We start from the raw sequence: 56,226 nt of genomic DNA on the forward strand, positions 1-56,226 counted from the left end.
CTGTTCACCGCCCTGCTGCTGTCCCTGCCCGGCTCGCCGATCCTCTACTACGGCGACGAGATCGGCATGGGCGACAACATCTGGCTCGGCGACCGCGACGCCGTACGCACCCCGATGCAGTGGACCCCCGACCGCAACGCGGGCTTCTCCGCGGCCGATCCGGGCCGCCTCAACCTGCCGATCATCATGGACCCCGTCTACGGGCACCAGGTCACCAACGTCGAGGCGTCGATGGCGTCGCCGTCCTCCCTGCTGCACTGGACCCGCCGGATGATCGAGATCCGCAAGCAGAACCCCGCGTTCGGTCTCGGCAGCTTCACCGAACTGCACTCCTCCAACCCCGCGGTGCTGGCCTTTCTGCGGGAGTACGAGGACGACCTGGTCCTGTGTGTGAACAACTTCTCCAGGTTCGCGCAGCCCACGGAGCTGGATCTGCGCGAGTTCGACGGCCGGCACCCGGTCGAGCTGTTCGGCGGGGTGCGCTTTCCGGCCATCGGTGAACTGCCGTATCTGCTGACCCTCGGCGGGCACGGCTTCTACTGGTTCCGGCTCTCCCGAGTCGCATCCCGCATCGGCCGACGCCTTTGAGCGTGCCGACGAAAGGACGCGTCACCATGCCGAAGACCGCATCCGGCAGCCCGAGGCCCGCGCTCGCGACCGATCTCATGACCTCGCTGGGCGAGCTGTTGCGCCAATGGCTGCCGCGGCAGCGCTGGTTCGCGGGCAAGGACCGCCCCGTGAGCGAGCTCGGCCTGCTGTCGATGACCGAGCTGTTCCCGGGCTGTCTGCATCTGCTGGTCCACACCGGTCACGGCGGGGTGCCCGCGCCGGGCGGCGGCGCCCCGGCGGGTGACTGCTACCAGTTGCTGCTCGGCGTGCGCAAGCACCTCTCACCGCGTCTCGGCCGCGCCCTCATCGGCCGCGCGGAGCAGGGCCCGCTGGCCGGCCTGACGATCTACGACGCCCTGCACGACCCGCGCTCGGCCCAGCTGCTGCTGGAGCGGCTGCGGCAGCCCGGCACGGCCGGCCCTCTGCGCTTCGAGAGCGTCCCCTCGGTGCCGGTGCCCGGCGGGCTGCCCCCGCGGCTGCTGGAGACCGAGCAGTCGAACTCCTCGCTGGTGTACGGCGACGAGTACATCCTGAAGGTGTTCCGCCGCATCCAGCCCGGGGTCAACCCGGACCTGGAGGTGCCGGTCGCGCTGGCCGGACAGGGCTGCCGTCGAGTGCCGGCGCCGGTCGCCTGGTTCCGCACCACGCATCCGCAGGAGGCCACGCTCGGCGTGCTCCAGCCGTATCTGCGTAACGCGTCCGACGGCTGGGCGCTGGCCCTCCAGGCGCTCGCCTCCGGTGACGACTTCACCGTGCAGGCGCACGAGCTGGGGCGGGCGATGGCCGAGGTGCACCTGGCGCTGGCCGCCGCCTTCCCCGGCAGCGGTTACGACGACAACGGCTCCACGGCGGCCGCGATGACCGAGCGGCTGGACTCCGCCGCACACAGCGTGCCGGCCCTGCGGCCCTTCGTCCCCGGTCTGCGGCACGCGTTCGGCGCGCTCGCCACCTGCGACTCGGGGCCGCCCGCGCAGCGCGTCCACGGCGATCTGCACCTGGGGCAGGTGCTGCGGGCGGGCCGCGAGTGGTTCGTCATCGACTTCGAGGGCGAGCCGTCGCGCCCGCTCGCCGATCGGTGCGCCGCCCAGTCCCCGGTGCGGGACATCGCGGGCATGCTGCGCTCCTTCGACTACGCGGCCCGGCAGCGCCGGCCCTGGCGGCCGGAGTGGGCGCGCCGCTGCCGGGAGGCCTTCTGCGGGGGCTATGCCGCCCTCGCCGGGTGGGATCCGCGCAAGAAGCACGGCCTGCTGCGCGCCTACGAGACCGACCGGGCCGTTTACGAAGTCCTGTACGAGGCACGGCACCGCCCCGACTGGCTGCCCGTGCCGATGGCGGCGATCGAACGCCTCGCCGTGAGAGGAGACTGAGCCGTGGCCCTGCGCGACATTTCACTGCCCGAGCCGTCCGGACCGGCGCACTGCGCCCCGGCCCCGGCGCTCGACCCCGCGGACCGGGGCCGGCTGCTGGCCGGCGCCCACCACGACCCGCACGCGCTGCTGGGCGCCCACCCGGTCGCGGGCGGGATCGTCTTCCGGGCGCTGCGCCCCTTCGCCCGCGCGGTCAGCGTCGTGATCGACGGCGAGCGCAGACGGCTGACCTCGGAGGGCGACGGGCTCTTCTCCGGTCTGCTGCCCCTCGACGCGATCCCCGACTACACCCTGCTGGTCGCCTACGCGGACGGCGAACAGGAGGTGCACGACCCCTACCGCTTCCTGCCCGCGCTCGGCGAGACCGACCTCCATCTCATCCGCGAGGGCCGCCACGAGCAGTTGTGGAAGGCGCTCGGCGCCGAGCCGATGACCCACGAGGGGGTGACCGGAACCCGCTTCACCGTCTGGGCTCCGAACGCCCAGGGGGTCCGGGTGGCCGGGGAGTTCACTTTCTGGGACGGACAGGCCTTCCCGATGCGCTCACTCGGCTCGTCCGGGGTGTGGGAGCTGTTCCTGCCGGGGATCGGTGAAGGGGCCCGCTACAAGTTCGAGATCACCTCGCGCCACGGTGACCGGTTCCTCAAGTCCGACCCGATGGCGCGCAGCACCGAGGTGCCGCCCGCGACGGCGTCCGTGGTGACCTCCTCGCACTTCGAGTGGGGTGACCAGGAGTGGATGGCCCGGCGTGGCGAAGTCCCCGTGCACCAGGCGCCCTTCTCGGTCTACGAGGTCCATCTGCCGTCCTGGCGACAGGGCTTGACGTACCGTCAACTCGCGGAGCAACTGCCCGCCTACGTCAAGGACCTGGGCTTCACCCACGTCGAGCTGATGCCGGTCGCCGAGCACCCCTTCGGCGGCTCCTGGGGCTACCAGGTCACCGGCTTCTACGCGCCCACGGCCCGGCTCGGCACGCCCGACGACTTCAAGTACCTCGTGGACGCCCTCCACCGGGCCGGCGTCGGTGTGATCATGGACTGGGTGCCGGCCCACTTCCCCAAGGACGACTGGGCGCTGGCCCGCTTCGACGGGGACCCGCTGTACGAGCCGGGAGACTCCCGGCGGGCCGAGCACCCGGACTGGGGGACGTACGAGTTCGACTTCGGGCGGGTCGAGGTGCGCAACTTCCTGGTCGCCAACGCCGTGTACTGGTGCGAGGAGTTCCACATCGACGGGCTGCGCGTGGACGCCGTCGCCTCGATGCTCTACCTGGACTACTCGCGCGACTCCGGCCAGTGGAGCCCCAATGTGTTCGGGGGCCGGGAGGATCTCGACGCGGCCGCCTTCCTCCAGGAGATGAACGCGACCGTGTACCGCCGGGCGCCCGGGGTCGTCACGATCGCGGAGGAGTCCACGGCCTGGGACGGCGTGACCCGCCCCACGGACAGCGGGGGCCTGGGTTTCGGCCTGAAGTGGAACATGGGCTGGATGCACGACTCCCTCGGCTACATCAGCCATGAGCCGGTGCACCGCAAGTACCACCACAACGAGATGACCTTCTCGATGGTGTACGCGTACAGCGAGAACTACGTCCTGCCGATCTCCCACGACGAGGTCGTCCACGGCAAGCAGGCGCTGGTGTCGAAGATGCCGGGCGACTGGTGGCAGCAGCGGGCCAACCACCGCGCGTATCTCGGCTTCATGTGGGCGCATCCCGGCAAGCAACTCCTCTTCATGGGCCAGGAGTTCGCCCAGGGCGCCGAGTGGTCCGAGGCGCACGGCCCGGACTGGTGGCTGCTCGACCCGGCGTACGGCGCCGAGGCCGACCACCGGGGCGTCCGCGATCTCGTGCGCGATCTGAACACCGTCTACCGCGCGACCCCCGCCCTGTGGGAGCGCGACACCGACCCCGGCGGCTTCCGGTGGGTGGTCGGGGACGCGGCCGAGGACAACGTCTTCGCCTTCCTGCGGTTCGACGCGGCGGGCGGTCCGCTGCTCGCGGTCTGCAACTTCTCCCCTGTCGTGCGCGAGGACTACCGCCTCGGCGTCCCCGACGGTCTCCCCCTGTGGCAGGAGTCCCTCAACACCGACGCGGCGCGGTACGGCGGCGGTGACATCGTCCGGCGTGACCCGGTCAAGGCGGAGGACGGGGCGCTGCGGCTCACCCTGCCGCCGCTCGCGACGGTGTGGCTGGTCCCGATGCCCGACTGAGGTCCGCAGGCGACTCGGAGGTGTCCGACCGGCCCGAAGGGGCAGTCGGGGTCGTACGAGAACGAGCATCCTCGTCGTCGCCGAGGTCCACAGAAAGGGCTGTATCACGTGCGCACCGTGGGAGTGGAGGAGGAACTCCTCCTGGTCGACCCCGAGACCGGCGAGCCGCAGGCGCTGTCCGCGGCCGTGCTCGCGCGGGCCGCGCAGGACGCGCCGGACCAGGACGTCTTCGAGAAGGAACTGCACAACCAGATGCTGGAGTTCGCCACCCATCCGCAGTCGGGGATGGAAGAACTCCGCGCGGAGATCGTGCGCTGCCGCAAGGAGGCGGCCCGGCTCGCCGGCGACAGCGGTTGTGCCGTGGCCTCCCTGGCCACCTCGCCGCTGCCGGTCAGCCCCTCCGTCGGAGTGGGGCGCCGGTATCAGTGGATGGCGGAGCAGTACGGCATCGCCACCCAGGAGCAGCTCGTCATGGGCTGTCACGTCCATGTGTCCGTGGAATCCGACGAGGAGGCCGTCGCCGTCGTCGACCGGATCCAGCCCTGGCTGACCGTGCTGGCCGCGATGAGCGCCAACTCGCCCTTCTGGCAAGGGAAGGACAGCGGCTACAGCAGTTACCGCAGCCGGGTGTGGCAGCGCTGGCCCTCGGCCGGTCCGACCGAGCCGTTCCGCTCGGCGGAGCGCTATCACCGGCGGGTCGCGGACATGGTGGCGACCGGCGTCATCCTGGACGAGGGAATGATCTACTTCGACGCCCGGCTGTCCCGGACCTACCCGACGGTGGAGATCCGGGTCTCGGACGTCTGTCTGCACGCGGACAACGCTGTACTCCTGGCGACCCTCGCCCGCGGGCTGGTGGAGACGGCCGCGCGCGAGTGGCGGGCCGGCAAGGAGCCGGTGACGCACAGCGTGAGCCTGCTGCGGCTGGCCGCCTGGCGGGCCGCGCGCTCCGGTCTGTCGGAGGAACTGCTCCACCCGGCGACCATGCACCGCATGCCGGCGGAGACGGTGGTACGGGCCCTGCTGGAGCACGTCGAGGACGCACTCGCCGACAGCGGCGACCTGGACCGGGCCCGCGAGTCGTGCGCCGAACTGCTGCTGCACGGCAACGGCGCCCGCGTGCAGCGTGAGTTGCTGGAGCGCACCGGGAGTCTGCGGAGCGTGGTCACCGAGTGCGTGCAGCTGACCCAGTCGTAGGTCTCACAGGGCCAGGACGATCGCGTACACCAGGAAGAACGCGGCGACGAGGACGACCAGGAGCAGGATCAGGGCCAGCGGCCCCTTGGCCCAGCCCTTGGTCGGGTTGTGCGTCTCCCGGGGGCCGGCCTCGGGCAGGCTGCTCTCGGCGGGCGGGGTCTCGCCCGGGGGGACGCCGCCGCCCGGTTCCAGTCCCGTGGTGCGCTCGGGTTCGGGGTCGGGGTTCGTGTAACTCATGCGGTCCGAGTGCCCCGATCTCGACGAGATCACGGGTGACCGCTTACTTCCGTATTCCTGGTACCACTCGCTCGCGCCTGGGCTAGATTCGAGCACCGCGGATGACCGAGCTCGTCCGCACAGTCACAGCCCGTACACGTCAGGAGCAGCGCATGCGCGACTTCGCCCTCGCTCCCCGGACCATCTCGCGCTCCAGCGGTGGTCTGGCCGACAGCGTGTTCGAGCGGGCGGAGCTCGACCCCACCCTGCCGGTGCTCGCCCGCCGTCCCGAGGGCTCCTCGGGAGGCTGGCAGGAGGTCACGGCCGTAGAGCTGCGGGACGAGGTCGTGGACCTCGCGAAGGGACTGGTCGCCTCCGGGATCTCGCCCGGCCACCGGGTGGCGATCATGGCGCGCACCCGGTACGAGTGGACGGTTCTCAGCTACGCGCTGTGGACGGTCGGCGCCGAGGTCGTACCGATCTACCCGACGTCCTCCCGCGAACAGGTCGAGTGGATCCTGCGCGACACCGGCTGTGTGGCCGTGGTGGTGGAGGACGAGCAGGCGGTCATGACGGTCGGCTCGGTGTGCGCCTCACTGCCTCGGCTGCGCCATGTCTGGCAGCTGGACGCGGACGCGCTGGAGGACCTGGCGCAGCGGGGCCGGATGATCCCGCTCGCCACGGTCGAGTCGCTGCGCCGTATCGTGCTGCCGGACTCCACGGCGGTCGTCGCCTACACCTCCGGCACCACGGGACACGCGCTGGGCTGCGCGCTCAGCCACCGCGGCCTCGCGAGCCCCGTGGACACCCTTCTCGAAGGCTGGCGCCACATCACGGCGGCCCCGGGAGAGCAGCCGTCCGTCCTCGCCTTCCTGCCCTTCTCCCATGTGTACGGCCTCATGATCCAGGGCGTGTGCATCCGCGGCGGTCTGCTCATGGCCCACGAGCCCGACCTGAGCGAGGAGGCACTGGCGGCCTCCCTGCAGTCCTTCCGCCCCACCTACTTCTACGCCGTCCCCTCGGTCTTCGAGAAGATCTACAAGAACTTCCTGCGCGCCTCCCAACAGGCGGGCCGCGGCGCCCTGTTCGAGCGGGCCGCCGACACGGCCCGGGACTTCGCCCTGGCCTGCGAGCGGCAGCGGCTGGGCGAGGGCCCAGGACCCGGGTTCGACCTGCGGCTCCAGCACGCCCTGTACGAGCGGACGGTGTACCGCAGGCTGCGGGCGGCACTGGGCGGCCGGGCCCGCCGCGCCACCTCGGGCGGCTCCACCCTGGGCCGTGAGCTCTCCCTGTTCTACGAGGGCATCGGCATCTACGTCCACGACGGCTACGGCCTGACCGAGACCTGCGGCGGGATCACCATGCAGCCGCTGGGCCGGGAGAAGTCCGGGACCGTGGGCCGCCCCCTGCCCGGCGTGGACCTCCGGGTGGCGGACGACGGGGAGATCCTGGTGCGCGGGCCGTCGGTCTTCCAGGGCTATGTCAACGACGAGGCCGCGACCCGGGCGGCGCTGTACGGCGGCTGGCTGGCCACCGGGGACCTCGGGCGGCTGGACGCCGACGGCTATCTGACGATCACCGGTCGCAAGAAGGACATCATCGTCACCACCAGCGGCAAGAGCGTGGCCCCGGCCGCCCTGGAGCACCGGTTGAGGATGCATCCGCTCGTCCACCAGGCCGTGGTGGTGGGCGACAACCGGCCCTGCGTGGGCGCCCTGCTCACCCTGGACCCGGTGTTCCTGGCCCACTGGCGCGGAGTACTGATGGCCCAGCAGGACCCCTCGGCACGCGAGGCGCGGGAGGAGAACGCGCTGCGGGAGGAGATCGCGCGGGCCGTGGCCGCCGCCAACAGCACGGTCTCGCGCTCGGAGTCGATCCGGGTGTTCCGGGTGCTGTCGGAGCCGTTCGACCTGGCCAACGGCCTGCTGACGCCGTCGATGAAGCTGCGCCGGGACGAGATCGTGCGCCGGTACGCGATGGAGATCGACGCGATGTACCAGGCCCGCTCGGCCGGCGCCCGGCGCACCCCGGCAGAGGAGTTGCTGAGCTGGGACGACGCGGACGACGTGTTCCGGTGAGACTCACCCGCCAGGCACGTTCCCCGAGGTGAGGACGATTGGGGCGGGCGCCCTCGGGAACACGGCTCAGTGGCGACATGAAAGAGTACGACAACCCGCTGACGCCGAGCCGTGAGAGCGGCCCGGCACCGAGCCGCATTGGGACGAGACACTGACTTCCGAGGCGATTCCGAGCCGCACCACCCGCTTCGCGGGCGAGCCGCAATGCGTGACGGGTGCGCGGCTCGCCGCTGAGGAATTCCTGGACGACCTCGGCCAGAGCGTGCCACCCGCGACTCCCGAGCACTGGGACGACATCCTGCTGGTGGTCACGGAACTGGCCGCCAACGCCGTCCAGTACGCGCCCGGCCCCTTCGTGCTGCGCATGCGCCGCACCTTCGACGGCGTGCACGTGACGCTGCGCGACACCAACCCGACGCCGCCCGCCCCCCGCTCCTTCGATCCGCGCACGGGCGGCGGTGGCATCGGCTGGCACCTGGTCCACGCGCTCTGCGACCAGGTCAGCGTGGTGACGGACGAGCGCGGCAAGGACGTCCACGTCTTCCTGCCGTGGTGACTTCCCCCGGTCCGGTCAGGCGGTGGCCGTGAGCCGCAGGTAGTAGGCGCCGACCGCCGCGAGGTACGCACGGTCCCTGGTCTCGCTGTCGGTGCGGAAGCGAGGGGCCGCCTTCACCTCCGCCCCGGTGCAGGCCAGCGTGACCCGCCGGCCGGGGGTGTCGACGCGGGCGACGACGCCCACCGGGACCAGGACACTGCGGCCGAAGATCCAGACTCCGGTGTCGACGACGAGGTGTCCCATTCCGTGGGGGGCGGCCTGCCGGTCCACGTGTCCGATAGTGCCGTCGCTCGCGACGACGCTGAAGCCCGTCAGGTCCTGTCCCTCGACGTATCCGCTGTCCGCCGCGTACGACCAGATTCTGTCGGTGGTCACGCTGCTCCTTCCCTCCCGAGCGCTGCACGGACCCCGGCTCTCCGCTGCGAGCGGGCCCACAGCACCCCATACCCCTCTGCCGCACACGCATTCGGGAACCGCCATCCTCACAAGCGGTTTCCCCGCGTCCGGTCCGCGCACCTCCTTCACCTTTCTCCCGGTGCACTTTCAGGCCAGGACGGGCATGGTGGTCCTCGACGCATTCGTCGCGTCCGCACGGGCAGACGAAGGGCGTTCGAGGCAAACCGCCTGGAGCCGCAGAAAGGGATGAACACCGTGACACGACCCAGGATCCTGGTGGTTGGCGCCGGCTTCGCCGGTGTCGAATGCGTTCGCCGGCTGGAACGGAAACTCTCCCCGGACGAAGCCGACGTCACCCTGGTGACGCCGTTCGCCTACCAGCTCTATCTCCCGCTGCTGCCCCAGGTCGCCTCCGGCGTGCTGACGCCCCAGTCGATCGCCGTCTCCCTGCGCCGCAGCAAGAAGTACCGCACCCGGATCATCCCGGGCGGCGCGATCGGCGTGGACCTCAAGTCCAAGGTCTGCGTGATCCGCACCATCACGGACGAGATCATCAACGAGCCGTACGACTACATCGTGCTGGCTCCCGGCAGCATCACCCGCACCTTCGACATCCCGGGTCTCACCGAGCACGCCTTCGGCATGAAGACCCTTGCCGAGGCCGCCTACATCCGCGATCACGTCATCTCCCAGCTCGACCTCGCCGACGCCAGCCACGACCCGGCCGAGCGCGCGGCCCGGCTCCAGTTCGTGGTGGTCGGCGGCGGATACGCCGGTACCGAGACCGCCGCCTGTCTGCAGAAGCTCACGCACGCGGCGGTCAAGCGCTACCCGCGCATCGACCCGTCGCTGATCAAGTGGCATCTGATCGACATCGCCCCGAAGCTGATGCCGGAGCTGGGCGACAAGCTGGGACGCAGCGCGCAGGAGATCCTGAAGCGGCGTGGCATCGACGTGTCGCTGGGCGTCTCCATCGAGAAGGCCGGCCCCGACGAGGTCACCTTCACCGACGGCCGGGTGATCCCCACCCGGACGCTGATCTGGACGGCCGGGGTCGTCGCGAGCCCGCTGATCGCCACGCTCGGCGCCGAAACGATTCGCGGACGGCTCGCGGTCACCGCGGAGATGACCCTGCCGGGCCAGGACGGCGTCTTCGCGCTCGGCGACTCCGCCGCCGTGCCCGACAAGGCCAAGGACGACGACAGCGCGGTCTGCCCGCCCACGGCGCAACACGCCATGCGCCAGGGCAAGCTGGTCGCCGACAACGTCATCGCGACCCTGCGGGGCCAGGAGCTGAAGCCGTACGTCCACAAGGACCTCGGCCTCGTCGTCGACCTCGGCGGCACGGACGCCGTGTCCAAGCCGCTCGGCATCGAACTGCGCGGCCTGCCCGCCCAGTTCGCCGCCCGCGGCTACCACTGGGCGGCGCTGCGCACCAATGTCGCCAAGGTCCGCGTGGCGACGAACTGGACGCTCAACGCCATCGCGGGCGACGACTTCGTCCGTACCGGCTTCCAGGCCCGCAAGCCCGCCAAGCTGAAGGACTTCGAGTACACGGACGCGTATCTGACGCCGGAACAGGTCAGGGCGCAGGTCGAGGGGACGCAGCAGCTGGACCAGTAGGTGTGGCGCACGTCACTCCGGATCGCCGATCGGTTTCCGGCCGGTCGGCGGTCTTGGGAAGGACAGCGCGTCGACCCCGAAAGGACACCGCCATGGCCGAGACCGTGAAGGGCCCCGCGAGCTACTTCCCCTCCATCGAGAAGAAGTACGGCCGCCCGATCGCCGAGTGGCAGGAGCTCGTCCGCTCCTCGCCGCTGACCCGGCACATGGAGCTGGTCGCCTGGCTGAAGACCGAGCACGGACTGGGACACGGCCACGCCAACGCGCTGGTCGCCCACACCCTCGCGGAGGGCAGGAGCGAGTGATCCACCCCGCCGTGCCATGCTGGAACGGATCATGACGTGACACGGGAGTGAGTACGGCGGAGTGAACACAGCGAGGCTGCGCGATCAGGTCGCGGCGTCGGACCCGGGGCTGCTGCGACTGGCCGCCGGTCTGCGCACGGTGGGGGCGATCGCGCTCACGCTGGCCGTGCTCGGTCTGCTGGGGGCGAGCGTCCCGCATCTGGTGGCGGGCGCCATCGCGGCGATGGTCGCGACCTTCGCCATCCGGGAGAAGCAGCGCGCCCCCCAGGCCGTGACGCTGGCTCTGGGCCTCCCGGTGGCTCTGGCCTCCCTGTCGCTGGGTGCGCTGCTCAGCTCCCGAGTGCTGGCCGGTGACCTCTTCTTCGTCGCGCTGATCTTCTGCGCCGTCTACGGCCGCCGCTTCGGCGACCGGGGCACCGCGCTCGGTCTGATCGGCTTCCAGGTCTACTTCGTGTCCCTGTTCGTCGGCGCCACCGTCTCCGGCCTGCCCGAGCTGTACGGCGTCCTCGGCGTCGCCTTCGGGTGCAGCGCGGCGGCCCGTTTCCTGCTGGTGCCGGAGACCCCGGCCGGTCTCCTCGAACGCCTGCGCGAGGCCTTCCGGGCCCGGCTGGCCCAGCTGGTCTCCGCGCAGCTGCAGCTGCTGGACGCCGGGCCCGAGGAGATCGACGAGGCGCTCGAGGACGTACGCGAGGGGACCGCGCGGCTGCACGAGACCGCGCTGATGATCCAGGGGCGGCTGGAGGAGGGGACCTCGGACGCGGCCGCGGCGCGGCTCGTGCAGCGGCGGATCGCGGACGCCGAGATCGCCGCCGAGCGGCTCGGTCTGTTGCTGCTGACGGCCCGCAGCGCCGAGCGCGCGGACACCCTGACCCTGCATCTGCCGGGTGCGCCGGCTCCGCGGGCGGGCCGGATGCCCGGCCGGGACGAGGCGATGGCCAGGGTGCGCCGCGACCTGGAGGCCCTGCGGCTGCTGGTGCTGCGCCCGGCCGCCGCCAGGTCCGGCACGGCCCTGTCCCAGGTCCGCAACCGGCTGCTCGGCTACCGCGAGGAGGAGAACCTGCCGCCCGCGCCGCCCGCCGTCCAGGATGTCTTCCGGGGCGTCGGCGAGACCGCCCGCGCGGTCCTGGGCCTACGGATCGCCCTGGACGGTCCGCAGGACGAGTCGGACGACTCTCCCGCCACGGCCCGCTCACGCGAGGAACTGGACGCTGAGGACGCCGTCATCGACGCCCACGAGGAGGACGGCGAGACACAGGAGGAGCTCACGGGGCTGAGGCGGCCCACGACCCGGGCCGCCGTGCAGGTCGCCGTGGGATCCTCGCTCGCCATCGTGGGCGGCGAGTTCCTCTCCAGCCAGCGCTGGTACTGGGCGGTGCTCACCTGCTGGATCGTGTTCCTCAACACCGCGTCCACGGGCGAGATCCTGGTCAAGGGCTACCGCCGGCTGCTGGGCACCGTGCTCGGCGTGCTGGCCGGGATCGTGCTGGCGGGGGCGGTCGGGCAGCACACCTGGACGGCGTTCGCCCTGGTGCTGGTCCTGGTCTTCGCGATGTTCTACACCGCGCCGCTCTCCTACACCCTGATGTCGTTCTTCGTCACCGCGGCCCTGGGCCTGCTCTACACGCTGCTGCACACCTACAGCCTCTCGGTGCTGGTGCTGCGCGTGGAGGAGACCGCGCTCGGCGCGGCCTGCGGGGTCATCGCGGCGGCGTTCGTCCTGCCGGTGCGCACGGACCGCCGTACCAACGAACTGCTCGTCACCGTCCTGGAGCGGCTCGAGGAGGTCACCGAGGCGGCCGTGGACCAGCTCAGCGGCGGCACCCCCGTCGAACTGCTCGACCAGGCGCGGGATCTGGACCAGGCGCTGGCCGACCTGCGGGCGGCCACCCAGCCGCTCATCCACCCGATCACACCGCTACGGGCCCGGCGCGACACAGCCCGCTATGTGGTGGCACTCCTGGAGACGTGCGCGTACCACGCGCGCTCGCTGGCGGCCACGGCCGAACTGCTGCCCACGCACCCCTCGATCGCGGCGGATCCCCGGCTGCGCCGGGCCGGCCGGCGTATAGGGGACAACATCGCGGCCATCGCCGCGCATGTCGCGGACGAGCAGTCCACGGCCCGGGTGGAGACCGGGCCGAGCATCGCGTCGCTCCTGGAGACCGAGGTCCCCGGTACCCCCCGCTTCGGCCGGGTCACCGACCGTGTGCTGCGGCACGTCCAGCGGCTGGACGAGACCCTGGTGGGCCTGGCCCGGCCGCTGGACGTGCCGGTCGCGGCGCCGAAGCGATAGGGCGGCGCTCAGAGGTCCGTGGGCAGACCGCTCACCTCGGCGATGCCGCGCAACTCGTCGTCGAGCCGTCGGCGTTCGCGGATGTAGTCGGCGATCTCACCGAGACGGACCGGGTCGGAGGCCGTGTCCGCGTCGGTGACCACCCGGATCGGGCTGGTGGCTTCATCGACATGGAGTTCGATCACCTTGTTGTCCATTCGGCCGGTCACCGCGGTCGCGATGACCAGGGCGGCCTCGTCGCGGATCTCCTGGGGCAGCCCGTCCTGCCGGCTGTCCTCCAGCGCGAAGTCCAGGGCGGGCAGCTGGTGTTCGTCGATCGCCCGCAGGACCGGGCGGACCACGCTGAGCAGGAGCTCGTAGTCGTCCGAGGCCATGCGGATGCGCAGAAGGTCCAGGTAGACGTCCACGGGCCTACCGTCGGGCGGAAGCTCGGGTTCGTTCATGAACTCCGGGTTCCCCGTGAGCCGCCGCTCAGACCCGCCGCCAGCGTGCCATCGCGAACGAGAACACCCCGAACAGCACCAGCCCGACGGCGACCAGGACGAGCAGCCACGGCCCCAGCGGGGTGTCGGCGAAGGAGCGCAGCGTGTCGTCGAGGCCCTTCGCCTTCTTGGGCTCGTAGTCGACCGCCGCGCGCACGGCGAACGCACCGGCCGCGGTGAAGACCACGCCACGCGCCACTCCGCCGCCGATCCCCGTCACGTCGACCAGTTTCCTGACCCGCGCGCTCATCGCGCCGAGCTTCATCTTGTCGTGGAAGGACCTGCGCAGCGCCTGGGCGGCGATCCACACACCGGCCACCGCGACGCCGACGCCCGCGGCACCCACGAGCCACTGGCCGCCGGGCCACTCCAGGGCCCGTGCGGTGACGTCCTTGGACTGCTTGTCGCTCGATCCGCCGCTGCCCGTGCCGACGGCGAAGGACAGCACGGAGTAGGCGACGAACGCGTAGAAGACACAGCGGGCCGCCGACAGGAGCCGTTTGGTCGCCTTGCGGCCGTCGGGACCGACCGCGCCGAAGACGACCTCGGACAGCCGCCACAGGGCCATGCCGACGAGCCCGATGCCCAGAGCCCACAGGACTACGGAGCCGAACGGTTTGTCGGCAAGGGCGGCGAGAGCGCCGCCGCGGTCGGCCTGGCGCTTGCCGTCGCCGAAGGCGATCTGCAGCGCCAGCACGCCGACCAGCAGATAGATCACTCCGCGGGCGGTGAATCCCGCGCGGGCGGCGCCCTCCGTGACGGAGCCGCGTGCCGCGCGTCCGGCCTGGATCCGGCCGGTCTGTGCCGTGGAGCTCGTGGTCATGTCGACCTCCTGGAAGTCCGGATGCCGCCTGCCGGGCGGCCGTCCGGGATGCGGTCAGTCGGCAAGTCGCGCGGGTTCCGGCATGGCTGCGAGCAGGCGGTGAGCCGTCTCCAGGGCCAGCCGCACGTCCCGCGTGCCGGTGGATACACAGAGCGTGTAGGCGAGGTCCCGGGCCCGCGGGCTCGGTTCGGCCGCCTTCGCGGACTCCTCGGCATGCAGCGCCTCGTACTCCTGGACGAGTCGCCGCAGGAACGTGCGATCGGGTATCAGCATCTGACTCCTCGTCCTCTCAGACCTCGGCCGGCCCGTCGGCCTGCCGCCTCGCCCGGTCGGCCAGCGCCTCGTCGCGCACGCGGGCGCAGCTGCGGCTGATGAGCCGGGACACGTGCATCTGTGAGATGCCGAGCTGGTCGGCGATACGGCTCTGGGTCATGTCCTCGAAGAAGCGCATGTAGAGAATGGCGCGCTCGCGCTCGGGCAGCCGGCGCAGGCCCTCCTTGGCGGACTCGCGGTCGACCACGATGTCGTACGACGTGTCGGGCCCGCCCAGGGTGTCGGCGAGGCTGTAGCCGTCGTCGCCGGCCGAGAGTTCGGCGTCCAGGGACAGGGTGCTGAAGCTTTCGAGGGCCTCCAGGCCGGTGGTGACCTCTTCCTCGGTCAGGCCGGTGTGGGCGGCGAGGTCGGCGGGCGTCGGTTCGGGGGAACCGGGGTTCTGCGTGAGCTCGCGCCGGGCCACTCGCACCTTGTTGCGCAGTTCCTGCACGCGGCGGGGCACCCGCAGGGCCCACATGCGGTCGCGGAAGTGGCGCTTGACCTCGCCGGTGATGGTGGGGACGGCGTAGCTCTCGAAGGCTCCACGCTCCGGTTCGAACCGGTCGATGGCCTTCACGAGGCCGAGGGCCGCGACCTGGCGCAGGTCCTCGAGGGACTCGCCGCGGTCGCGGAACCGGCCCGCGATGCGGTGGGCCATGGGCAGCCAGGCGGTGACGAGTTCGTCGCGCAGGGCGTCGCGCTCGGGTCCTTCCGCCAGCCCGGCGAGCCGGGCGAAGAGGGCCATGGTGTCGGGGGCGTCGTCGTGCCGCCGCCTGCCGGGAGTGGTGGGACGGTCCTGGGTGGAGGGACGGCTGGTCGACGTGTCGGTGAGCATGCGGATTCGCTCCTGAAGAACGGGTTCAGGGACTGACCGCGGGAGGAAAGGCGCCGGGACCGCCGAAGTGGGGCCCGCAGCAGCCATACCGCTCCCGCTGGCGCGCCTCCGGTCCGAAGCACGAAACTGCGTCTGCCCTGCTGTATGGGGCCCAAACTCCGTCGGCGGAACTCCGTTTTCCGGCGGCTTTCCCAGGGGTGCCGGACTAGCTCAGGGGCACCACGGCGGTGATGCACTTCCCGCCCGAGGGCAGGTCGGTCACGCGGACGTCGCGGGCCAGCCGGCACACGATCGGCCAGCCGTGGCCGCCCGGCCGCCACCTGCCGTGCGGGTCGACGGGCTCCTTGGCGACCGGCAGCGCGGCGCTGCGGTCGCTGACCGACACGCACACACTCCGGCCCTCGACGGTGACGCGGAAGTCGGTGATGCCGCCACCGTGCAGGATGGCGTTGGTGGTGAGTTCCGAGGCGACGAGCAACGCGTCCGAGAGGGCCTGCGCGTCGCACGGGGTGTGCGTGGCGCGGCAGCGTTCGGACACGGCTCGCTCGACCGCCTGGCGCGCCTCGGCCGGCCTGCACGGCCGGGGCCGTACGCGCCGACGCGCGACGGAGAACTGGGGGGCGGCTTCGGTCCTGTGCTCCTCGCACATGACGTGGCTCCTGATCAGTGGATCGACTGAAGGTTCATAGGTCGGTGAAGCAGAAGCCGGGCCCGGCCGGACCCACGGACACGGGGACCGTGATGTACGGTGCGCGTCCTCCGTAGGCCTCCAGTAATCGGCTCACCTCTGCGCGCCTGGTCAAACCTCCCCGTTCGGGGCGGGACACCCGGCCATTCGATCGCGTTCCCGGGGTACGCGCACTGCATGACGGATGTTGTGGACTCAGATGAACTGCTGCGCCGGATCCAGCGCGCCCGTGCCTGCGCCGCGGAGGAGGAGCGGTCCTGGCGGGCGCGGAGCGACGAGCTGGAACCCTCCGATCCGGAGGCCGCCCGGGACGCCGCCGTACGCACCCTGGCCTACGAGGCAGTGACCCGGGTGCTGGACGAGGTGCTCAGGCCGGGCAGCCGCTGACCGTCGGGCGGCCCGGTCCGGACGGGTTCACGGAGGTGCGGGCCGGGCACCCGGGGGCAATGACTGTCGACCACACCCGAGCACCGGTACTGGAAGCCCTGGCCGACTACCACCGCCGGGGCCGGCTGTCCTTCGCGCCGCCGGGACACAAGCAGGCGCGTGGGGCCGATCCGGCGGTGCGCGAGACGCCGGGCGGATCGCGGCGGAGATGATCACGCCGTACCCGCCGGGGATCCCGGCCGTGCTGCCCGGTGAGCTGCTGACCGAGCCCGTCCTGGGGTATCTGCGGACCGGGCCGGCCGCGGGCATGAACCTGCCCGACCCGGCCGACGGAAAGCTGGAGACGATCAGGGTCGTAAACACGTCCGCCAAGTGAAACCGGTCACTCACCTCGGTTTCGGTTGCGCGAAATCGCCATGGATGGTTTACGGTTCATCCATACGTGGTGACGGGGTCGACACACCGTCCTCCGACATCACCTCTGACTGCCCTGGCTGGCCTCCCCCGTCCAGCCAGGGCTTTTTCATGCGCTGCGCAGATCCTCACATCCGCCGAGGTGCCCCGAACGGCGGCAGCCGCTGAAATGGGCGTAGGCACAACACCGGAATCCATCGCCGGCGAGGAGCCCCGCGTCATGACCAAAGCGATAAAACTGCTGACCGCTCTGCCGCAGCCGCAGCGCCAGAGCCTGATGACGCTCGCCAAGGAGGTCTCCTTCCCCGAGGACTTCCACATCTTCGAGGCGGGCGGTACGGCCGACCGCTTCTGGGTCATCCGCTCCGGAGCGGTCTCGCTGACCCAGCAGGTGACCACGCACCACCGGGTCACCGTCGCCGGACTCGGCTCGGGCGACCTGCTCGGCTGGTCCTGGCTGTTCCCGCCGTACCAGTGGGACTTCGGCGCGGAGGCCTTCAGCCCCGTGCGGGCCTACGAGTTCGAGGCGGCGGCGGTGCTCCGGCTGTGCGAGGAGGACCGGCAGCTCGGCATGATCCTGGTCCGCAGCGTCGCCGAGATCCTCGCCCACCGCCTGGAGACGACCCGGGGCAAGCTCATGGACCAGTACGGCTCGCACCGGCGCAGCGCTCTCTAGGTCCCGTACGTCAGGCGGCCCTGCCGGGCTCGGACGCGGTAGCGGCACCATGAAAAATGAAGGCCAGGACCGGCAGGGCGGCGACGACCAGCAGTCCGCCACCGGCCGCCGCGGCACGGGCCCCGAAGACCGAGCCGGCACTGCCGTGCAGGACGTCGGCCAGGCGGGGGCCGCGAAGTCCCGTACAGCAGGCGGCCCTCCCCGGCTCAGACCCGGTAGCGGCGCAGCGCGGGCACCATGAAAGCCAGCGCCAGCATGACGACGACGACCAGCAGTCCGCCACCGGCCACCGCCGCACGGGCCCCGAAGACCGAGCCGGCGCTGCCGTGCAGGACGTCGGCCAGGCGGGGGCCGCCCGCGACGACGACGGTGAAGACGCCCTGCATCCGGCCGCGCATCTCGTCGGTGGCGGCGGAGAGCAGGATCGCCCCGCGGAAGACCATCGAGACCATGTCGGCGACCCCGGCCGCGGCCAGGAACACCACGGCGAGCCACAGACTCCCGCTCAGCCCGAACCCGGTGATGGCCACGCCCCAGGCGACAACCGCCCCGATCACCATCCAGCCGTGCCGGCGGGCCCTCGAGAAGGCGCCGGAGAACAGCCCGCCGACCACGGCGCCGATCGGGATCGCGGCGAACAGCAGACCCAGCGCGAGCCCCTCGTCGTAGGAGGCGTAGGTCTCGGAGGCGAGCTGCGGGAACAGGGCCCGGGGCATACCGAAGACCATGGCGATGATGTCCGCGAGGAAGGACAGCAGCAGCACCTTGTGGGCGGAGATGTACCGGAACCCCTCGGCGATCTCGCGTACGCCCGCCCGGCGTGCCACCGCGGCGGCGAGCGGCGGCAGGGAGGGCAGCCGGTACACCGCCCAGACCGTGACGCACAGCGCCAGGGCGTCGATGAGATACAACTCCGGCAGGCCGATCACCGGGATCAGGACACCCGCGAGCAGTGGGCCCATCACCTGGCCGGTCTGCATGACCGTCGAGCCGAGGGCGTTGGCGGCGGGCAGCTGGTCCTCGGGCACCAGACGGGCGATGGAGGCGTTGCGGGCAGGAGAGTTGAGGCCCCAGAACGCCTGCTGCAGCGCGAGCAGCACCATGAGGACCGCCACCGAGTCGAGCCCGCTGACCGCCTGGAGCCAGAACAGGACCGAGGTGACGGCTATGCCGCTGTTGGTGATCAGGAGCAGCTTGCGGCGGTCCATGCTGTCGGCGACCGCGCCGCCCCACAGCGCGAACACGATCAGCGGCAGCAGTCCGGCCAGGCTCGCGGCGCCGACCCAGGCCGAGGAGCCGGTGATGTCGTAGATCTGCTTGGGCACCGCGACCGCGGTGAGCTGGCTGCCGACGGCCGTGACGATGGTCGAACTCCACAGCCGGCGGTAGGCCGGGATGCGCAGTGGGCGGGTGTCCATCGCCCAGCGACGCCAGCCGCGCCGGGGTGGCGGCGCCTCGTCAGCGGCCGGTGTCCTGGGTTCGGTGCTGCTCTCGCCGGTGTCCACGCGATTCCTGGTTGCTCGATACATCTAACGGATCCAGGGTTCACTATCGCAGCATCGTCCAGGCGTTCGGGACGTGATATCCCAGAGGGTGGGCCGCACCCCGAGGGCTTCACGCTCCGGCCACGAGCATGACCCCCAGGGCGATCATCGTCGCGGCGACCAGTGCGTCGAGGACCCGCCAGGCGGCCGGCCCGGCCAGGAAGCGGCTGAGCAGCCGGGCCCCGAAGCCGAGCGCGGCGAACCAGCACAGGCTGGCGAGCACGGCACCGAGACCGAAGGTCCAGCGCAGCGGGCCGCGGTCGGCGGCCACCGAGCCGAGCAGGAACACGGTGTCGAGGTAGACGTGCGGGTTGAGCCAGGTCATCGCCAGACAGGTCAGCACCGCCCGCCTGCGGGAGCCCGTCGCCTCGCCCTCCGCCCGCAGGCCCGACTCGCCCGGCCGGAAGACCCGGCGGGCGGCGAGGACGCCGTAGCAGAGCAGGAATCCGCCACCGATCCAGCCGACCAGGGTGAGCGCGCCCGGCCAGGCGACCACCACGGCGCCGACACCGCCGACACCGAGAGCGATGAGGAGGGCGTCGGACAGCGCGCAGATACCGACGACGGCGAGGACCGCGTCTCGGCGGATCCCCTGGCGCAGGACGAAGGCGTTCTGGGCGCCGATGGCGACGATGAGCGAGAGGCCGGTGCCGAAACCCGCGGCAGCGGCGGACAGTGAAGCGGACATGGCCTCGACGGTACGGAGACGATCACTACACGTACAGCTAAAGATTCTTACGTATCGTTAGCTCATGTGATGATGATGACCGGGCTTCCCCTGGATCAGGTGCGGACACTGCTCGCGGTGGTCGACGAGGGCACGTTCGACGCCGCGGCGGCCGCTCTGCATGTGACTCCGTCAGCGGTGAGTCAGCGGGTGAAGGCGCTGGAGCAGCGCACCGGGCGGGTGCTGCTGGTGCGCACGAAACCGGTGCGGCCGACCGAGTCGGGCGAGGTCGTGGTGCGCTTCGCCCGCCAATTGGCCCGGCTTGAGCGGGACGCGCTCGCCGAGCTGGGCACGCCGGGCGAGGGGGAGGTGACCCGGGTGTCGGTCGCGGTGAACGCGGACTCCCTGGCGACCTGGTTCCTGGAAGCGCTCACGCGGGTTCCCGACCGGGAGCGGCTGTGTTTCGAGCTCCGGCGCGAGGACGAGACCCGGACGGCGGAGCTGCTGCGGGAGGGACTGGTGATGGCGGCGGTGACGTCTTCGCCCGAGGCCGTGGCGGGGTGTGCCGTGCGGACGCTGGGGCGCATGCGGTATCTCGCGGCGGCCGGCCCGGGGTTCGTCGAGCGGTGGCTCGGAGGGCCGCTGCGGGACGGGCTGGCGGACGCGCCGGTGGTGACGTTCGACCGGAGTGACGACATCCAGGACGGGTTCCTGCGCGAGCTCGGCCGGGACGGGGCGAGTCGGATGCGGCACGCGGTGCCCACGTCGGAGGGGTTCGTGGAGGCGGTCGCGCTGGGGTTGGGGTGGGGGATGGTGCCCGAGGTGCAGGCGAATCCGCTGCTGCGGACCGGGCGGTTGATCTCGCTGGCCCCTGATCGGCCGGTCGATGTTCCGTTGTACTGGCAGCAGTGGAAGCTGGATTCGCCGGCGCTGGCCGCGCTGGCCGAGGCCGTGACGGCGGCCGCGTCAGAGACGCTTTGGTGAGACTCCCGCCCCTTGGAAACGCTCCGGTGGGACTCCCGCCCCTTCAGGCACGCTGCCTCTCCACACTGTCCAGGAGCATCTCCAGCGCCGTCGGATAGGCGCTCGTGACCATGCGGGTCGCCAGGAGACCTGCCGCCTCCGCGATCCTCGGGTACCTGCCGGCGGGCAGCCTCGCGTACGTCGAGCGCCACTTGTCCTCGTCGGCGTCCAGCGCCGCGCTCGGGAGGACCAGGGATGCCGCGTCCAGGGCGGCGAAGGCCAGCGTCTGGTCGATGAAGGCGTGGTAGATCCGCACGGTGTCCGGGAGGGCGAAGCCCGCCCTGCGCAGGATGTCCAGGACCGCCTCGTCCGCGGCCAGTTCGTTGGCCCGGCCGGTGACCCTGCTGGTCGTGAGCACGGCGGCCTGGGGATGGGCGACGTACGCCGCGTGGATGCGCAGGCCCACCTCGCGCAGATCGGGCCGCCACTCCCCCGTCGGTTCCCAGCCCTCCAGTGCCTGCCCGATCAGCGCGTCGCCGATGGCCAGCGTCAGGTCGTCCATGCCGCGGAAGTAGCGGTAGAGAGTGCTCGGGTCGGCGTCCAGGGCGAGGCCCAGACGGCGGGCGGTGAGGCCGGTACTGCCGTGTTCGCGGAGGATACGCAGCGCCGTCTCGACGATCAGCTCCTCGGACAGCACGGTCCCGCTCCTGGTGGGCCTTCGCCGACGGCGTTTCTCCTCGGGAACCACGCGCTTCGGCACGGCGCCTCCTTGTGCCAGACCCTTATGCCAACGCCATTGACCTTATGCGAGCGCACGGCGTTGTATCTCAGCCAGGGCCCCTACCTCTGCGACCTCGACCCGTCAGGGAGTGTTTGTCATGCGTGTACTGCTCGTGGGCGCCGGGGGCGTCGGCACCGCCATCACCCGGATCGCCGCCCGGCGGCCGTTCTTCGACGCCATGGTCGTCGCCGACTACGACGTGGCCCGCGCCGAGGCCGCGGTGAGCGCGCTCGGCGACCGGGCCGACCGGTTCCGTGCCGAGCGCGTGGACGCGAGCGACGAGTCGGCCGTGACCGCCCTGCTGAAGCGGCACGCCTGCGACGTCCTCCTCAACGCCACCGATCCTCGGTTCGTGATGCCCCTGTTCCGGGCGGCGCGTTCCGCCGGGGCGGCTTATGTCGACATGGCGATGTCCCTGTCCCGTCCGCATCCCGAGCGGCCGTACGCGGAGTGCGGGATCAAGCTCGGTGACGAGCAGTTCGCGCAGGCAAAGGAGTGGGAGAAGGCGGGCGCGCTGGCCCTGGTCGGCATGGGCGTGGAGCCTGGCCTGTCGGACGTCTTCGCCCGGTACGCGGCCGACGAGCTCTTCGACGAGATCGAGGAGATCGGTGTCCGCGACGGTGCGAACCTCACCGTCGACGGCTACGACTTCGCCCCCTCCTTCAGCATCTGGACCACCATCGAGGAGTGCCTCAACCCCCCGGTGGTCTACGAGGCCGACCGCGGCTGGTTCACGACGGAGCCCTTCAGCGAGCCGGAGGTCTTCGACTTCCCCGAGGGCATCGGCCCGGTCGCGTGCGTGAACGTGGAGCACGAGGAGGTGCTGCTCGTCCCCCGCTGGGTCGGCGCCCGCCGCGTCACCTTCAAGTACGGCCTGGGCCGCGAGTTCGTCGAGACGCTGAGGACCCTGCACCTGCTGGGCCTGGACAGCACCGAACCGGTGACCGTGCCGAGCGCCGCGGGCCCGGTCGCGGTCTCGCCGCGGGACGTCGTGGCCGCGTGTCTGCCCGACCCGGCGACCCTCGGGGACCGCATGCACGGCAAGACCTGCGCGGGCACCTGGGTGAAGGGCGTCAAGGACGGGGCGCCCCGCGAGGTGTACCTCTATCACGTGGTCGACAACCAGTGGTCCATGGCGGAGTACGGCTGTCAGGCCGTGGTGTGGCAGACCGCCGTGAACCCGGTCGTCGCCCTCGAACTCCTCGCCGGCGGCGCCTGGTCCGGCGCGGGTGTCCTCGGTCCTGAGGCGTTCCCGGCCCGTCCCTTCCTGGACCTGCTGACCGCGTACGGCTCCCCGTGGGGCATCCGGGAGCAGTGACCGGGCGCGTCCCACAGGACCCGGTGGTTTCACCGCGCATCGACAGGTGACCCGAAAGCGAGTAAGGGATGCACGAGGGCACGTACGACTTCGATCGCAGGTGACTTTGATGGACAACTGGCGAACCCATGCCGCGTGCCGCCGCGAGGACCCGGACCTCTTCTTCCCGATCGGCACCACGGGCCCCGCAGTGGTCCAGACGGAGCAGGCCAAGTCCGTCTGCCGACGCTGCCCCGTCCAGGAGCAGTGTCTGCAGTGGGCCCTGGACACGGGACAGGGCATCGGCGTCTGGGGCGGCACCAGTGAGACGGAACGCCGGGCGCTCGCCCGGCGCGCGGCCACCGCGCGCAGAAGGTCCGGCTGACGGGCGATGCTGAGCGGGTCCGGTTCGACCGGGCCCGCTCAGTTGCCTGTGCGGCGCAGCGGACCCCAGGGGTTCTCCTGCCGGTCCACGGCGGTCCGCGCCTGGTCGATCACCCGGGGGTCGATCCAGCACATCGGCCGCACGTCGGCGACGAGCGGCTCGTTGTCGGGCCCCCGGCCCCGCTCACGCCCCTGGAGCACCCAGGGGCGTACGCCGGGGCCCTTCTCGTGCGGCAGATGGGAGTAGTCGTACAGGCGCCGGGCCACCCACAGCTGGACGGGCCGCCCCTGCCACCAGTCCTCGACGTCGAGCGGGTTCGCCGACAGACCCGGCAGCGACAGGCCGGTGAGTTCGTCGGTGCTGGATCCGCGGGCCAGATCGACCTCGGGGCCGCGTGACCAGCGGACGTACAGCCGCTCGTGTCGTTCGGCCAGACTTCCCAGTTCGGCGAGTGTCCGCACCACCGGCAGCCCGTCCGACGCGCTCATGTCCAGAACCCTTCCTTTCCTTCCGCGGGCCTACGGGGTACCCGCAGGCCACGAGGGGAATCAGGCGTCCGGCCGGGGCGCCGGGCCCCCGGGCATCCGCAGGGTGAAGACGCTGCCGGTGCCGGGCTCGCTGGCCGCCACGACCGTTCCGCCGTGGGCCGCTACCAGGTGCCGGACGATGGGGAGGCCCAGGCCGGAGCCGCCGGTACGACGGCTGCGGGACTTCTCCGCGCGCCAGAACCGGTCGAAGACGTGCGGCAGTTCGTCGGACGCGATACCGGTGCCGGTGTCCGCGACCTCCAGGACGAGGTCGTCGCCGTCCCGGCGCGCGGACAGGGCGACCGTGCCGCCGGCCGGGGTGTGGCGCAGCGCGTTGGACACCAGGTTGCCGAGCGCCTGCCGCATGCGGACCGGGTCGGCGTCGAGCCAGGGCTCGCCGTCGACGTCGGTGCGCAGCGCGACCCGGGCCGCGTCGGCGGCGACGCGGTGGGCCGCGGCGACCTGCTGGAGGAGTTCGTCGCAGCGGACGGGCTCCCGGTGCAGGCGCAGGGTGCCGGCGTCGGCGTCCGCGAGGTCCTGGAGGTCGTCGATGACGCGCTGCAGGACGAGGGCCTCGTCGTGCAGGGAGGCGAGCAGGGCGGGGTCGGGAGCGACGACACCGTCCCGGGTGACCTCCAGCCAGCCGCGGATGTTGGTGAGCGGGCTGCGCAGTTCGTGGGCGATGTCGCTGACCATGGCCTTGCGCTGGGCTTCGAGGCGCTCGCGGCGCTCGGTCAGGTCGTTGAAGGCGACGGCGAGGATGCCGGTCTCGTCCCGGGTGGTGACGGGCACCCGCACATGGAGTTCGGGCGGCTGCTGGGCCGCCGAGGTGAGCGCGCGCAGCGGCCGCACCAGCCGGGAGGCGACCAGGGCCGTCGCGGCGACGGTGACGGCGAGCACGAGAGACGCGGTGCCGACGACCTTGGCCTTGTTGGCCGGGGACATGTCGAACAGCACGGCGGGTGTGTCCCCGGTGCCCAGGAAGAGTTCGGCCACCGGTGCCACGTACGGGTCGAGCTGGGCACGGCGGGCCTGGTCGAGACAGGGCTGGGCCAGGCGCGCCTCCTTGTCGCCGAGCTTGGTCGGCAGAAGCTCGCGCATGTCCGCCCCGCCCAGTTCGCCTCCCAGCAGCGCGGCATACCCGGCGCCCAGTCCCGCCTTGGCCAGGCAGTCACGGGCGAGCCCCTGGAGCGCCTTCGTCCCCCTCTCCTCCGTCGGGGTGGGTGTGTTGAGCAGTCCGTCGGCGCAGGCGTCGGGCACGTAGTCGGGCGTGGAGCCGCTGTCCGGATCGATGAGGACCGTCCGCCCGCTCGGAGTGCGGCGCAGGCTGGTCTCCACACCCTGCTGGGAGAAGCAGAGCCGGCGCTTGCCGGCCAGGGCGGCGACCTTGCGGCGTTCCGCCTCGGGGAGCCGGTACGGGCCCACCGCTCGCGGGTCGATGCCGGGGATCTGCGCGCCGCGCTCGCTGTAGGTGTCGGTGTGCAGGGGGTCGACAGCGGCGGCCGCACTCGGTGGCAGGGAGGTACCGGGCGGCGCGGAGTCGGCGATGACCCGGCGGTCCGAGGTGGTCAGGGCGATACGGCGGCCGGTCTTCGCCGACAACTCCCGTACCGTGCGCGCCGCTTCCGACCAGTCCGAATGGGTCGCCGCGTATCCGCTGAGCTCGGCGAGGACGTCCATGTCGTCGGCGAGTGCCTGCCCCTGTTCCTCGCGCAGGGCCTGGGTGGTGGTCGCCACGGCCAGCCAGGCCGTCGCGGCCACCGAGCACACGGCGATGAGCCCGGACGTGATCAGCAGGCGGACCAGCAGCCGCTTGTGCAGGGGTATCCGAGCGCTCATCCTCGGCCGCCGCTGAGCTTGTAGCCCACGCCGAACACCGTCAGCAGCCGCACCGGGCGGCGCGGATCGGCCTCGATCTTGCGGCGCAGGTTCATGACGTGCACGTCCACGGCCCGTTCGGTGGAGGCCCGGTCGGTGCCTCGGGTGACCTCCAGCAACTGCCGCCGGGAGAAGACCCGTTCCGGCTCGGCGGCCATGGCGAGGAGGATCTCGAACTCGGCCGGCGTGCACTCCACCGGCGCCCCGTCGCACCGCACTTCGTGCCGTACGGGATCGACGGCAAGGTCTCCGGCGCGTACGACGGGATCCTCACGCCGGTCGGACACGGCACCCCGTCCGCTGCGTCTGAGGACGGTCCGGATGCGGGCCATCAGCTCGCGCGGGCTGTACGGCTTGGTCATGTAGTCGTCGGCGCCCAGTTCCAGGCCCAGCAGGACGTCGTCCTCGTCGGACCGCGCGGTGAGCATCACGACGGGGATGTCCGCGTCGCGGCGCAGCACCCGGCACACGCCGAAGCCGTCGATCACCGGCAGCATCAGGTCCAGGACCACGAGGTCGGGGGCGACCCGTCGGACCGCGTCCAGAGCGGCCCGCCCGTCGTGGACCACGGTGGCGGTGTGGCCCTCCGCGAGCAGGGACCGCCGTATGAGTTCGGCCTGCATCTCGTCGTCCTCGGCAACCAGCACATGTGCGCACACCCGGCGGATCCTAAGCGCTTCAGCCGGCGAGGGACTTGGCGTCGCCCATGACGACGACGGGACGGAGATCGGGTTCCAGGGCGCGCAGCAGCTCCTTCATGTGCTTCTCGGCGATGCTCACACAGCCGTGGGTGGGCCCGCCGTGGTCGACGTGCAGCCATATCCCGCCGCCGCGCCCGGCGCCCAGTGGCCGGGTCCAGTCCAGGGGTGAAGTGCCGGGCTTCCGGTTGTAGTTGATGGCGACCACGTAGTCGAAGGATCCGGCGAGCGGTTCGCCCTCGAATCCCGTGCCGGGCGAGGTGAAGCCGACACCGTGGTCGTACGGCAGCCTGGTGCCGGGGTCCTTCAGCAGTCCTCCGGCGTCCGTGAGGGTGTATACGCCGATCGGTGAGCGCAGGTCGCCGGCCAGGTGGTGGTCGGTCCAGCCCTTGAGCGCGTTGTGCGCGGGCCAGCTCGCGCCTGCCTGCCAGCCGGCCGCCGTGCGCTCGTAGAGCACCACGGTGGAGACCGGCGAGTCACGGCCCCGCCCGGTGACGACGACGGCCTGCCGGGTGCCGGCCGGTACCTTCGCCCACGTCCTCGGTCCCAGGCCGGGTATCTGCCGGGGTGCGGCCTCGCCGGAGATCTCCGGCGAGGGAGTGGTCGGCGAAGGCTCCCGGGACGGCGTGGGCGCGCTCGCTGTGCCGGCCACGGCACCGCCGCCGCATCCGGTGAGAAGCAGGGATGCGGCGAGCAGGGTGACGTGGGTTCTGCGTGTGATCATGAAGCGACTCTGGCCGAGACTTGTAAGAAACTCGTCAGGTTCTAGGGCTGGTTCGGCTTGCCCGGGGTGTCCAGCCAGGTACGGAACAGGCCGTTCAGGTCCTTACCCGACACGCGTTCCGCGAGGCGTTCGAACTGGGCGGTGGTGCCGTGGCCGTAGCGGTGCCCGGACGCCCAGGCGCGCAGGATCAGGAAGAAGGCCCGGTCGCCGACGGCCGTGCGCAGGGCGTGCAGGGTCATGGCTCCACGGGCGTAGACGGGGGTGCCGAAGATGTTGGCGCCGCTGCCGGGATTGCCGGGCGGGAACTCCCACAGGTCGTCGCTCGCGGGCTTCGCGTAGAGCTCGTCGAAGGTCTTCTGCGCGCTGTCGCCGCCGTGCTGCTCGGCGTAGAGCCACTCCGCGTAGGTCGCGAAGCCCTCGTTGAGCCAGATGTCCTTCCAGGAGGTGAGCGAGACGGAGTCGCCGAACCACTGGTGGGCGTTCTCGTGGACGAGGGTGCTCAGGTCGGGCGCGCGGTCGTAGACCGGACGGCTCTGGGTCTCCAGCGCGTAGCCCACGTTCGGGGCGTGGTCCACGATCGACCCTGCGGCGCGGAACGGGTAGGGCCCGAACAGCTTGCTCTCCCACTCCAGGACGGAGGGCAGCTTCTTGAGCACGGGTGCCGCGGCGGCGACCTCGCGCGGGTCGACGGCGTTGTAGACGCGGATGCCGTTCCTGGTGGTGAACTGCTCCACCTTGAACTTACCGACGGTCGCGGTGGCCAGGTAGGCGGCCATGGGCTCGCTCTGGTGCCAGCGGAACGTGGTCCTGCCGTGCGTGGTCCGCTGGGAGAGGAGGACGCCGTTGGCGACCGCGGTACGCCCCTGGGGGACGGTGATCGTGAAGTCGTACGACGACTTGTCCTTGGGGTGGCTGTTCGCCGGGAACCAGGTCATCGCGCCCTGCGGTTCGCCGGCGACGAAGGCTCCGTCGTCGGTGGGGATCCAGCCGTCGAGCGAGCCGTCCGGGTCGGTGACGGGGCCGGGCTTCCCCTTGTAGGTCACGGTGACGGTGAATCGTTCCCCCTTGCGCAGCGCGCGCTGCGGGGTGACGACGAGTTCCTGTCCCGCGCGGCGGAAAGCGGCCTTGGCGTGACCGACCGTCAGACCGGTGACGGTCAGCCCCTTGAAGTCGAGGTCGAAGCGCGTCAGGCGCTGGGTGGCGCGGGCGGTGAGGACCGCCTTGCCGTCGAGGTGACGGCTGCCGGGGTCGTAACGGAGTGTCAGGTCGTAGTGGCCGACGTGGTATCCGCCGTTCCCGGCGAGCGGGAAGTAGGGATCGCCGGCTCCGGACGAGCCCGTCGACGACGGCGCGGCGGCCCCGAGCAGAGCGGTGAGGGCAAGGGGGGTGGTGACGAGGACGAAGGTGCGTCTGACGGCCTTCGGCACGTGCTCTCCTACGGGTCGGGGGGTGGACATCGGCTTCACACTAAAGGCCCCCTCCCCGGCAACTCACCCTTGATCAGGTCAAGTCGCGCCGGACTCCGCAGTACGCTCCCGACGCACCCACCCCTTCGTCGAGAGGCCGCCCGTGAGCGTGCGCATCCGCCGTGTCTACGAACCCCCCGAGCCCGCCGACGGCGTGCGCGTCCTGGTCGACCGGCTGTGGCCGCGCGGTCTGTCCAAGGACGCGGCCCGCGTCGACGAGTGGCCGAAGGCGCTCACCCCGTCGACCGAGCTGCGCCGCTGGTACCACGCGGGAGAGGGCTCGTACGAGGAGTTCGCCGAGCGGTACGAGGCGGAGCTGGCCGACCCGGAGGCGGCCGGACTCCTCGACCGGGTCCGGGAGCTGGCGAGCCGGGGCGACGTGACCCTGCTGACCGCGTCGAAGACGCCGGAGCAGAGTCACGCCACCGTGCTGGTGCGACTGTTGGAGGCGTAGGGCCTGCCCGACGGATCAGGTCGGCGGCACGCGCGTGCGGCACGCGCGACCTGCGCCCCATCCCGGGTTCCCTCGGCCGGAGCCACGCGAGACGGTCGGACGGCAGTCTGCCGGCCCTGGTTGTCGAGGTGGCAGCGGGCGGTCAGGCGTCGGGGTCGACTGCGGGGTGCGTGAACCGCACGGGCTTGCCCAGCGACCGGGCGTAGGCGATTTCGGCCCGGGTGCTGTCTCCGATGTAGTCGCCGACCACGAGCACCTCGTCAGCGAGCCGGATCTTCGCCCGGTGCAGATCGTCGAGTCGGGCCTTCAGCGCCCCGGCCTCGACAGGATCGGACCGGAGTGCGCGCGGCGACTTCATGTCACGGCCCGGCTTGACGACGATCCTTCCGGCTTCGGTCTCCCGCAGATCGGCCTCGTTCATCTCGGTCATGAAGCGGGTGGAGCCGCAGATCACGACGATACGCGGGAGGCTCAACAGCTTCTTCGCGTCGGCGAGCTTCTCCTCGGGGGTGAGCACGCGCGGGTATGACACTGGTTCCTCCTGGTGGTGTGGTCCGAGGAGTGCCTGCGGAGACGAGAACGAGGCCGTGGCGCCCGCCGATCGGTATGACGCCCCTGGCCGCGTCGGGTGCGCCCGGGCGGCCCGGAGTACGCGCTCGGAAGCCGGAGACTCTTTAGCCGACCTGCTTCGCCGCCGCCCGCCCCGCCGCGCGTCCGGAGAAGAGGCAGCCGCCGAGGAAGGTGCCCTCCAGCGCGTTGTAGCCGTGGACACCGCCGCCGCCGAAGCCGGCGACCTCGCCCGCCGCGTACAGGCCTTCGAGGGGCTTGCCGTCGGTGCCCAGGGCGCGGGAGTCGAGGTCGGTCTGGATGCCGCCGAGGGTCTTGCGGGTCAGGATGTGCAGCTTGACGCCGATCAGGGGGCCGGCGGCGGGGTCGAGGATGCGGTGCGGGGTGGCGACCCGGCCGAGGCGGTCGCCGATGTAGCGGCGCGCGTTGCGGATGCCCTGCACCTGGGCGTCCTTGCTGTAAGCGTTGGCGATCTGGAGGTCGCGGGCCTCGATCTGGCGGCGGACCGAGTCGGCGTCCAGGAGTGCCTTGTCCGTCAGCCCGTTCATCTTCTCGACCAGCTGCTCCAGGTTGGGGGCGGTCACGAAGTCCGCGCCCTTGCGCAGGAACGCGTCCACCGGTCCCGGCGCGCCCTTGCCGAGGATGCGCTCCTTGAGGAAGCCCGCGCGGTCCTTGGCGGTGATGTCGGGGTTCTGCTCGGAGCCCGAGAGCGCGAACTCCTTCTCGATGATCTTCTGGGTGAGGATGAACCAGGAGTGGTCGTGCCCCGCGATGTCCTCGGTGGTGCGCAGGTGCTCGAGGGTGGAGAGGGTGTCGTAGCCGGGCAGGCACGGTTCGGGCAGTCGCCGGCCCAGGGCGTCGAACCACATCGAGGAGGGGCCGGGGAGGATGCGGATGCCGTGGCCGGGCCAGATCGGGTCCCAGTTCTGGATGCCCTCGGTGTAGTGCCACATGCGGTCGCGGTTGACCAGGCGCACGCCCGCGTCCGCGCTGATGTCGAGCATCCGGCCGTCGACGTAGGCGGGGACGCCGGTGACCATCTCGGCGGGCGCGGTGCCGAGCCGCTCGGGCCAGTAGCGGCGGACCATGTCGTGGTTGGCGCCGATGCCGCCGGTGGTGACGACGACGGCCCGGGCGGTGAGTTCGAAGTCGCCGACGCGGTCGCGGTTGGAGGCGACCCCGCGCGCGGAGTTGTCCTCGGCGAGGACGGTGCCGCGCACTCCGCGGGCGGCGCCCTCGTCGACGACCAGTTCGTCGACCTGGTGGCGGTGGAAGAAGGTCAGCAGTCCGTCGCGCGCCGCCTGCTTGGCGTAGCCGACGAAGGGCTCGACGACTCCGGTGCCGGTGCCCCAGGCGACGTGGAAGCGGGGTACGGAGTTGCCGTGTCCGTGGGCGGTGAGGTCGCCTCGCTCGGCCCAGCCGACGGTGGGCAGGAACTTGATGCCGTGGCCCTCCAGCCACGACCGCTTCTCCCCCGCCGCGAACTCGACGTAGGCGCGCGCCCAGCGCACCGCCCAGGAGTCCTCGTCGTCGACGCGGTCGAACTTGGCGCTGCCCTGCCAGTCGTTCCAGGCGAGGTCGAAGGAGTCCTTGATGCCGAGGCGCCGCTGTTCCGGGGAGTCGACGAGGAACAGCCCGCCGAAGGACCAGAACGCCTGGCCGCCGAGGTTGGCGGCGTTCTCCTGGTCGACCAGCGCGACCCTCTTGCCGCGGCTGGTGAGCTCGTGCGCGGCGACCAGGCCCGCGAGCCCGGCTCCGACGACGATGACGTCGGCGTCCATGGCGACCGTCCCTTCCCTCATACGGTGGTGTCGCTGCCGTCGGTGAGCAGCGCGGTGAGCAGTTGCCCCAGCCAGACGCGGGCGCGCTCGACGTCCGCGTCCAGCAGGAGTTGGACGGTGACCCCGTCGTAGGCGGCGACCACGGCGTGGGCGGCACCTTCGACGTCGACCAGCACGGGGGGCAGTTCGGCGTGGCCACGCGTGCGTGCCAGCCGTTCGGCGATGGCGCGCCTGAGCCGGGCCCGGTGTTCGAGCAGGGTCCTGGCGACCTCGGGCGCGCGGGCGGCGTACACCAGGAAGTCCGTCTTCACCAGGAGCCAGTCCCGGTCCAGGAGGAGCACCTCGGTGACCCGGTCGACGGCGGCCGGCACGTCGAGGCCGGGCCCGTCGAGGGCGAGCGCCCCGGAGACCTGCTCCGCGATGAGGTCGGCGCGCTGCTGGTAGAGCGCGAAGAACAGCTCGTCGAGGCTGTCGAAGTTCGAGTAGAAGGCGCCCCGGCTGTAGCCGGCGGCCTCACAGACCTCCTCGATCGACACCCGCCCGAACCCCTTGGCGGCGAACACCGCGAAGGCCGCGTCGAGGAGATTGGCACGTGTGCGCACCCGGCGCCTGGTCACGCGCCTGGTCGTGTTCCCCACCGCCATGTCCGGCCCTCCGTTCGATACAGGAATGTATCCGATACATCGATGTATCGAAAGGGTCGGACAGTCGACCTATTTCATGGGAACAGATTTTCGAATGAGGAGTACGCTGGATCCATGAACGCGCACCTCCAGGGCTCCCTGTTCGACCAGACCGACCAGCTCCGGCTCGGCCCGCTCGATGGAATCCGCCGCACCACGCTCGCCCACGGCGCCTGGATCGACGTCCTGCCCGGCTGGCTCAGCGGCTCGGACGCCCTGTTCGAACAGCTGGCCGCCGAAGTCCCCTGGCGTGCGGAGCGCCGCACGATGTACGACCACGTCGTCGACGTACCGCGGCTGCTCTCCTTCTACGGCGTGGGCGACAAGCTGCCGCATCCCGTGCTCACCGAGGCCCGCGAGGCGCTCAGCGCGCACTACGCCGACGAGCTCGGAGAACCGTTCACCACGGCCGGGCTCTGCTACTACCGCGACGGCCGGGACAGCGTCGCCTGGCACGGCGACCGGGGCGGGCGGGGCGCGAGCCAGGACACCATGGTCGCGATCGTCTCCGTGGGCGCCCCGCGCGACCTCCTGCTGCGGCCGGCGCGTGGTGGCGGCGAGACGCTGCGGCGACCGCTCGGCCACGGCGACCTGATCGTGATGGGCGGCTCCTGCCAGCGCACCTGGGAGCACGCCGTACCGAAGTCCACGCGCGCGACGGGACCGCGCATCAGCATCCAGTTCCGCACGCACGGCGTGCACTGAAGCAGAGAGGCGGCTGCTTCGGCCCACGCGGGGGCTGCCTCCGGCGGACGGTGCCGGAGGCAGCCTCGTCAGCACGGAAGTCGGGCGCGTGAACTGACCGCCGGAAGTTGACCGTTGGAAGACCGGTACCCGCCGCTCCGGATCGCCTGAGCGTCTGCTTTGCTGTGTGCCGTCGTGCAGGGACTCATCGGGCGGGGCGATCATGAGCGCGGGCGTGCAGCAAGTCGCGGACGGCACCTATCTGGTGCACGGCAGCAACACCAACTGGGTGATCCTGACCGAGGGAAGCTCCGCCACGCTGGTCGACACCGGCTACCCGGGCGACCGGGAGCAGGTGCTCGCCTCCCTCGCGGAGGTGGGGAGTTCGCCGGAGGCGCTCACCGCCGTACTCATCACGCACGCCCACAACGACCACCTCGGGTCCGCCGAGTACCTGCGCGCCGGCTATGGCACGCCGGTGTATCTGCACGAGGCCGAAGTGCCGCACGCACGGCGGGAGTTCCTGCACCAGGTCTCGGTCGGGACGGTCCTGAAGAACGGCTGGCGCCCCGGTGTCCTGCCGTGGGCGGTGCACGCGATCCGGGTGGGCGGCACGGCCCATGTGCCGGTGGCGTCCCCGCAGCCCTTCCCCGCGGAGGGCGCCCTCGATCTGCCGGGCCGTCCGGTGCCCGTGTACACGCCGGGTCACACCGACGGGCACTGCGCCTTCCATCTCCCCGACCGCGGCGTGGTGATCTCGGGCGACGGCCTGGTGAGCGGACACCCCACCTCGCGGGTCACGGGTCCCCAGCTGCTGCCCGACATGTTCCACCACGAACGCGCGCGTGCCGTGGCGTCGCTGGACGTGTTCGCGGAGCTGGAGGGCGAGGTGCTGCTGCCGGGACACGGGCCGGTGCACCGTGGTCCAGTCCGTGAAGCGGCACTTCAGGCCAGGGACCGCGCGCTCTAAGGTGAGGTGACGATCACCGGCGAGACAAGGACAGACCAGCCATGGCACTGCAGATCAGCGCGACGAACCCGGAGCACCCCGCGCTCCTGCTCGAACTGCCGTGGCATCTGCCGCTGGAGCAGTGGCCGGAGGAAGTCCTCGTCCCGCTGCCGCGCGGTATATCCCGCCACGTGGTGCGCTACGCCCGCGCCGGTGACGAGGTCATCGCCGTGAAGGAGCTCGCCGAGCGCCCGGCGCTGCGCGAGTACGAGCTGCTGCGCGACCTGGACCGGCTCGCCATCCCCGCCGTCGACCCGCTCGCCGTGGTCACCGGGCGCACCGACACCGAGGACGCCCCGCTGGAATCGGTGCTGGTCACCCGGCATCTGGGCGGCTCGATGCCGTACCGCTCGATGTTCGAGACGACCATGCGGCCCGCCACCATGCACCGTCTCATGGACGCTCTGGCGGTCCTGCTGGTGCGTCTGCATCTGGCCGGGTTCGCCTGGGGCGACTGCTCCCTGTCCAACACCCTGTTCCGGCGCGACGCGGGCGCCTACGCCGCCTACCTGGTGGACGCAGAGACCGGGGACCTGCATCCCCAGCTCAGCCCCGGGCAGCGGGACTACGACCTCGACCTCGCCCGCGTGAACATCAGCGGCGAGCTGCTCGACCTGGAGGCCTCCGGGGCGCTGCACCCCTCGGTGGACCCGATCGAGTTCGGCATGGAGATCTGCGCGCGCTACGGCAGCCTGTGGGAGGAGCTGACCCGCAGCTCCGTCTACCCGGCGGGCAAGTACCACTACATCGAGCGCCGGATCCGCCGGCTCAACGAACTCGGCTTCGACGTGGCCGAGATGCAGATCGAGCACGCGCCGAACGGCGACACGGTCACCTTCGTTCCGAAGGTCGTGGACGCGGGCCACCACCAGCGCCAGCTCCTGCGCCTGACCGGCCTGGACACCGAGGAGAACCAGGCCCGCCGGCTCCTGAACGACCTGGAGAGCTGGATGGCCACCCAGGACGACTACGCCCCGGGCGACCCGCTCGGCGCCCGCCCGGAGGTGCTCGCCCACCGCTGGGTACGGGACGTCTTCCGGCCCACGGTGCGGGCCGTGCCGCTCGAGATGCGCGGGTCGATGGACCCGGCCGAGATCTACCACGAGCTGCTGGAACACCGCTGGTACCTGTCCGAGCGGGCCCAGCACGACATCGGGCTGGACACCGCGGTGGACGACTACCTCAAGAACATCCTCCCCACGGCCCGGGAGACGCTCCAGCCCACCCCCGCCACCCCGGAGTGACCTCAGGCGTGCGGCACCACGGCCACCGGGCAGTCCGCGTGGTGCAGCACGCCGTGCGCGACCGATCCGATCCTGGCACCCACCGCGGTACGGCGGGCCCGGCGGCCGACCACCATCAGCTGGGCCCGCGCGGTCACCGACAGCAGCACCTGGCCCGCGCTGCCCATCTCCACGTGCTCGACGACCGGCACGTCGGGGAAGCGGTCCCGCCACGGCTGGAGAGCCGCGGCCAGGGCCTCCTTCTCGTACGGCTCCAGCCCGCCGGCCTCGTCCAGAAGCCGCAACGAGCCGGGGCTGTAGGCGAACACCGGGGGCAGCGTCCAGGCCCGTACGGCCCGCACGGCCGCTCCCCGCGCCGCCGCCGTCTCGAAGGCGAACCGCATGACCTCGGCGCTGTCCTCCGGGTCGCCCTCCTGGCCGACGACGATCTCGCGCCCGGAGACCTCCGCGGTGGCCTGGTCCCCGGCCCGCACCAGGACGACGGGCCGCGTCGCCTCGGCGATCACCTGCTGGCCGACCGAGCCCAGCAGGAAGCCGACGACCGGCCCGTGCCCTCGGGAGCCCAGAACCAGCAGTTCGCTGTCGGCCGCGGCGGCGACCAGCACATCCACGCTGCCGCCCTCGACGAGGTCGGTGTCCACGTCGAGCCCGGTGTGCCGGCCGGTGACGGCCCGGACGGCCTCGGCCACGGCGTCCCGCGCCCAGCCCGCCTGGGTGTCCCGGTCCCCCGCGTCGATCCCCTCGTACGGCTGGAACCGCCACGCGTGCACCACCCGTAGCGCCACGCCTCGCCGGACCGCTTCCCGTGCGGCCCAGCCCAACGCGGCGAGACTCTCCTCGGTTCCGTCGATCCCTGCGGTGATCGGGCGGGTCATGCGGTGGCCTTCCTGTTCAGCGGTCACGTGCGTGAGGCCCAGTCTTCACTACGCTGCTTGCATGACCTTGGAATGGGAGCAAGTCATCGTGGACTCGGCCGATCCCGTCGCCCTCGGGCGCTGGTGGGCCGAGGCGCTGGGCTGGGTCGTGGTCGGCGACGCCCCGGACGAGTTCGAGATCCGCCCCGAGGAGGACCGGACGCCGGGGCTGCTCTTCGTGCCGGTGCCGGAGGCGAAGACCGTCAAGAACCGGCTCCATCTCGACTTCCGGCCGGACGACCAGGAGGCCGAGGTCACCCGCTTCCTGGCCCTGGGCGCCCGGCACGCGGACGTGGGCCAGGGCGAGCAGCCGTGGGTGACGCTCATGGATCCCGAGGGCAACGAGTTCTGTGTGCTGGGCGAGCGCCGAGCCTGACACCGGCAGGGTCAGCCATATCTGCGCGTAGCAGGGCGATCGAACATACGATGGGCGGGACCGGGCCGGTGACCACGGGGGGCGCCCGTGCCCCGACCGACCGCCCGGGTGGGGAGACGCATGGCACAGGCCGCCGAATCGGCGCGGACCGTCATCCTGACCGTGGACGACGACCCGGGGGTCTCCCGCGCCGTCGCCCGCGATCTGCGGCGGCGCTACGGCGAGTCGTACCGGATCGTGCGCGCGGAGTCCGGGGAGTCCGCGCTGGAGGCGCTGCGAGAGCTGAAGCTGCGCGGCGACCTCGTGGCGGTGATCCTGGCCGACTACCGCATGCCGCAGATGAACGGCATCGAGTTCCTCGAACAGGCCCTGGACGTGTATCCGGGCGCCCGGCGCGTGCTGCTGACGGCGTACGCGGACACCAACGCGGCGATCGACGCGATCAACGTCGTCGACCTCGACCACTACCTCCTCAAGCCGTGGGATCCGCCCGAGGAGAAGCTCTACCCGGTGCTCGACGACCTCCTGGAGGCGTGGCGCTGCAGCGACTACCGGCCGGTGCCCGCCACCAAGGTGATCGGACACCGCTGGTCGGCGCGCTCCTCGGACGTGCGGGAGTTCCTGGCCCGCAACCAGGTGCCCTACCGCTGGTACTCCACGGACGAGCCCGAGGGGCAGCGGTTGCTCGCCGCGGCGGGCGAGGACGGGCAGCGGCTGCCGGTGGTGATCACCCCCGACGGCACACCCCTGGTCGAGCCGGAGGCACCCGACCTGGCCGCCCAAGTGGGTCTCGCCACCACCCCGACCGCGGACTTCTACGACCTCGTCGTCATCGGCGGCGGTCCGGCCGGGCTCGGAGCGGCGGTGTACGGGGCTTCGGAGGGGCTCAGGACCGTGCTCGTGGAGCGCTCGGCGACCGGCGGGCAGGCCGGACAGAGCTCGCGGATCGAGAACTACCTGGGCTTCCCGGACGGCGTGTCGGGCGCTCAGCTCACCGACCGGGCCCGTCGGCAGGCGACCAAGTTCGGCGCGGAGATCCTCACCGCCCGTGAGGTGGCGGGCCTGGAGGTCAACGGCGCGGCCCGCACCGTGCGGTTCTCGGACGGATCGGCGGTGGCCGCGCACAGCGTGATCCTGGCGACCGGCGTGTCGTACCGGCAGCTGGAGGCACCGGGCTGCACGGACCTGACCGGGTGCGGGGTGTTCTACGGCTCGGCGCTCACCGAGGCCTCCTCCTGCCAGGGGCAGGACGTGTACATCGTCGGCGGTGCCAACTCGGCCGGCCAGGCGGCCATGTACCTGTCCCGGGGCGCCAAGTCGGTGACCCTGCTGGTGCGCGGACCCGACCTCGCCGCGTCGATGTCGCACTACCTGATCCAGCAGATCGAGGAGGCCCCCAACATCTCGGTGCGCGCGCGTACCGTCGTCGAGGCCGCGCACGGCTCCGATCACCTGGAGCAGCTGACCCTGCGCGACACCGAGACCGGGGAGACCGAACTCGTCGACGCGCAGTGGATGTTCGTGTTCATCGGCGCGGCCCCGCTGACCGGCTGGCTGGACGGCACGGTGCTGCGGGACGAGCACGGGTTCATCCTGGCCGGGCCCGACCTCACCCCCGACGGGCGGCCGCCGGCCAACTGGGAACTGGACCGGCCGCCGTACCACCTGGAGACCAACATTCCCGGCGTGTTCGTCGCGGGCGACGCGCGCGCGGAGTCCGCGAAACGGGTCGCGTCCGCCGTCGGAGAGGGAGCCATGGCCGTGATGCTCGTCCACCGGTATCTGGAGCAGTCATGAGCGGGCAGTTGATGCCGTGCAGTCCTGGGGAGATCGGTTCGCTGTTCCTGTTCGAGAAGCTCTCCCCCGAGCAGCTCGGGCAGTTGTGCGCCGCGGGACGGGTCGAGAAGTTCGAACCCGGACCGGTGTACTCCGAAGGCGAACCCGCCACCTGCTTCTACGTGATGATCGAGGGCACGGTCGTGCTCTCCCGCCGGGTCGGCGGCGACGACGTGGAGATCAACCGCACCTCACAGCGCGGGGTCTACGCGGGATCCATGCAGGCGTACCTCGGTGACCGGGTGCAGCAGACCTACAACGGCTCCATGCGGGTCACGGAACCCTCGCGGTTCTTCGTCCTGCCCTCGGAGAAGTTCTCCGCCTTCATGCAGGAATGGTTCCCGATGGCGGTCCATCTGCTGGAGGGGCTCTTCTTCGGTTCGAAGAACACCCAGCGGGCCATCGGACAGCGTGAACGGCTGCTGGCGCTGGGCTCGTTGTCCGCCGGTCTCACGCACGAGCTCAACAACCCGGCGGCGGCCGCCGTGCGGGCCACGTCGACGCTGCGCGAGCGGGTCGGCAAGATGCGGCACAAGCTCGCCGTCATCGCCCAGGGCTCCTACAGCCCCGAGGTGATGGCGAACCTCATCGACATCCAGGAGCGCACGGCCGAACGGGTCGCCAAGGCGCCCGCCTTGAGCCCGCTCGAGGCCTCCGACCGGGAGGACACGCTGTCCGACTGGCTCGACGACCACGGCATCCAGGAGGGCTGGCGGATCGCGCCCACCTTCGTGCAGGGCGGCCTCGACGTGGACTGGCTCGACCAGGTCGCGGCGACCGTGGGCGAGGAGATCCTGCCGAACGCGATCGGCTGGCTCAACTACACCGTCGAGACCGAGCTGTTGATGGACGAGATCAACGACTCCACGGCCCGGATCTCCCACCTCGTCGACGCGGCCAAGCAGTACTCCCAGCTGGACCGGGCGCCCTACCAGGTGGCCGACGTGCACGAACTCCTCGACAGCACCCTGCTGATGCTCTCCGGGAAGATCGGGCAGCAGATCAAGGTCGTCAAGGAGTACGACCGGACGCTGCCGAGGATCCCGGCCTACCCCGCCGAGCTGAACCAGGTGTGGACCAACCTGATCGACAACGCGGTGCAGGCCATCAACAGCGTCGGCGAGGAAGGGACGTTGACCGTCCGGACCGCGCTCGACCACGACCGGCTGCTGGTGGAGTTCCGGGACACCGGGCCCGGGGTGCCGCCGGACATCCGCGGGCGGATCTTCGATCCCTTCTTCACCACCAAGCCCGTGGGTGAGGGAACGGGGCTCGGACTCGACATCTCCTGGCGGATCGTGGTCAACAAGCACCACGGGACGCTTCAGGTGGAGTCGTCGCCGGGCGACACCCGCTTTCAGGTGCTGCTTCCGCTGACCGCCGCGGACAACGACACGACCGAGGAGCCGGAATGACCGACATCAAGGGGATCGACCCGAGCGTGCCGCCCAGCGGGGAGGGGTGTGTGGAGTGCGACGCGGCGGGTGGCTGGTGGTTCCATCTGCGGCGGTGTGCGCAGTGCGGGCACGTGGGGTGCTGCGACTCCTCGCCCGGGCAGCACGCGACGGGGCATTTCCGGGACTCGGGGCATCCTCTGGTGCAGAGCTTCGAGCCGGGTGAGGAGTGGTTCTGGAACTTCGAGACGAATGAGATGTTCGAGGCGGGGCCGGAGCTGGCGGGGCCGGTGAGTCATCCGGAGTCGCAGCCGGCGCCGGGCCCTGAGGGGCGGGTGCCGGCGGACTGGGCACGCGTCCTGCGGCGGTGAGCGCCTAGGAGCTCGGGGCGTCCTGTCCGACGGCGGGTGCGGGTCGTGTGTGGTTGATCGCGCCCTTCCCCGCGCCCCTGGGCAGGTCGCACCACTGTCAGTTCCGAGTGCCAGGATGTATTTCGTGTCGCAGATCTCCACCAGTACTCCGCTGATCGGCCGGGAAGACGAGCTGACCCGGCTGTCCGGTGTGCTGGAGCGTGCCCGCGGCGGGGAGGCTCGGGCGGTGCTCGTCGCCGGGGATGCCGGGGTCGGCAAGACACGGTTGCTGGACGAGATCACGGGGCGGGCCGCGGCGGCCGGGATGACCGTGCTCGCGGGGCACTGTGTCGATCTCGGTGACGTCGGGTTGCCGTATCTGCCGTTCACCGAGGTGCTGGGGGTGCTCGCGCAGGACGAGCGGTTCGCCGGTGTCGTCGCCGCCTATCCGGTGGTGGAGCGGCTGCTGGGCGGCGGCTCCGCCGGGGACTCCGGTGGGCGGCTCCGGTTGTTCGAGGGGATCGCAGGACTGCTCGCCGATCTCTCGGACATCGCTCCCCTGCTGCTGGTCCTGGAGGATCTGCACTGGGCCGATCAGTCGTCCCGGGATCTGCTGCGGTTCCTGCTCAGCCGGGGGATCCTCCAGCGCTCGGCGGGCGGAGCTCCCACGCACCGGCTGGCCGTCCTCGCCTCGTACCGGGCGGACGACCTGCACCGGCGTCATCCGCTGCGTCCGCTGCTCGCCGAGCTCGTGCGGCTGCCCGCCGTGGAGCGGCTGGAGCTGCGGCCGATGGCCGACGCCGAGGTGGCCCGGCTGGTGCGGGCCCTGCGCGAGGGGCCGCTGCCGGACACCACCGTTCGGCGGATCGTCGAGCGGGCCGAGGGCAACGCGTTCTACGCCGAGGAACTGCTCGCGGCCACCGGGAGCGGGGAGGGCGGGGTACCCAGCGGGCTCGCCGATGTCCTGCTGATCCGGTTCGAGCAGCTCTCCGACACCGCCCAGCAGGTACTGCGCACCGCCGCCGTGGCCGGGCGGCGCGTGGAGCACGACCTGCTGCGGGATGCCGTACGTCTGCCCGAGGACGAGCTGGAAACCGCCCTGCGCGAGGCCATCGGGCGGCAGCTTCTGGTGCCCGGTCAGGCGGACACGTACGCGTTCCGGCACGCCCTCGCCCGCGAGGCCGTGTACGCCGATCTGCTCCCCGGCGAGCGGGCGCGGCTGCACGGGGCGTTCGCCCGGCTGCTCGACGGGCGGGGACATCGCGCCGAGAGCGCGGCGGAGCGGGCCCATCACTACCGCGAGAGCCATGACCTCGCCTCCGCGCTCGCCGCCTCCCTGGAGGCCGCGGACCACGCCGAGCGGGTGGGGGCGCCCGCCGAGGAGCTACGGCACCTGGAAGCGGCCCTCGACCTGTGGTCGGCGGTCGAGCCCTCCGCGCGGCCCTCGGGCGAGGGGGCCGACCGGGTACGGCTGATGCTGCGGGCCTCGGCGGCGGCCGCGCACACCGGCGAACTGCACCGGGCGGTCTCCCTCACGCGCGCGGCGCTCGCCGGTGTGGGACAGGAGGCGGACTCTGAGCTCGCCGCCCGGGTGCGCTACACACTCGCCGGGAACCTGATGACCGTCGACAACCTCACCGCGGCCTTCGCCTACAGCAGCGAGGCTCTCGACATGATCCCCGCGGATCCCCCGTCCCGTACCTGGGTGTGGGCCGCGGCGACCCATGTGCTGGCGGCCCGCCACGTCGGGGAGAACGAGACCGCGCTGCGGGTCGCGCGGCAGGCCCTGGACACGGCGGAGGAGCTGGGCGTGACCGACGCCCAGGCGGACCTGCTGATCTCCCTCGCCGTCGTCGAGGGCGGCGGCCGCCGGTCGGTGGAGGGCCGGGAGCGGTTGCGGCGGGCGCGGGAGCTGGCCCGCAGTTCGGGCAACGCGCCGGTGGAGATGCGCGCGCTGTTCAATCTCGCCATCGGCACCTTCGAGTCCGGGCACCTGGACGACTGTCTGCCCTGGATCACGGAGGGACTGGACCGCGCCCGCAGGGCCGGGCTGCTGTCGTCGCCGTATCCGATGGAGATGCGCTATCTCCATCTGCTGGTGCTGTACACACTGGGCCGCTGGGACGAGTGTGTCCGGACGGCGAGCACCGATGCCGAGGTGCTGCCCGTGGCCGGTGGGTACCGGGTCGCGCCCGCGCTGTACGTGGCGCTCGCGCGCGGTGACTTCAGTGCCGCCGACCGGGCCCGGACGCTGCTGGAGGGGCCGTTCGACTGGATGGCCACGCTCGTCGCGGGCATCGCGCTGACCGAGGCGGCGGTTCTGCGGGGTGACGCGGAGGCGGCCGTGGAGCGGATGCGGTCCACCGTCGCGCTCCTCACCGACGACACCGGCACGCCTCCCCACGTCACCGTCCGGCTGGCCGCCCTCGCGTTGTCCGCGGTCGCCGACCGGGCCACCGATCTGCGTCTCGCAGGAGACCGGGAAGGAGCACGCCGGTGGGCGGAGACCGCGACCGAGCTGCTGGCGCCGGCCAGGGCCCTCGCCGTGCACGGCGGAGTGCCGCAGGGCCCCGAAGGACAGGCCTGGCTGGCCCGGGCCGAGGCCGAGTGGACCCGTGCCGTATCGGGGCCGGACCCCGAGGCCTGGGCGAAGGCGGTCGCCGCGTTCGACTTCGGTGACGTGTACGAACCGGCGCGCTGCCGCCTGCGGTACGCCGAGGCGCTGCTCGCCGCCGACCGGCGTGAGGAGGCCGCGGTCGAGGCGCGGGCGGCTCGTGAGGTGTTCGCACGGCTGGGTGCCACGCTGCTGCTGGACCAGGTGGACGAGCTGATCCGGCGCGGCAGACTGACCGGGACCCCGCCCACCGCGTCGCCGCTCACGGCCCGCGAGCAGGACGTGCTGCGGCTGCTCGCCCGGGGACGCAGCAACCGCCAGATCGGCGAGGAACTGTTCATCACCGGCAAGACGGCCAGCGTGCACGTCTCCAACATCCTCGCCAAACTGGGCGCGGCGAGCCGCACCGAGGCCGTGGCCGTCGCCTACCGCGAGGGGCTGATCGCCCCGGAGACGACGGCCCACGGCTGACATTCCCTCAGTGGCGTGCGCACTCCAGGCTGTTCAGGTCGACCGAGTCCGCCATGGCCTGCATGCCCTTGTCGTTGGGGTGGATGTGGTCCCCGCCGTCGAAGACGGGCAGCATCCGCTCGTGGTCGTAGGGGCTGCGCAGGACGCGGTCGAAGTCGGTGACCGCGTCGAACTCGTCGCCGTGGCTCCTGATGAAGTCGTTGACCTCCTTTCGTACGGACTCCGCGGGCGCGTCCCACTCGGGCCAGCCCTTGAAGGGGGCGATCGTGGAGACGACCACGCACTTGCCGGCGTCGTGGGCCCGGTCGACGATCTCTCGGTAGCCGGAGATCAGATCCGCCGCGGTGACACCGCTGTGGGCCTTGAGGTCGTTGACGCCTTCGAAGAGGAACACGGTGTGCACGCCCGGCTGGGAGAGCACGTCCCGGTCCAGCCGGTTCAGGGCGCTCGGCCCGGCGCCGTCGGCCAGCACCTTGTTGCCGGAGATCCCCTCGTTCGCCACGCCCTTCACCGTGGTGTGCGCCTTCTGCAGGCGCCGGGCGAGGTAGTCGGGCCAGCGGCGGTTCCGGTCGGTGGTGGACTGCCAGCCGTCGGTGATGGAGTCGCCGAGCGTGACGACGGCACCGGCGGCTGCGGGTGTGCGTACCGAGACCGCGTCGAGGTAGAACCACGACCCGATGCTCTCGGTCCAGTGGGCGCCGCTCTCCTCGGCAGCGTGGTCGCCCCGGGTGGCGTACGACGTCTGCAGGGCCATCCAGTGGCCGGTGGCCGGCCCCTCCGCGTCCGGGCTGTGGAGGCTGACGACCAGGTTCGACCCGGCGGCCAGCGTGCCGGGCAGCGGGTCGCTGTACACCGTGGCGCCGGGTTCCACGGTGACCGAGGACGAGCCGTCGAAGGTGAGCCGCCGGTTGGTGCCGCGCACCAGCGCCGCGTCCTTGAGCTGGAGGCCGGCGTAGACGCTGTCGAAGGTGACCGGCTGGTGGCCGAACGCGTTGGAGAGCCGGACGCGGGCGTCGCGGCCGCCGACGCTGGTGTGGACGACCATGCGGTAGCCGCGGTCGGCGGCCGAGTCGCCGATGGGGTAGGCGCTCGCGCCCCAGGTGATCACGCCGTCGGGCGGGCTGACGGCGGCCGGTGCGGGCGTGGCCTGGAGGGCCGCGGCCGCGACCGTGACGGCCAGGAGCCGGGCCCGGCGGGCTGTCCGGCGCCTCATCGGCCGAAGCCCTTCAGGGTGACCGTGGCTCCCGGCTTCAGCGTCACCGTGCGGGCGCTTCCCGCGTGGGCGACCGTCGTGGTGCGGCCGCCGGTACTGCGGATCCGTACTTCGGTCGGTATCCCGTCCCGCCAGCGTAGGTCGACGACGAAGCCGCCCCGTGCGTTGGCTCCGCTGAGGGAGCCGGAGGCGGCCCAGGCGTCGGGCAGGGCCGGCAGGAGTTCCAGGTGGCCGGGGCGGGAGTAGAGCAGCATCTCGATCATCGCTGCAGGAGTACCCAGATTCGCGTCGATCTGAAAGATTCCGCGGCCCTGTTCCACCTGGTAGATGTCGAAGAGGTTGAAGGCGGTGCCGTTGCTGCCTCCGCTGGAGGGGCGCAGGTTGTTGACCACGAGCTGGTAGGCGTTGTCGGCGTTCTTGAGGCGGGCCCAGCACAGGGCGCGCCAGGCGTTGGCCCAGCCGAAGCTCTCCATGCCGCGTGCGGTGAGCAGGGCGGTGGCACCCTCGACGATTCCGGCCGGGGTGGAGCCGTCGGGGCGGATGCGGTCGCCGGGGAAGAGTCCGACGAGGGGGGACAGGTGGCGGTGGGTTCTCTCGCCGAGGTTGTCGGGGGACATCCACTCCTCCAGCCAGCCCGTGGTGGGGCTGACCTGCGGGAGGTAGAGGCGTTTGCGGAGTCCGGCGATCGTGGCGGCGAAGCTCGTGTCCTTCTTCAACTCTGCCGCGGCCGTGCAGTAGTTCCCGAACAGGGCCCATACGAGTTCCTGGGCGTAGGTGATGCCCTTGGCGTCGAGGGGTCCGTGCTCGGGCGACCAGTCGCTGTCGGCGACGAGGACCTCCCGTGAGGTGCCCGGGAGGGTCATGGTGAGCAGCCGGGCCTCCCAGAACTCGCAGGCGCCCTTCAGCAGCGGGTAGATCTTCTCCAGGTGGGCCCGGGAGGTGGTGAACTCGTAGTGCTCCCAGAGGGAGTTGCACAGCCAGGCGTTGCCCGCGGGATGCCACCACCAGCCACCTCCGCCGAAGGGGTTGGTGGAGATGGCGACCGTCCAGCCGGCGTTCTTGCCCGTGGAGTTGCGGTAGCGGTTGCGGGGGTCGTTGAACAGTCTGCGGGTGAGGTCGGTCCAGGACGGGAGTTGGTCGACGCAGTAGTCCGTGAAGGCGTCGAAGCACTGGGACAGGCCGGCCCGGTCGGTGGCCCAGTAGTTCATCTGGATGTTGATGTCGGTGTGGTAGTCGCCCATCCAGTCGGGGTCGTTGCCGTCGAGCCACAGCCCCTGCAGGCCCAGCGGCAGGCTGCCGCGTGAGGCCGCGATCGTCAGGTAGCGGCCGAACTGGAGGTACTGGGCCTCCAGTTCGGGGTCCGGAACGCCGTCCCTGGCGCGTGCACGGATCCGCTCCCAGGTGTCGAGGGAGCGCTGCGCGGCGGAGGAGGTGCCGAGCGAGAGGTCCAACTGCGCGAACAGGGCGTGATGGTCGGCCGTGTGGGTGCGCACCAGGGTGGTCGCCGAGTGACGGGCGGCCGCGCGGACCTTGGTGCGGGCGAGCTTGTGCGGGTCGAGGGACGGGTCGCGGAAGTGCGCGGCGGCGTCCGGCGTGTAGTTGGTGCCTCCGCTCAGGACGACGGTGAGCTCCCTGCACCCGGTGAAGCCGATGTGCGAGCCCTCGACGGTGACGCTGCCGCCGGAGCCGTACGCCGCGATCGCGGCCCCGTAGCGGAGGCCGTTCGGGAGGGTGGCCCCGAAGGAGACCGCGGGCTCCTCGCCGTGGGTTCCCTCCAGCGTGATCGTGCCGGTGTAGCGGCCTCCCCCGCCCTGGGTGAAGTGGAGGACGATGACGTCGTCGGGGTGGCTGGCGAAGATCTCCCGTCGGTAGGTCACGCCGGAGCGGACGTACGACGTGGTGTTCACGCCCCGGTCGAGGTCGAGGGTGCGGCGGTAGCCGGAGACGGCGGACAGGTCGTGGTCGGGGATGTCCACGGTGAGCCGCGCCAGCAGGGTGAAGGAGCCGAAGTCCCCTCGCCCGTACGGGAACTGGCCGTCGGCGTCGAGGGTGTCGTTCAGGCCTCCGGTCCACATCGTGGCGTCGGTGACGAGGAGGAGTTCACGGCCGGGGTCGTTGCTCACGAGGGCGCCGAGGCGGCCGTTGCCGACGGGCAGGCCCTGTTCGATCATCGAGTGCTCGTCGGCGGGGGCCTGCCACCAGAGCCGGTGGCGGCCGTCGGTACCGAGGGTGGGTTCGTCAGCGGGTCTTTGCGGTGCCGCGGTAGCCGTGAACGTGGGCAGGGCGGCGAGCGCGGCGGTCAGTGCGAGGACACCGCGTCTGGAGGGGGCGGGGGTCATGGCGGCTCCTGGTGGCTCGGTCAGGACTTCGGTACGTCGACCCGGTCGATGTCCGGCGCGTAGCCGGTGCCGCTGTCGAAGGTGATCGTGTTGGCGCCGGCCTTGAGTGTCACGGGCACGTACACGGCGGCCACGGTGCCCCAGTCACCGGTGGCGGGGAGCTTGTGGCGGGTGGCGCCACCGCCGTTGGCCGAGATGTCCACCGAGCGGGCGTCACCGCTGATGTAGGAGATCTTGATCTGGTAGGTGCCGGCCTTCGCGACGGAGACGTCGTTGAAGGTCAGCTTGCCGGCGAGGTACAAGTTGCCGACCTTCTTCCCGTCGGAGCAGGCGGAGCAGTCGGCGACGGAGGCGTTGCCGCCGAGGGTGTTCGCGGTGGATTCCGCCTCGTATCCCGTGAGGGCGACCGCGGTACCGCGCGGGGTGACCGTGAACAGACGCGAGCCGTGGGCGGGCAGGGCCTGGGTGACCTTGTTCTTGTAGGTGCCGAGGTTCTCGTGGTTCCAGAGGTCCCGGACGGACGCCTTGCCGGTGAAGCCGAGGGTGGTCCAGTCGGCGGTGACGGAGGCGGGGGCGTCGGCCAGGTTGAACAGGGCGACGGTGTAGGTGCCGTCGGGGTTCTTCGCGGCCCAGACCTGCTGGGGGTCGGACGGGGTGACGGGGTGTGCGGGCGGGTTGGGGCCCTGGTCGATCGCGATGACCTCGCGGTTGGTCAGCAGGGAGAGGCCGTAGGAGTCGAGGCGGGTGAGGTCGTCCCCGGTGTAGAGGGGGGACTTGGCGATGGCCCACAGGGTGGCGTAGCTCTGCCGTTCCGCCTTGGTGAGCCCGTCCATCTGGCCGTTGCCGACGTCGAGGGAGTCGAGGTCGTTCCAGCCGCCGGGTCCGGCGTGCCGGGTCCAGGCGGGGGTGTCGTCCCAGCGGTCGTCGACGGAGTTCTCCCAGCTGACGAGGGTGTTGCAGTAGCACTCGACGTCGGTGTCGATGCGCCAGCCCTGCGAGTACTTCTTCCAGTCGGCGGCGTGTCCGATGTCGAGGGACCAGGAGATCTCGAGGTGGATCGGGCGGCCGGTGGCGGCGATCGCCTTGTTCCAGGCGGCCACGTCGGCAACGTTGTCGTACTGGTCGCCGCTCTTGCCGGAACCGGGGCCCACTCCGTCGAGCTTGAGGAAGTCGTAGCCCCAGCCGGCGATCAACTGCGCCTGGGAGTCTATGTACTTCTCCGTGCACGGCTTGGAGAAGTCGAGCTTGTACGCGCTGTCCCAGCCGTTGGTGGTGCGCAGGTCGCCGTAGACGATGTCGGCGGTGGTGCAGCCGTCGGCGTTCCAGATCGGCGTCTTCCCCTCGCCGTACGCCGCCTTTTCCAGGCCCGCCGGGAGGTAGATGCCGGCTTTGAGGCCCTTGGCATGGATGCGGTCGGCGACGGCCTTCATGCCGCTGGGGAAGCGGACGGGGTCGGGCTTCTGGCGGCCGTACTGGTCGAACCCGGACTTCCAGGTCTTGTCCATCCACCAGCCGGCGTCGATGTTGACGTATTCGTAGCCGTACTTCTTCAGCTTGGCGGCCAGGGCGTCGGTCTGCTTGAGGATGTTGGCCTCGGTGAGGTAGCTATAGTCGCCGTCCGGGTTGAGGCCCGGGTACTTGGAGGACTGCATGCTCCAACTCGACCAGCCCATGTAGGGCTTGGCGGCGAGTGCGGGCGCGGGGGTGTCGGCGGCGTGGGCGGTGGGGACGGCGACCGCGGTGAGAGCGAGCACCAGCAGGGCTCTGGCGGGCATGGCGAAGTACGAGGATGACCGCATGGGTCGTACCTCCAATGGGGTGCGGGTTCTTATCGGCTCGTGTCCGGGCCGATGAAGGACTGGATGGCGGTGGCGGCGGCGCCGCGAGCCCACTCGTCGAAGGGCAGCGGGTGGGTGCGGACGTCGCACTGGGCGGCGGAGCCGAAGGCGGCCGCGACGAAGGCGTCACGGATCTGCTCGGCGAACAGGTCGTAGGCGGCGAGTCCCTCGCCGGAGATGATCACGCGTTCGGGGCCGAGGAGGTTGGCGACGGTGGCGATGCCCCGGCCGATCGCCTCCCCCGCGCGCGCGTACACGTCCCGGGCTCCGGCGACGCCTTCGCGGGCCAGGGCCAGGGCCGCTTCGGCGTCGGGGAGTTCGGCGCCGGTGGCCTCGCGGATGTGCCGGACGATCGCGGCCTCCCCCGCGATCGCCTCGACACAGCCGCGGTTTCCGCAGTGGCAGAGCGGGCCGGAGGGATCGACGGTCACATGCCCGATCTCGCCGGCCACTCCGTGCGCCCCGGCCACCACGCGGCCGTGCACCACCAGCCCACAGCCGATGCCGGCGCCCACGGTGACCACGGCGAAGTCGGACAGGCCCACCCCGGCGCCGAACCACTGCTCGGCGACCGTCAGGGCGCGCACGTCGTTGTCGACGGTGACCGGCAACCCCGTGGTCATGGCGGCGAGTTCGGCGAGCGGGACGTCGCGCCACTCCAGGAACGGCGAGTAGCGGACGGTGCCCTCGCCCCTGTCGACATCGCCGGAGACCGCGATACCGAGGCCCAGGACCGCGGCCGTGGAGCCGTCCGCCTCGGCGAGGAGCCGCTGGACGAGCTCCGTGATGCTCGCGAGCACGGTTTTGGGGTCGCGGTCGGGCAGCGGCAGATGGCGGGCGACGCGGATACGGCAGCACAGGTCGGTGAGGACTCCGATGATCTCGTCGCCGGTGATCTTGAGGCCGATGAACAGGGCCCGCCCTCCGTCGACCCGCACAAGGTTCGCGGGCCGGCCGAGCGCCGGGCGGGCCTCCTCGTCCACGCCCTCCACCAGGTAACCGGCCTCGATGAGCGGGCGGACCGCCTTGGTGACGGCGGCCGGGGACAGGCCGACGCGCCGGGCCACCTCCAGGCGGGGCAGGGGGCCCTGGGACAGGACGGTGGTGAACACCTGTGAGGCGGCGGGTGTGTTGGCGGGGAACGTCTCGGCGCGTGGGGTGGGGCGCATGGCCGGGAACTTAGAGGGATTCTTTTCCTTCGTCAATAAAAGAAGCAGGATTGCTTGCGTGCTTCCGAAGGGACTCCTGTGCCGCCAGAGCGGTCAATCATCACTTTTCGTGTTCTTCACAGCGATACTCACCGTATTCGTACCAGAACTGACGGATCGACAGGAGATCAGCCGGATGGCATCAGCACGAGTGGTGGTCGGGACAGTGGCCGGAGCGGTCCTGCTGCCCCTTCTCGCGGTCCCCGCCCACGCCGAGTCGCCCACCGCACCCGCGGTGGATCTGACAGGTCTGGGCGGTGTGCTGCTTTCCGCGCTGACGCAGGGCGCGCCCGGGTCCATGGCCCGGATCGACGACGGGAACTCGGTGTACCGGGTCGCGACCGGCGTCGCGGACCGCGGGAGCGAGCGGACCATGAGCGACGCAGACCGGTTCCGTATCGGCAGCGTCACCAAGACCTTCACCGCCGTCGTCCTGCTCCAGCTGGTCGACGAGAAGAAGCTGGAACTCGACGCGCCGGTCAACCGGTATCTGCCCGGGCTGCTGCCGGACGACCGGATCACGGTGCGGCACGTCCTGGGCCACCGCAGCGGCCTGTACGACTACACGAACGACATGTTCGCCAAGACGGTCCCGGGGTTCGAGGCGGTCCGCAAGCAGGTCTTCACACCGCGGGAACTGGTGAAGCGCTCACTCAGCCGACCGCGCACGAACGCGCCGGGCGCGGCGTACTCGTACTCGAACACCAACTTCGTGGTCGCCGGGATGCTCATCGAGAAGCTGACCGGGAACGCGGTGCGGACCGAGTACCAGAACCGGATCATCGAGCCGCTGAAGCTGCGCGACACGTTCTATGTGCACCCCGCCATGAAGATCCCCGGCCGTCACGCCCATGGCTATCTCACCCCGGACCAGGCCAGCGCCCCGCTCGTCGACGCGACCGAACAGACCGTGTCGTGGGCGCAGAGCGCGGGCGCGCTCATCTCCAGCACCCGTGACCTGAACACCTTCCTGTCCGCCCTGCTCGGGGGCCGGCTCACCTCGGCCGCTCAACTGGCGCAGATGGAGCGGTGGATGCCGTCGGGGACCGGTCAGGCCTACGGTCTGGGGCTGCGCCGTCGCGATCTGTCCTGCGGGGTCTCGGTGTACGGCCACACCGGTGCCGTCCAGGGCTTCTACACCTACGCGTTCGCGTCGAAGGACGGCAAGCGCGCTCTTGCCGCGGTCGCCAACACGTCCAACAACGGCGCGGTCCTCAACACGATGTTGCGCACCCTGGACTCCGTGTTCTGCGGCAAGGCGGTCAAGACCGTCAAGGCTCCGCGCGGCAAGGCCCCGGTGGAGCGGCACGAGGACGTGGCGCCGGCACGCACGCTGGACTGAGCACGGGGCGGGAACCCCTGCGCCCCGGTGTGCGTTTTCCCAGCGAACGACGACATCAGGGCGGCGCGATGAGCGAGTTGGTCCCCGGGGGCAATCTGCCCCTCCCCGAAGGGGCCGTCAGCGTGCGGGTGTCCGGCCCCTTCGACGTGTCCGCCCTCGTCACGGACGACGGCGGCAAGGTCCGGGACGACGCGGACTTCGTGTTCTACAACCAGCCCTCCGCCCCCGGCGCCCGCCTCTCCGGCGACACGCTGACCGTCGATCCCCGGCGACTGCGCGCGGGTGCCACCAGGATCACGGTGGTCGTCACCCCGGCCGACTCCGGCACTCCCCTGGGCCGGCTGCCCGCCCCAGTCCTGCAGGTCACGGGTGCGGGCGGTCGCCCGCTGGCCCGGTTCGCGCCACCGCGGCCCCGGCAGGAGACCGTGCTGCTGCTCGCGGAGATCTACCGGCGGGGGGACGCCTGGAAGCTGCGGGCGCTCGGGCAGGGGTACGCGGACGGGCTCGCGGGGCTGGCACGGGACTTCGGGGTGGACGTCGTGGACGACACACCCACGGCCGCGGCGCCTTCCGCGTCGCTCACGGCACCGGGGAGACGAGGGACCGCCGCTCCCACGGTCCGGACACCCGCGGCATCTGGGGCACACCCTGCGGCTGGTCCCGTGGTCCGGACACCGACACCCCCGGGGACGCCCCCTGCGGCCCCTCCCCCTGGCCGGACACCCACCGCACCGGGAGCGCGCCCCGCCTCCCCTCCCGCGGCACGGACACCCACGGCATCGTCCACCGCCGGTCCGCCGCCTCCCAACCGCCCCGCACCTGCACCCCGCACCCCCGCCCCCGCTCCTTCCCCCGACCTCGCCGCCTTCCTCACCCTGGTCAACTCCGCTCGCGCCACGGCCGGTTCACCCCCGGTCGCGCTCGACGCCCGGCTCACCGACGCCGCCCGCGCCCACGTCTCGGCCATGGCCTCCGCGGGCCGGCTCGGTGTCGAGGGCCCCGACGGCGTGTCCGTCTTCCAGCGGCTCACGGCCACCGGATACGCGTACATCACCGTCGGTGAGCACCTTGTCTCCGGCCCCCGGAACCCGTCCGAGTTCGTCGAGTACTGCCTGCGCACCGAGCAGCCCCGCCGGACCCTGCACGACCCCGCCTTCAGCCACGTCGGTCTGGCACACACAGCCGATGGTCGTTCCGGCGACACGTACTGGACGGCACTGTGGGCCCGGCCGCTCACCCCGGCAGCCCTGACACGGACCGTCGACGAGGTCGTCGGACTCACCAACAGGGAGCGTGCCAGGGCCGGCCTGAGGCCACTCGGCGTCGATCCCCTGCTGGCCCGTGCCGCGCAGGCGTACAGCACCGACATGGCGGTCCGCGCCTTCTACTCCCACACCTCGCCGGAAGGTACCCAGCCCTGGGACCGGGCCGCCGCCGCGGGTTCCACCCGCCGCTCGATCGGGGAGAACATCGCGTGCGGCCAGCGCTCGGCCACCGAGGTCGTCGAGGGCTGGATGAACAGCCCCGGTCACCGCGCCAACATCCTCAAGCCCGACTTCACCCACATCGGCATCGGGTTCGCGGGCGGCGGCCCGGCGGGCACGTACTGGACCCAGCTGTTCGGGGCCTGAGCGGACCGCAGAAACACGAGTCGCGCCGCGATCTTGGCGGAGGGGATCCCTCCGGGCCAGGATGCCCCCATGAAGGGTGACCTCTTTTCCAGTGAGCACATGGTGCAGCCGGCCACGCAGCCGGGCATGACGGTCGAGAACTCCAAGTGCATCAGGTACGCGGTGCACGGCGAGATGCTCGCCCGCCAAGGGGCGATGGTCGCCTACCGCGGCAATCTCCAGTTCGAGCGCAAGGGCCAGGGCGTCGGCGGCATGCTGAAACGGGCCGTCACCGGCGAGGGGCTCCCGCTGATGGCGGTGCGCGGACAGGGCGAGGCCTGGTTCGCGCACGAGGCCCAGAACTGTTTCGTCGTCGACGTCGAGCCGGGCGACGAGTTCACGGTCAACGGCCGTAACGTCCTGTGTTTCGACGCCTCGCTGGCGTACCGGATCTCGACCGTGAAGGGCGCGGGCATCGCCGGCGGCGGTCTGTTCAACAGTGTCTTCACGGGCCACGGCAGACTCGGCCTCGTGTGCGAGGGCAACCCGCTGGTGATCCCGGTCTCGCCGGAGTTCCCGGTGTACGTCGACACGGACGCGGTCGTCGGCTGGACGGCGGGCCTGGGCACCTCGCTGCACCGTTCGCAGTCCATCGGGTCGATGCTGCGCGGCGGTTCCGGGGAGGCGGTGCAGCTGATGCTGCAGGGCTCGGGATACGTCGTCGTACGGCCGAGCGAGGTGACCCCGCAGAAGGCGCAGCAGCACTGACGCCCCAGGCAGTGATCTGCGCCTCACAGGCAACCCGTCCGGCTCCGTCCACGTCTTGACCGGCAGCGGATGACGCCCCGGCCCGCGGGCCGGGGCTCATTTTCGACGCACTATGCACACCATGTATACACAGCACGTATAGATGAGGTGTATACGGACGGAAAGGCACGCATGTACGGCAAGGCATTCGCCCCGGAGTACCAGGGCGCGCTCACCACTCTCTCCGTGAACTCCTCGCTGGACGAAGTGCTGGCCGCCGGCACCGAGCAGTTGAGGGCGGCCGAGCAGGCCGGACGGCACGGGGAGGCCGCGCGCTCGGGACTCGCGGTCGCCGAGGCGCAGCGCAGGCTCGGCCGGGTCGCCGACGCCGACCTGGCCTGGAAGGCGAGTTACCGGGCCGCCCGCCGCGCCGGGGACACCGCGGGGATGGCCTGGGCGCTGTGGAGCGGCGGCACGCTGGCCCGTCAGCGCGGCGGATTCGCCCTGGCCCGGCGGCTGTTGGGGCTCGCGGCCGAGCTCGGCGAGCGTGGCGGGGATGTCGTGGTGCGCGGTTACTCGCTGGCGGGGCTGGCCGAGACCGGCCGTATCCAGGGGGACTACGAGGCCGTCGGCCGGCTGCACGAACAGTTGCTGGCCGAGGCCAGGCGGCGCGGCGAGGCACGGCACACCGTGTGGGCGCTGTCCGGCATCGCGCAGATGCACCGCAACACCGGGTCCTACGACACCGCGTTCGCGATGTTCGAGGAGGCTGCTCAGATCGCCGCGGGCGCCGACGACCGGCGCGGTCACGCCTGGGCGCTGCGCGGGCTCGCCGACCTCGTCTCCGTGCGCGACGGCGACTCCGAACGGGCCCTCGCCCTGCTCTCCGAGGCGGAGACGACGTGCCGGGAGATGAACCTGTCCAGCGCGCTGGCCTACAACCACAAGATGCGCGGCAACGTCTACTACCGGGCCGGGCGTTACTCCGAGGCCCGCGGCCTGTACGAGCAGGCGCTCGCCGAGTTCCGCGCCATGAGCGAACCCCGCGGTGAGGCCCTGGCCCGGCTGGGGCTCGCCAAGACACTGGCCCGCCTGGGCCGCGACCGCGCCGAGACGGCGGCCGAACTGGACGATCTGGCACGCGTGTTGGAGCGGACCGGGCTGCGGCACGCACAGGAGATGGTGACCCGGGCCCAGGACGAGTTCGGCGTGCGGGCGGAGGCGGTACGGTGACCACCGTCGTCGCTCCCGAAGTCCTCATTCGCTGCCGTGAGTTGGTGCAGCCCGCTCTCCAGGAGGCGGTCGGCGGACTGCACCCCTGGGTGAGCGAGATGGCCGCCTACTCCTTCGGCTGGTGTGAAGTGGGCGGCGCCCCGGCCGTGGCGTCCGGCGGCAAGGGGGTACGGCAGGCGCTCGCCGTGCTGGGTGCCGAGGCGGCCGGCGCGCCCGGACGAGCCGGGGTGCCCGCGGCGGTCGCGGTGGAGCTGGTGCACGTCTTCTCGCTGCTCCACGACGACATCATGGACGGCGACCCGGCCCGGCGCGGTCGCCCCACCGTGTGGAAGGCGTACGGCACAGGACCGGCAGTTCTGGCGGGCGACGCCCTGTTCGCCCTCGCCGTCGAGACCCTGGCCGACGCGGGCGCCGACGCCGTACGGCTCCTGTCCGCGGCCCTGTCCGACCTGGTGCGGGGGCAGGCGGACGACCTGCTGTTCGCCACGCGGCCGTGGACGGGACCGGAGCGGGTGCGGCCGGAGGAGTACCGGGCCATGGCCGAGCACAAGACCGGGGCACTGCTGGGTTGTGCGGCGGCGCTGGGCGCTCTGCTGGGCGGGGCGCCCCCGGCCACGGTGGCCGCGCTGGACCGGGCCGGACGGCATCTGGGGGTCGCGTTCCAGATCGTCGACGACGTCCTCGGCATCTGGGGCGATCCCCTGGTCACGGGCAAGCCCGTGCACGGCGATCTGCGGGAACGGAAGAAGACGTTCCCGGTGCTCACCGCGCTCGACTCACCTGCTCCCGCCGCGGCGCGCCTGGCCCGGCTCCTGGAGTCGGACGGGGCTCCGCAGGAGATCGCGGCCCTGATCGAGGAGTGCGGCGGCAGATCGGCCGCCCTCGCCGAGTCCCGCCGTCACCTCGCGTCCGCGGAGACGGCGTACGAGCTGCGTCCGTTGCTGGACTACCTCCTGCGGCGTGATCTCTGATGCCGAGTTGACCTGCACCGTCCGCGGGGACAGGGTTCGAGAAGAGCTCTCTCCCCGCCGGAAGGAACCGTCTTGATCGGGATCACGGACATCGAGCAGCAGGCCGGACTGATCGCCGGGCACGTCGTACGCACCCCGACCCTGCCCAGCCCCGGTCTGTCCGCACTGCTCGGTGCGCCCGTCACCGTCAAGCTCGAACTGCTCCAGCGCACCGGCTCGTTCAAGGCGCGCGGGGCGACGGCCAAGCTGCTGTCGCTGAGCGAGGCGGAGCGGGCGGCCGGGGTCGTGGCGGTCAGCGGCGGCAACCACGGGATCGCCCTCGCCCACATGGCGGCGGCACTCGACGTCAAGGCGACGGTGGTCATGCCCCGCTCGGCGCCCGCCCGGTCCGTGGAGATCGTGGCGGCGGCCGGGGCCTCGCTGCGGCTGACCGACGACATGGCCGGTGCCTTCTCTCTCGTGAACCTCTTGCGGGACGAGGGGCTGACGCTGGTCCACCCCTTCGACGACCCGCTGGTGATCGCGGGGCAGGGCACGGTCGGGCTGGAGTTCGCCGACGACGCGGACGACCTCACCGACGTCCTCGTCAGTGTCGGGGGCGGTGGCCTGATCGCCGGGGTCGCGGCGGCGCTGCGGGCGCGTCGTCCGGGTGTCCGGGTCTGGGGTGTGGAGACCGAGGGCGCCGAGGCCATGTCCCAGGCGCTCGCCGCGGGCGGCCCGGTGCCGGTCGCGCTGTCCTCCGTCGTCTCCACGCTGAGCGCCCCGTCCGTCTCCCAGCTGACCTACGACCATGTGGCGGCCCTGGTCACCGAGGTCCTCGTGGTCCCGGACCGGGAGGCCGTCCAGGGCTGTCTCGATCTCGCCGACCACGCCAAGGTGTGGGGCGAGCCCGCGGCCGGGTGTCTCCTGCCCGCCGCGCGGAGGGCGCTGGAGCGGGTCGGCGACGACTG

52 protein-coding genes and 1 pseudogene (1 of these 53 only partly in view) are annotated in these 56,226 nt (G+C 71.6%); 30 read left to right on the plus strand and 23 right to left on the minus strand.

Going from position 1 to position 56,226, the window contains the following annotated elements:
* From ABZT02_RS00005 to ABZT02_RS00020, 4 genes are all read left to right on the plus strand, one after another.
* Positions 1–588, plus strand: a 588-nt coding sequence (locus ABZT02_RS00005; protein ID WP_356012580.1) for an alpha-glucosidase C-terminal domain-containing protein, incomplete at its 5' end; no start/stop codon positions are given.
* 26 nt (positions 589–614) lie between these two features.
* Entirely contained in the window at positions 615–1,976 is a 1,362-nt protein-coding gene (locus ABZT02_RS00010) for a maltokinase (protein WP_356012582.1), read from the plus strand.
* A 3-nt stretch (positions 1,977–1,979) separates the two neighbouring features.
* Entirely contained in the window at positions 1,980–4,187 is a 2,208-nt protein-coding gene (glgB, locus tag ABZT02_RS00015; protein ID WP_356012584.1) for a 1,4-alpha-glucan branching enzyme, read from the plus strand.
* Positions 4,188–4,295: 108 nt separating this feature from the next.
* Positions 4,296–5,384, plus strand: coding sequence for a glutamate--cysteine ligase (locus tag ABZT02_RS00020; protein ID WP_356012586.1), 1,089 nt, complete (start codon positions 4,296–4,298; stop codon positions 5,382–5,384).
* 3 nt (positions 5,385–5,387) lie between these two features.
* Here the strand turns inward: ABZT02_RS00020 and ABZT02_RS00025 are convergent, their stop codons facing one another.
* Entirely contained in the window at positions 5,388–5,621 is a 234-nt protein-coding gene (locus ABZT02_RS00025; RefSeq protein ID WP_057611365.1) for a DUF6480 family protein, read from the minus strand.
* A gap of 152 nt (positions 5,622–5,773) precedes the next feature.
* On the opposite strand from ABZT02_RS00025, the gene ABZT02_RS00030 reads away from it, so the two are divergent.
* Together ABZT02_RS00030 and ABZT02_RS00035 are read left to right on the plus strand one after the other, a co-directional pair.
* Positions 5,774–7,678, plus strand: a complete 1,905-nt coding sequence (locus ABZT02_RS00030; protein ID WP_356012588.1) for an AMP-dependent synthetase/ligase — start codon at positions 5,774–5,776, stop codon at positions 7,676–7,678.
* Between the two features lie 151 nt (positions 7,679–7,829).
* Entirely contained in the window at positions 7,830–8,234 is a 405-nt protein-coding gene (locus ABZT02_RS00035; RefSeq protein ID WP_356013639.1) for an ATP-binding protein, read from the plus strand.
* A 15-nt stretch (positions 8,235–8,249) separates the two neighbouring features.
* Here the strand turns inward: ABZT02_RS00035 and ABZT02_RS00040 are convergent, their stop codons facing one another.
* On the minus strand, positions 8,250–8,609 hold the full coding sequence (locus ABZT02_RS00040) for a PRC-barrel domain containing protein (RefSeq protein ID WP_356012590.1): 360 nt from the start codon (positions 8,607–8,609) through the stop codon (positions 8,250–8,252).
* A 267-nt stretch (positions 8,610–8,876) separates the two neighbouring features.
* Between ABZT02_RS00040 and ABZT02_RS00045 the strand changes: the two genes are divergently transcribed.
* The 3 genes from ABZT02_RS00045 (at position 8,877) to ABZT02_RS00055 (ending at position 12,851) form a co-directional block, all read left to right on the plus strand.
* Entirely contained in the window at positions 8,877–10,253 is a 1,377-nt protein-coding gene (locus ABZT02_RS00045; RefSeq protein ID WP_356012592.1) for an NAD(P)/FAD-dependent oxidoreductase, read from the plus strand.
* 92 nt (positions 10,254–10,345) lie between these two features.
* Entirely contained in the window at positions 10,346–10,558 is a 213-nt protein-coding gene (locus tag ABZT02_RS00050; RefSeq protein ID WP_356012593.1) for a DUF4287 domain-containing protein, read from the plus strand.
* Positions 10,559–10,619: 61 nt separating this feature from the next.
* Positions 10,620–12,851: an FUSC family protein gene (locus ABZT02_RS00055; protein ID WP_356012595.1), complete on the plus strand. Its 2,232-nt coding sequence runs from the start codon at positions 10,620–10,622 to the stop codon at positions 12,849–12,851.
* Between the two features lie 8 nt (positions 12,852–12,859).
* On the opposite strand, the gene ABZT02_RS00060 is transcribed toward ABZT02_RS00055, so the two are convergent.
* The 5 genes from ABZT02_RS00060 to ABZT02_RS00080 all read right to left on the minus strand — a co-directional run bounded on the left by ABZT02_RS00060 (position 12,860) and on the right by ABZT02_RS00080 (position 15,952).
* Positions 12,860–13,294, minus strand: a complete 435-nt coding sequence (locus ABZT02_RS00060; RefSeq protein WP_356012597.1) for a hypothetical protein — start codon at positions 13,292–13,294, stop codon at positions 12,860–12,862.
* 28 nt (positions 13,295–13,322) lie between these two features.
* Positions 13,323–14,156 (minus strand): DUF1206 domain-containing protein, encoded by an 834-nt coding sequence (locus tag ABZT02_RS00065; RefSeq protein ID WP_356012599.1) that lies wholly within the window; start codon positions 14,154–14,156, stop codon positions 13,323–13,325.
* A gap of 54 nt (positions 14,157–14,210) precedes the next feature.
* Complete coding sequence (locus tag ABZT02_RS00070) at positions 14,211–14,429, minus strand: DUF5133 domain-containing protein (protein WP_356012600.1); 219 nt, start codon at positions 14,427–14,429, stop codon at positions 14,211–14,213.
* A 16-nt stretch (positions 14,430–14,445) separates the two neighbouring features.
* The gene (locus ABZT02_RS00075; protein ID WP_356012601.1) at positions 14,446–15,303 is read right to left on the minus strand and encodes a SigB/SigF/SigG family RNA polymerase sigma factor; all 858 of its coding nucleotides are present in this window, start codon (positions 15,301–15,303) and stop codon (positions 14,446–14,448) included.
* Between the two features lie 205 nt (positions 15,304–15,508).
* Positions 15,509–15,952, minus strand: coding sequence for an ATP-binding protein (locus ABZT02_RS00080; protein WP_356012602.1), 444 nt, complete (start codon positions 15,950–15,952; stop codon positions 15,509–15,511).
* Between the two features lie 216 nt (positions 15,953–16,168).
* Between ABZT02_RS00080 and ABZT02_RS00085 the strand changes: the two genes are divergently transcribed.
* The 3 genes and pseudogenes from ABZT02_RS00085 to ABZT02_RS00095 all read left to right on the plus strand — a co-directional run bounded on the left by ABZT02_RS00085 (position 16,169) and on the right by ABZT02_RS00095 (position 17,468).
* Entirely contained in the window at positions 16,169–16,378 is a 210-nt protein-coding gene (locus ABZT02_RS00085; protein WP_356012603.1) for a hypothetical protein, read from the plus strand.
* A gap of 187 nt (positions 16,379–16,565) precedes the next feature.
* Positions 16,566–16,754: pseudogene (locus ABZT02_RS00090) on the plus strand (ornithine decarboxylase); the annotation flags it as partial.
* Between the two features lie 258 nt (positions 16,755–17,012).
* Entirely contained in the window at positions 17,013–17,468 is a 456-nt protein-coding gene (locus ABZT02_RS00095; RefSeq protein ID WP_356012604.1) for a cyclic nucleotide-binding domain-containing protein, read from the plus strand.
* 206 nt (positions 17,469–17,674) lie between these two features.
* Here the strand turns inward: ABZT02_RS00095 and ABZT02_RS00100 are convergent, their stop codons facing one another.
* Both ABZT02_RS00100 and ABZT02_RS00105 read right to left on the minus strand, forming a co-directional pair.
* A complete protein-coding gene (locus ABZT02_RS00100; protein WP_356012606.1) occupies positions 17,675–18,997 on the minus strand; it encodes an MFS transporter in 1,323 nt (440 codons plus the stop codon).
* Positions 18,998–19,082: 85 nt separating this feature from the next.
* Positions 19,083–19,700 carry a LysE/ArgO family amino acid transporter gene (locus ABZT02_RS00105; protein WP_356012607.1) on the minus strand — a complete coding sequence of 206 codons (618 nt, stop codon included), beginning with the start codon at positions 19,698–19,700 and terminating at the stop codon, positions 19,083–19,085.
* A gap of 72 nt (positions 19,701–19,772) precedes the next feature.
* Between ABZT02_RS00105 and ABZT02_RS00110 the strand changes: the two genes are divergently transcribed.
* A complete protein-coding gene (locus ABZT02_RS00110) occupies positions 19,773–20,663 on the plus strand; it encodes a LysR family transcriptional regulator ArgP (RefSeq protein WP_356013641.1) in 891 nt (296 codons plus the stop codon).
* A gap of 43 nt (positions 20,664–20,706) precedes the next feature.
* On the opposite strand, the gene ABZT02_RS00115 is transcribed toward ABZT02_RS00110, so the two are convergent.
* Positions 20,707–21,402: a TetR/AcrR family transcriptional regulator gene (locus ABZT02_RS00115; RefSeq protein ID WP_356012608.1), complete on the minus strand. Its 696-nt coding sequence runs from the start codon at positions 21,400–21,402 to the stop codon at positions 20,707–20,709.
* Positions 21,403–21,520: 118 nt separating this feature from the next.
* On the opposite strand from ABZT02_RS00115, the gene ABZT02_RS00120 reads away from it, so the two are divergent.
* The gene (locus ABZT02_RS00120; protein ID WP_356012610.1) at positions 21,521–22,741 is read left to right on the plus strand and encodes a saccharopine dehydrogenase C-terminal domain-containing protein; all 1,221 of its coding nucleotides are present in this window, start codon (positions 21,521–21,523) and stop codon (positions 22,739–22,741) included.
* A gap of 109 nt (positions 22,742–22,850) precedes the next feature.
* Entirely contained in the window at positions 22,851–23,105 is a 255-nt protein-coding gene (locus tag ABZT02_RS00125; protein ID WP_356012611.1) for a WhiB family transcriptional regulator, read from the plus strand.
* A gap of 38 nt (positions 23,106–23,143) precedes the next feature.
* Here the strand turns inward: ABZT02_RS00125 and ABZT02_RS00130 are convergent, their stop codons facing one another.
* From ABZT02_RS00130 to ABZT02_RS00150, 5 genes are read right to left on the minus strand one after another with little or no spacing between them, the layout of a single operon-like run.
* A complete protein-coding gene (locus ABZT02_RS00130; protein WP_356012612.1) occupies positions 23,144–23,593 on the minus strand; it encodes a DUF6098 family protein in 450 nt (149 codons plus the stop codon).
* 60 nt (positions 23,594–23,653) lie between these two features.
* The gene (locus tag ABZT02_RS00135; RefSeq protein WP_356012613.1) at positions 23,654–25,471 is read right to left on the minus strand and encodes a HAMP domain-containing sensor histidine kinase; all 1,818 of its coding nucleotides are present in this window, start codon (positions 25,469–25,471) and stop codon (positions 23,654–23,656) included.
* Positions 25,468–26,169: a response regulator transcription factor gene (locus ABZT02_RS00140; RefSeq protein ID WP_356012615.1), complete on the minus strand. Its 702-nt coding sequence runs from the start codon at positions 26,167–26,169 to the stop codon at positions 25,468–25,470. Before ABZT02_RS00140 ends, ABZT02_RS00135 begins: the two co-directional genes overlap by 4 nt.
* 19 nt (positions 26,170–26,188) lie before the next feature.
* Positions 26,189–26,932, minus strand: a complete 744-nt coding sequence (locus ABZT02_RS00145; protein ID WP_356012616.1) for a L,D-transpeptidase family protein — start codon at positions 26,930–26,932, stop codon at positions 26,189–26,191.
* A gap of 41 nt (positions 26,933–26,973) precedes the next feature.
* On the minus strand, positions 26,974–28,389 hold the full coding sequence (locus ABZT02_RS00150) for a M1 family metallopeptidase (protein ID WP_356012618.1): 1,416 nt from the start codon (positions 28,387–28,389) through the stop codon (positions 26,974–26,976).
* Between the two features lie 112 nt (positions 28,390–28,501).
* Here ABZT02_RS00150 and ABZT02_RS00155 point away from each other — a divergent pair, with 112 nt between their 5' ends.
* A complete protein-coding gene (locus tag ABZT02_RS00155) occupies positions 28,502–28,852 on the plus strand; it encodes a DUF488 family protein (RefSeq protein WP_356012620.1) in 351 nt (116 codons plus the stop codon).
* A 142-nt stretch (positions 28,853–28,994) separates the two neighbouring features.
* On the opposite strand, the gene ABZT02_RS00160 is transcribed toward ABZT02_RS00155, so the two are convergent.
* The 3 genes from ABZT02_RS00160 to ABZT02_RS00170 all read right to left on the minus strand — a co-directional run bounded on the left by ABZT02_RS00160 (position 28,995) and on the right by ABZT02_RS00170 (position 31,844).
* Positions 28,995–29,384 (minus strand): hypothetical protein, encoded by a 390-nt coding sequence (locus ABZT02_RS00160; RefSeq protein ID WP_356012621.1) that lies wholly within the window; start codon positions 29,382–29,384, stop codon positions 28,995–28,997.
* Between the two features lie 142 nt (positions 29,385–29,526).
* Positions 29,527–31,200, minus strand: coding sequence for an FAD-binding dehydrogenase (locus ABZT02_RS00165; protein WP_356012623.1), 1,674 nt, complete (start codon positions 31,198–31,200; stop codon positions 29,527–29,529).
* 17 nt (positions 31,201–31,217) lie between these two features.
* Positions 31,218–31,844 carry a TetR/AcrR family transcriptional regulator gene (locus ABZT02_RS00170; RefSeq protein WP_356012625.1) on the minus strand — a complete coding sequence of 209 codons (627 nt, stop codon included), beginning with the start codon at positions 31,842–31,844 and terminating at the stop codon, positions 31,218–31,220.
* 114 nt (positions 31,845–31,958) lie between these two features.
* Between ABZT02_RS00170 and ABZT02_RS00175 the strand changes: the two genes are divergently transcribed.
* From ABZT02_RS00175 to ABZT02_RS00185, 3 genes are all read left to right on the plus strand, one after another.
* Positions 31,959–32,588, plus strand: a complete 630-nt coding sequence (locus tag ABZT02_RS00175) for an alpha-ketoglutarate-dependent dioxygenase AlkB (RefSeq protein ID WP_356012627.1) — start codon at positions 31,959–31,961, stop codon at positions 32,586–32,588.
* A 202-nt stretch (positions 32,589–32,790) separates the two neighbouring features.
* Positions 32,791–33,537 (plus strand): MBL fold metallo-hydrolase, encoded by a 747-nt coding sequence (locus ABZT02_RS00180; protein ID WP_356012629.1) that lies wholly within the window; start codon positions 32,791–32,793, stop codon positions 33,535–33,537.
* 41 nt (positions 33,538–33,578) lie between these two features.
* Entirely contained in the window at positions 33,579–34,820 is a 1,242-nt protein-coding gene (locus tag ABZT02_RS00185) for a DUF4032 domain-containing protein (RefSeq protein WP_356012631.1), read from the plus strand.
* A 2-nt stretch (positions 34,821–34,822) separates the two neighbouring features.
* Here the strand turns inward: ABZT02_RS00185 and ABZT02_RS00190 are convergent, their stop codons facing one another.
* Complete coding sequence (locus ABZT02_RS00190) at positions 34,823–35,695, minus strand: universal stress protein (RefSeq protein ID WP_356012632.1); 873 nt, start codon at positions 35,693–35,695, stop codon at positions 34,823–34,825.
* 61 nt (positions 35,696–35,756) lie between these two features.
* On the opposite strand from ABZT02_RS00190, the gene ABZT02_RS00195 reads away from it, so the two are divergent.
* The 5 genes from ABZT02_RS00195 to ABZT02_RS00215 all read left to right on the plus strand — a co-directional run bounded on the left by ABZT02_RS00195 (position 35,757) and on the right by ABZT02_RS00215 (position 42,775).
* On the plus strand, positions 35,757–36,110 hold the full coding sequence (locus ABZT02_RS00195) for a VOC family protein (RefSeq protein ID WP_356012634.1): 354 nt from the start codon (positions 35,757–35,759) through the stop codon (positions 36,108–36,110).
* Between the two features lie 120 nt (positions 36,111–36,230).
* Entirely contained in the window at positions 36,231–37,907 is a 1,677-nt protein-coding gene (locus tag ABZT02_RS00200; RefSeq protein ID WP_356012636.1) for an FAD-dependent oxidoreductase, read from the plus strand.
* Entirely contained in the window at positions 37,904–39,361 is a 1,458-nt protein-coding gene (locus tag ABZT02_RS00205; protein WP_356012637.1) for an ATP-binding protein, read from the plus strand. The genes ABZT02_RS00200 and ABZT02_RS00205 overlap by 4 nt, the downstream gene beginning before the upstream one ends.
* Positions 39,358–39,711 (plus strand): UBP-type zinc finger domain-containing protein, encoded by a 354-nt coding sequence (locus ABZT02_RS00210; protein ID WP_356012639.1) that lies wholly within the window; start codon positions 39,358–39,360, stop codon positions 39,709–39,711. The genes ABZT02_RS00205 and ABZT02_RS00210 overlap by 4 nt, the downstream gene beginning before the upstream one ends.
* 124 nt (positions 39,712–39,835) lie before the next feature.
* Positions 39,836–42,775: an AAA family ATPase gene (locus ABZT02_RS00215; protein ID WP_356012640.1), complete on the plus strand. Its 2,940-nt coding sequence runs from the start codon at positions 39,836–39,838 to the stop codon at positions 42,773–42,775.
* Positions 42,776–42,782: 7 nt separating this feature from the next.
* Here ABZT02_RS00215 and ABZT02_RS00220 read toward each other — a convergent pair whose 3' ends face one another.
* From ABZT02_RS00220 to ABZT02_RS00235, 4 genes are read right to left on the minus strand one after another with little or no spacing between them, the layout of a single operon-like run.
* Complete coding sequence (locus tag ABZT02_RS00220) at positions 42,783–43,988, minus strand: SGNH/GDSL hydrolase family protein (protein ID WP_356012642.1); 1,206 nt, start codon at positions 43,986–43,988, stop codon at positions 42,783–42,785.
* Positions 43,985–46,327: a glycoside hydrolase N-terminal domain-containing protein gene (locus ABZT02_RS00225; protein WP_356012644.1), complete on the minus strand. Its 2,343-nt coding sequence runs from the start codon at positions 46,325–46,327 to the stop codon at positions 43,985–43,987. Before ABZT02_RS00225 ends, ABZT02_RS00220 begins: the two co-directional genes overlap by 4 nt.
* Positions 46,328–46,347: 20 nt before the next feature.
* Positions 46,348–48,126, minus strand: a complete 1,779-nt coding sequence (locus ABZT02_RS00230; protein WP_356012646.1) for a CBM35 domain-containing protein — start codon at positions 48,124–48,126, stop codon at positions 46,348–46,350.
* Positions 48,127–48,155: 29 nt separating this feature from the next.
* A complete protein-coding gene (locus tag ABZT02_RS00235) occupies positions 48,156–49,334 on the minus strand; it encodes an ROK family transcriptional regulator (RefSeq protein ID WP_356012647.1) in 1,179 nt (392 codons plus the stop codon).
* 190 nt (positions 49,335–49,524) lie between these two features.
* On the opposite strand from ABZT02_RS00235, the gene ABZT02_RS00240 reads away from it, so the two are divergent.
* The 6 genes from ABZT02_RS00240 to ABZT02_RS00265 all read left to right on the plus strand — a co-directional run.
* Positions 49,525–50,715 (plus strand): serine hydrolase domain-containing protein, encoded by a 1,191-nt coding sequence (locus ABZT02_RS00240; RefSeq protein WP_356013643.1) that lies wholly within the window; start codon positions 49,525–49,527, stop codon positions 50,713–50,715.
* A gap of 68 nt (positions 50,716–50,783) precedes the next feature.
* Positions 50,784–52,346, plus strand: a complete 1,563-nt coding sequence (locus ABZT02_RS00245) for a CAP domain-containing protein (RefSeq protein WP_356012649.1) — start codon at positions 50,784–50,786, stop codon at positions 52,344–52,346.
* Between the two features lie 69 nt (positions 52,347–52,415).
* Positions 52,416–53,093 (plus strand): AIM24 family protein, encoded by a 678-nt coding sequence (locus ABZT02_RS00250; RefSeq protein ID WP_356012651.1) that lies wholly within the window; start codon positions 52,416–52,418, stop codon positions 53,091–53,093.
* A 171-nt stretch (positions 53,094–53,264) separates the two neighbouring features.
* On the plus strand, positions 53,265–54,305 hold the full coding sequence (locus ABZT02_RS00255) for a tetratricopeptide repeat protein (RefSeq protein WP_356012653.1): 1,041 nt from the start codon (positions 53,265–53,267) through the stop codon (positions 54,303–54,305).
* Positions 54,302–55,276, plus strand: a complete 975-nt coding sequence (locus ABZT02_RS00260; protein ID WP_356012655.1) for a polyprenyl synthetase family protein — start codon at positions 54,302–54,304, stop codon at positions 55,274–55,276. The genes ABZT02_RS00255 and ABZT02_RS00260 overlap by 4 nt, the downstream gene beginning before the upstream one ends.
* 72 nt (positions 55,277–55,348) lie before the next feature.
* Positions 55,349–56,226: the 5' portion of a threonine/serine dehydratase gene (locus ABZT02_RS00265; RefSeq protein WP_356012657.1), read on the plus strand. Its footprint extends 82 nt past the window's final position; the window shows 878 of its 960 coding nt (coding positions 1–878); it begins with the start codon at positions 55,349–55,351; its stop codon lies off the right edge, out of view.

Source organism: Streptomyces sp. NPDC005402 (assembly GCF_040606575.1).
Lineage (GTDB): Bacteria > Actinomycetota > Actinomycetes > Streptomycetales > Streptomycetaceae > Streptomyces.

Excerpts from the sequence above, each read along its gene's own strand:
- ABZT02_RS00010 (WP_356012582.1), top strand. The coding sequence starts at position 615 with ATGCCGAAGACCGCATCCGGCAGCCCGAGGCCCGCGCTCGCGACCGAT.
- ABZT02_RS00025 (WP_057611365.1), bottom strand. The coding sequence starts at position 5,621 with ATGAGTTACACGAACCCCGACCCCGAACCCGAGCGCACCACGGGACTG.
- ABZT02_RS00030 (WP_356012588.1), top strand. The coding sequence starts at position 5,774 with ATGCGCGACTTCGCCCTCGCTCCCCGGACCATCTCGCGCTCCAGCGGT.
- ABZT02_RS00045 (WP_356012592.1), top strand. The coding sequence starts at position 8,877 with ATGAACACCGTGACACGACCCAGGATCCTGGTGGTTGGCGCCGGCTTC.
- ABZT02_RS00050 (WP_356012593.1), top strand. The coding sequence starts at position 10,346 with ATGGCCGAGACCGTGAAGGGCCCCGCGAGCTACTTCCCCTCCATCGAG.
- ABZT02_RS00060 (WP_356012597.1), bottom strand. The coding sequence starts at position 13,294 with ATGAACGAACCCGAGCTTCCGCCCGACGGTAGGCCCGTGGACGTCTAC.
- ABZT02_RS00065 (WP_356012599.1), bottom strand. The coding sequence starts at position 14,156 with ATGACCACGAGCTCCACGGCACAGACCGGCCGGATCCAGGCCGGACGC.
- ABZT02_RS00070 (WP_356012600.1), bottom strand. The coding sequence starts at position 14,429 with ATGCTGATACCCGATCGCACGTTCCTGCGGCGACTCGTCCAGGAGTAC.
- ABZT02_RS00075 (WP_356012601.1), bottom strand. The coding sequence starts at position 15,303 with ATGCTCACCGACACGTCGACCAGCCGTCCCTCCACCCAGGACCGTCCC.
- ABZT02_RS00080 (WP_356012602.1), bottom strand. The coding sequence starts at position 15,952 with ATGTGCGAGGAGCACAGGACCGAAGCCGCCCCCCAGTTCTCCGTCGCG.
- ABZT02_RS00085 (WP_356012603.1), top strand. The coding sequence starts at position 16,169 with ATGACGGATGTTGTGGACTCAGATGAACTGCTGCGCCGGATCCAGCGC.
- ABZT02_RS00095 (WP_356012604.1), top strand. The coding sequence starts at position 17,013 with ATGACCAAAGCGATAAAACTGCTGACCGCTCTGCCGCAGCCGCAGCGC.
- ABZT02_RS00100 (WP_356012606.1), bottom strand. The coding sequence starts at position 18,997 with ATGTATCGAGCAACCAGGAATCGCGTGGACACCGGCGAGAGCAGCACC.
- ABZT02_RS00105 (WP_356012607.1), bottom strand. The coding sequence starts at position 19,700 with ATGTCCGCTTCACTGTCCGCCGCTGCCGCGGGTTTCGGCACCGGCCTC.
- ABZT02_RS00110 (WP_356013641.1), top strand. The coding sequence starts at position 19,773 with ATGATGACCGGGCTTCCCCTGGATCAGGTGCGGACACTGCTCGCGGTG.
- ABZT02_RS00120 (WP_356012610.1), top strand. The coding sequence starts at position 21,521 with ATGCGTGTACTGCTCGTGGGCGCCGGGGGCGTCGGCACCGCCATCACC.
- ABZT02_RS00125 (WP_356012611.1), top strand. The coding sequence starts at position 22,851 with ATGGACAACTGGCGAACCCATGCCGCGTGCCGCCGCGAGGACCCGGAC.
- ABZT02_RS00130 (WP_356012612.1), bottom strand. The coding sequence starts at position 23,593 with ATGAGCGCGTCGGACGGGCTGCCGGTGGTGCGGACACTCGCCGAACTG.
- ABZT02_RS00135 (WP_356012613.1), bottom strand. The coding sequence starts at position 25,471 with ATGAGCGCTCGGATACCCCTGCACAAGCGGCTGCTGGTCCGCCTGCTG.
- ABZT02_RS00145 (WP_356012616.1), bottom strand. The coding sequence starts at position 26,932 with ATGATCACACGCAGAACCCACGTCACCCTGCTCGCCGCATCCCTGCTT.
- ABZT02_RS00150 (WP_356012618.1), bottom strand. The coding sequence starts at position 28,389 with ATGTCCACCCCCCGACCCGTAGGAGAGCACGTGCCGAAGGCCGTCAGA.
- ABZT02_RS00165 (WP_356012623.1), bottom strand. The coding sequence starts at position 31,200 with ATGGACGCCGACGTCATCGTCGTCGGAGCCGGGCTCGCGGGCCTGGTC.
- ABZT02_RS00170 (WP_356012625.1), bottom strand. The coding sequence starts at position 31,844 with ATGGCGGTGGGGAACACGACCAGGCGCGTGACCAGGCGCCGGGTGCGC.
- ABZT02_RS00175 (WP_356012627.1), top strand. The coding sequence starts at position 31,959 with ATGAACGCGCACCTCCAGGGCTCCCTGTTCGACCAGACCGACCAGCTC.
- ABZT02_RS00180 (WP_356012629.1), top strand. The coding sequence starts at position 32,791 with ATGAGCGCGGGCGTGCAGCAAGTCGCGGACGGCACCTATCTGGTGCAC.
- ABZT02_RS00185 (WP_356012631.1), top strand. The coding sequence starts at position 33,579 with ATGGCACTGCAGATCAGCGCGACGAACCCGGAGCACCCCGCGCTCCTG.
- ABZT02_RS00190 (WP_356012632.1), bottom strand. The coding sequence starts at position 35,695 with ATGACCCGCCCGATCACCGCAGGGATCGACGGAACCGAGGAGAGTCTC.
- ABZT02_RS00195 (WP_356012634.1), top strand. The coding sequence starts at position 35,757 with ATGACCTTGGAATGGGAGCAAGTCATCGTGGACTCGGCCGATCCCGTC.
- ABZT02_RS00200 (WP_356012636.1), top strand. The coding sequence starts at position 36,231 with ATGGCACAGGCCGCCGAATCGGCGCGGACCGTCATCCTGACCGTGGAC.
- ABZT02_RS00205 (WP_356012637.1), top strand. The coding sequence starts at position 37,904 with ATGAGCGGGCAGTTGATGCCGTGCAGTCCTGGGGAGATCGGTTCGCTG.
- ABZT02_RS00210 (WP_356012639.1), top strand. The coding sequence starts at position 39,358 with ATGACCGACATCAAGGGGATCGACCCGAGCGTGCCGCCCAGCGGGGAG.
- ABZT02_RS00220 (WP_356012642.1), bottom strand. The coding sequence starts at position 43,988 with ATGAGGCGCCGGACAGCCCGCCGGGCCCGGCTCCTGGCCGTCACGGTC.
- ABZT02_RS00225 (WP_356012644.1), bottom strand. The coding sequence starts at position 46,327 with ATGACCCCCGCCCCCTCCAGACGCGGTGTCCTCGCACTGACCGCCGCG.
- ABZT02_RS00230 (WP_356012646.1), bottom strand. The coding sequence starts at position 48,126 with ATGCGGTCATCCTCGTACTTCGCCATGCCCGCCAGAGCCCTGCTGGTG.
- ABZT02_RS00235 (WP_356012647.1), bottom strand. The coding sequence starts at position 49,334 with ATGCGCCCCACCCCACGCGCCGAGACGTTCCCCGCCAACACACCCGCC.
- ABZT02_RS00245 (WP_356012649.1), top strand. The coding sequence starts at position 50,784 with ATGAGCGAGTTGGTCCCCGGGGGCAATCTGCCCCTCCCCGAAGGGGCC.
- ABZT02_RS00250 (WP_356012651.1), top strand. The coding sequence starts at position 52,416 with ATGAAGGGTGACCTCTTTTCCAGTGAGCACATGGTGCAGCCGGCCACG.
- ABZT02_RS00255 (WP_356012653.1), top strand. The coding sequence starts at position 53,265 with ATGTACGGCAAGGCATTCGCCCCGGAGTACCAGGGCGCGCTCACCACT.